The organism is Streptomyces sp. B6B3 (assembly GCF_039871525.1).
Classification (GTDB): domain Bacteria; phylum Actinomycetota; class Actinomycetes; order Streptomycetales; family Streptomycetaceae; genus Streptomyces.
Genome location: NZ_JBDPLU010000002.1, coordinates 518,821 through 575,502, shown reverse-complemented (window position 1 = coordinate 575,502; position 56,682 = coordinate 518,821). Strand labels below are relative to the sequence as shown.

The 56,682-nt window shown below is 73.8% G+C and carries 47 protein-coding genes, 2 tRNA genes and 2 riboswitches (2 of these 51 cut by a window edge); of the genes, 33 read left to right on the top strand and 16 right to left on the bottom strand.

Features of this window, described 5'->3' with window-relative positions:
* Positions 1-3,079, top strand: the 3' portion of a protein-coding gene (gene mfd / locus ABGB06_RS06810) for a transcription-repair coupling factor (protein WP_347586252.1). Its footprint begins 575 nt before the window's first position; only the last 3,079 of its 3,654 coding nucleotides appear in the window; its start codon lies beyond the left edge, outside the window; the stop codon is at positions 3,077-3,079.
* A 24-nt stretch (positions 3,080-3,103) separates the two neighbouring features.
* On the opposite strand, the gene ABGB06_RS06805 is transcribed toward mfd, so the two are convergent.
* The 3 genes from ABGB06_RS06805 to ABGB06_RS06795 all read right to left on the bottom strand — a co-directional run bounded on the left by ABGB06_RS06805 (position 3,104) and on the right by ABGB06_RS06795 (position 6,331).
* Positions 3,104-4,888, bottom strand: coding sequence for a protein kinase (locus ABGB06_RS06805; RefSeq protein ID WP_347586250.1), 1,785 nt, complete (start codon positions 4,886-4,888; stop codon positions 3,104-3,106).
* 131 nt (positions 4,889-5,019) lie between these two features.
* On the bottom strand, positions 5,020-5,607 hold the full coding sequence (locus tag ABGB06_RS06800) for a hypothetical protein (RefSeq protein WP_347586248.1): 588 nt from the start codon (positions 5,605-5,607) through the stop codon (positions 5,020-5,022).
* Between the two features lie 49 nt (positions 5,608-5,656).
* Complete coding sequence (locus ABGB06_RS06795) at positions 5,657-6,331, bottom strand: hypothetical protein (RefSeq protein ID WP_347586246.1); 675 nt, start codon at positions 6,329-6,331, stop codon at positions 5,657-5,659.
* Positions 6,332-6,512: 181 nt separating this feature from the next.
* On the opposite strand from ABGB06_RS06795, the gene ABGB06_RS06790 reads away from it, so the two are divergent.
* The 3 genes from ABGB06_RS06790 to ABGB06_RS06780 all read left to right on the top strand — a co-directional run bounded on the left by ABGB06_RS06790 (position 6,513) and on the right by ABGB06_RS06780 (position 10,378).
* The gene (locus tag ABGB06_RS06790; protein ID WP_347586244.1) at positions 6,513-8,429 is read left to right on the top strand and encodes an N-6 DNA methylase; all 1,917 of its coding nucleotides are present in this window, start codon (positions 6,513-6,515) and stop codon (positions 8,427-8,429) included.
* 72 nt (positions 8,430-8,501) lie between these two features.
* Positions 8,502-9,122, top strand: a complete 621-nt coding sequence (locus ABGB06_RS06785; protein WP_347586242.1) for a hypothetical protein — start codon at positions 8,502-8,504, stop codon at positions 9,120-9,122.
* Complete coding sequence (locus ABGB06_RS06780) at positions 9,119-10,378, top strand: serine/threonine-protein kinase (protein WP_347586240.1); 1,260 nt, start codon at positions 9,119-9,121, stop codon at positions 10,376-10,378. The genes ABGB06_RS06785 and ABGB06_RS06780 overlap by 4 nt, the downstream gene beginning before the upstream one ends.
* A 59-nt stretch (positions 10,379-10,437) precedes the next feature.
* Here the strand turns inward: ABGB06_RS06780 and ABGB06_RS06775 are convergent.
* Positions 10,438-10,509 (bottom strand) — tRNA-Gln (locus tag ABGB06_RS06775).
* Positions 10,510-10,667: 158 nt separating this feature from the next.
* Between ABGB06_RS06775 and ABGB06_RS06770 the strand changes: the two genes are divergently transcribed.
* The 10 genes from ABGB06_RS06770 to ABGB06_RS06725 all read left to right on the top strand — a co-directional run bounded on the left by ABGB06_RS06770 (position 10,668) and on the right by ABGB06_RS06725 (position 22,923).
* The gene (locus ABGB06_RS06770; protein WP_347586238.1) at positions 10,668-12,092 is read left to right on the top strand and encodes a histidine kinase; all 1,425 of its coding nucleotides are present in this window, start codon (positions 10,668-10,670) and stop codon (positions 12,090-12,092) included.
* Positions 12,085-13,329, top strand: coding sequence for a cytochrome P450 (locus tag ABGB06_RS06765; RefSeq protein WP_347586236.1), 1,245 nt, complete (start codon positions 12,085-12,087; stop codon positions 13,327-13,329). The genes ABGB06_RS06770 and ABGB06_RS06765 overlap by 8 nt, the downstream gene beginning before the upstream one ends.
* Before the next feature lie 129 nt (positions 13,330-13,458).
* Positions 13,459-14,697 (top strand): transglycosylase family protein, encoded by a 1,239-nt coding sequence (locus tag ABGB06_RS06760; protein ID WP_347586234.1) that lies wholly within the window; start codon positions 13,459-13,461, stop codon positions 14,695-14,697.
* A 313-nt stretch (positions 14,698-15,010) separates the two neighbouring features.
* Positions 15,011-15,173, top strand: a riboswitch (cyclic di-AMP (ydaO/yuaA leader).
* A gap of 3 nt (positions 15,174-15,176) precedes the next feature.
* Positions 15,177-15,791 (top strand): transglycosylase family protein, encoded by a 615-nt coding sequence (locus tag ABGB06_RS06755; protein ID WP_347586232.1) that lies wholly within the window; start codon positions 15,177-15,179, stop codon positions 15,789-15,791.
* Positions 15,792-16,000: 209 nt separating this feature from the next.
* Positions 16,001-17,281 carry a phosphopyruvate hydratase gene (gene eno / locus ABGB06_RS06750; RefSeq protein WP_347586231.1) on the top strand — a complete coding sequence of 427 codons (1,281 nt, stop codon included), beginning with the start codon at positions 16,001-16,003 and terminating at the stop codon, positions 17,279-17,281.
* A gap of 174 nt (positions 17,282-17,455) precedes the next feature.
* Positions 17,456-18,019, top strand: coding sequence for a septum formation initiator family protein (locus ABGB06_RS06745; RefSeq protein WP_347586229.1), 564 nt, complete (start codon positions 17,456-17,458; stop codon positions 18,017-18,019).
* Positions 18,020-18,086: 67 nt separating this feature from the next.
* Entirely contained in the window at positions 18,087-18,665 is a 579-nt protein-coding gene (locus ABGB06_RS06740) for a DUF501 domain-containing protein (RefSeq protein ID WP_347586227.1), read from the top strand.
* Positions 18,662-19,654 carry a Ppx/GppA phosphatase family protein gene (locus ABGB06_RS06735; RefSeq protein WP_347586225.1) on the top strand — a complete coding sequence of 331 codons (993 nt, stop codon included), beginning with the start codon at positions 18,662-18,664 and terminating at the stop codon, positions 19,652-19,654. Before ABGB06_RS06740 ends, ABGB06_RS06735 begins: the two co-directional genes overlap by 4 nt.
* 242 nt (positions 19,655-19,896) lie before the next feature.
* Complete coding sequence (locus tag ABGB06_RS06730; RefSeq protein WP_347586224.1) at positions 19,897-21,321, top strand: NAD(P)/FAD-dependent oxidoreductase; 1,425 nt, start codon at positions 19,897-19,899, stop codon at positions 21,319-21,321.
* A 189-nt stretch (positions 21,322-21,510) separates the two neighbouring features.
* Positions 21,511-22,923: a class I SAM-dependent methyltransferase gene (locus tag ABGB06_RS06725; protein WP_347586222.1), complete on the top strand. Its 1,413-nt coding sequence runs from the start codon at positions 21,511-21,513 to the stop codon at positions 22,921-22,923.
* A gap of 25 nt (positions 22,924-22,948) precedes the next feature.
* On the opposite strand, the gene ABGB06_RS06720 is transcribed toward ABGB06_RS06725, so the two are convergent.
* Positions 22,949-23,743, bottom strand: a complete 795-nt coding sequence (locus tag ABGB06_RS06720; protein WP_347586220.1) for an ABC transporter ATP-binding protein — start codon at positions 23,741-23,743, stop codon at positions 22,949-22,951.
* Positions 23,744-24,113: 370 nt separating this feature from the next.
* Between ABGB06_RS06720 and ABGB06_RS06715 the strand changes: the two genes are divergently transcribed.
* Together ABGB06_RS06715 and ABGB06_RS06710 are read left to right on the top strand one after the other, a co-directional pair.
* Positions 24,114-24,195 (top strand) — tRNA-Leu (locus tag ABGB06_RS06715).
* A gap of 215 nt (positions 24,196-24,410) precedes the next feature.
* Positions 24,411-25,271, top strand: a complete 861-nt coding sequence (locus tag ABGB06_RS06710) for a Bax inhibitor-1/YccA family protein (protein WP_347586218.1) — start codon at positions 24,411-24,413, stop codon at positions 25,269-25,271.
* Between the two features lie 197 nt (positions 25,272-25,468).
* Here the strand turns inward: ABGB06_RS06710 and ABGB06_RS06705 are convergent, their stop codons facing one another.
* From ABGB06_RS06705 to ABGB06_RS06695, 3 genes are all read right to left on the bottom strand, one after another.
* Positions 25,469-25,804, bottom strand: coding sequence for a hypothetical protein (locus ABGB06_RS06705; RefSeq protein ID WP_347586216.1), 336 nt, complete (start codon positions 25,802-25,804; stop codon positions 25,469-25,471).
* Positions 25,801-26,889 (bottom strand): hypothetical protein, encoded by a 1,089-nt coding sequence (locus ABGB06_RS06700; protein ID WP_347586214.1) that lies wholly within the window; start codon positions 26,887-26,889, stop codon positions 25,801-25,803. The genes ABGB06_RS06705 and ABGB06_RS06700 overlap by 4 nt, the downstream gene beginning before the upstream one ends.
* A 263-nt stretch (positions 26,890-27,152) precedes the next feature.
* On the bottom strand, positions 27,153-28,205 hold the full coding sequence (locus ABGB06_RS06695; protein WP_347586212.1) for an SGNH/GDSL hydrolase family protein: 1,053 nt from the start codon (positions 28,203-28,205) through the stop codon (positions 27,153-27,155).
* Between the two features lie 156 nt (positions 28,206-28,361).
* Between ABGB06_RS06695 and ABGB06_RS06690 the strand changes: the two genes are divergently transcribed.
* Positions 28,362-29,762 carry a cystathionine beta-synthase gene (locus ABGB06_RS06690; RefSeq protein WP_347586210.1) on the top strand — a complete coding sequence of 467 codons (1,401 nt, stop codon included), beginning with the start codon at positions 28,362-28,364 and terminating at the stop codon, positions 29,760-29,762.
* 393 nt (positions 29,763-30,155) lie between these two features.
* Here the strand turns inward: ABGB06_RS06690 and ABGB06_RS06685 are convergent, their stop codons facing one another.
* Together ABGB06_RS06685 and ABGB06_RS06680 are read right to left on the bottom strand one after the other, a co-directional pair.
* The gene (locus tag ABGB06_RS06685) at positions 30,156-30,602 is read right to left on the bottom strand and encodes a hypothetical protein (RefSeq protein WP_347586595.1); all 447 of its coding nucleotides are present in this window, start codon (positions 30,600-30,602) and stop codon (positions 30,156-30,158) included.
* A gap of 96 nt (positions 30,603-30,698) precedes the next feature.
* Positions 30,699-32,030 carry a diaminopimelate decarboxylase gene (locus ABGB06_RS06680; RefSeq protein ID WP_347586208.1) on the bottom strand — a complete coding sequence of 444 codons (1,332 nt, stop codon included), beginning with the start codon at positions 32,028-32,030 and terminating at the stop codon, positions 30,699-30,701.
* A 33-nt stretch (positions 32,031-32,063) separates the two neighbouring features.
* On the opposite strand from ABGB06_RS06680, the gene hutU reads away from it, so the two are divergent.
* The 6 genes from hutU to ABGB06_RS06650 all read left to right on the top strand — a co-directional run bounded on the left by hutU (position 32,064) and on the right by ABGB06_RS06650 (position 40,496).
* The gene (gene hutU, locus ABGB06_RS06675) at positions 32,064-33,737 is read left to right on the top strand and encodes a urocanate hydratase (RefSeq protein WP_347586207.1); all 1,674 of its coding nucleotides are present in this window, start codon (positions 32,064-32,066) and stop codon (positions 33,735-33,737) included.
* An 826-nt stretch (positions 33,738-34,563) separates the two neighbouring features.
* On the top strand, positions 34,564-35,823 hold the full coding sequence (locus tag ABGB06_RS06670) for an allantoate amidohydrolase (protein ID WP_347586593.1): 1,260 nt from the start codon (positions 34,564-34,566) through the stop codon (positions 35,821-35,823).
* Positions 35,814-37,166: a formimidoylglutamate deiminase gene (locus ABGB06_RS06665; protein ID WP_347586205.1), complete on the top strand. Its 1,353-nt coding sequence runs from the start codon at positions 35,814-35,816 to the stop codon at positions 37,164-37,166. The genes ABGB06_RS06670 and ABGB06_RS06665 overlap by 10 nt, the downstream gene beginning before the upstream one ends.
* A gap of 253 nt (positions 37,167-37,419) precedes the next feature.
* Positions 37,420-38,610 carry an imidazolonepropionase gene (gene hutI / locus ABGB06_RS06660; protein ID WP_347586203.1) on the top strand — a complete coding sequence of 397 codons (1,191 nt, stop codon included), beginning with the start codon at positions 37,420-37,422 and terminating at the stop codon, positions 38,608-38,610.
* Between the two features lie 86 nt (positions 38,611-38,696).
* Positions 38,697-40,034, top strand: a complete 1,338-nt coding sequence (locus tag ABGB06_RS06655) for an MFS transporter (protein WP_347586201.1) — start codon at positions 38,697-38,699, stop codon at positions 40,032-40,034.
* A gap of 69 nt (positions 40,035-40,103) precedes the next feature.
* The gene (locus tag ABGB06_RS06650) at positions 40,104-40,496 is read left to right on the top strand and encodes a VOC family protein (protein WP_347586199.1); all 393 of its coding nucleotides are present in this window, start codon (positions 40,104-40,106) and stop codon (positions 40,494-40,496) included.
* On the opposite strand, the gene ABGB06_RS06645 is transcribed toward ABGB06_RS06650, so the two are convergent.
* Entirely contained in the window at positions 40,489-41,211 is a 723-nt protein-coding gene (locus ABGB06_RS06645; protein ID WP_347586198.1) for an MOSC domain-containing protein, read from the bottom strand. The genes ABGB06_RS06650 and ABGB06_RS06645 overlap by 8 nt on opposite strands.
* A gap of 157 nt (positions 41,212-41,368) precedes the next feature.
* Positions 41,369-42,412 (bottom strand): RNA polymerase sigma factor SigF, encoded by a 1,044-nt coding sequence (locus ABGB06_RS06640; RefSeq protein ID WP_347586196.1) that lies wholly within the window; start codon positions 42,410-42,412, stop codon positions 41,369-41,371.
* Between the two features lie 262 nt (positions 42,413-42,674).
* Here ABGB06_RS06640 and ABGB06_RS06635 point away from each other — a divergent pair, with 262 nt between their 5' ends.
* The 4 genes from ABGB06_RS06635 to ABGB06_RS06620 all read left to right on the top strand — a co-directional run bounded on the left by ABGB06_RS06635 (position 42,675) and on the right by ABGB06_RS06620 (position 45,955).
* The gene (locus tag ABGB06_RS06635) at positions 42,675-43,061 is read left to right on the top strand and encodes an STAS domain-containing protein (RefSeq protein ID WP_347586194.1); all 387 of its coding nucleotides are present in this window, start codon (positions 42,675-42,677) and stop codon (positions 43,059-43,061) included.
* Positions 43,062-43,307: 246 nt separating this feature from the next.
* A complete protein-coding gene (locus ABGB06_RS06630; protein WP_347586193.1) occupies positions 43,308-43,784 on the top strand; it encodes an ATP-binding protein in 477 nt (158 codons plus the stop codon).
* Positions 43,785-43,931: 147 nt separating this feature from the next.
* Entirely contained in the window at positions 43,932-44,609 is a 678-nt protein-coding gene (locus ABGB06_RS06625; RefSeq protein WP_347586191.1) for a response regulator transcription factor, read from the top strand.
* A 92-nt stretch (positions 44,610-44,701) separates the two neighbouring features.
* Positions 44,702-45,955, top strand: coding sequence for an ATP-binding protein (locus tag ABGB06_RS06620; protein ID WP_347586190.1), 1,254 nt, complete (start codon positions 44,702-44,704; stop codon positions 45,953-45,955).
* Positions 45,956-46,003: 48 nt separating this feature from the next.
* On the opposite strand, the gene ABGB06_RS06615 is transcribed toward ABGB06_RS06620, so the two are convergent.
* Complete coding sequence (locus tag ABGB06_RS06615) at positions 46,004-46,471, bottom strand: GtrA family protein (RefSeq protein WP_347586188.1); 468 nt, start codon at positions 46,469-46,471, stop codon at positions 46,004-46,006.
* A 125-nt stretch (positions 46,472-46,596) separates the two neighbouring features.
* Between ABGB06_RS06615 and ABGB06_RS06610 the strand changes: the two genes are divergently transcribed.
* The 5 genes from ABGB06_RS06610 (at position 46,597) to ABGB06_RS06590 (ending at position 53,424) form a co-directional block, all read left to right on the top strand.
* Positions 46,597-47,736: a 5-(carboxyamino)imidazole ribonucleotide synthase gene (locus tag ABGB06_RS06610; protein WP_347586591.1), complete on the top strand. Its 1,140-nt coding sequence runs from the start codon at positions 46,597-46,599 to the stop codon at positions 47,734-47,736.
* 52 nt (positions 47,737-47,788) lie between these two features.
* Positions 47,789-48,322: a 5-(carboxyamino)imidazole ribonucleotide mutase gene (gene purE / locus ABGB06_RS06605; protein WP_347586186.1), complete on the top strand. Its 534-nt coding sequence runs from the start codon at positions 47,789-47,791 to the stop codon at positions 48,320-48,322.
* Positions 48,323-48,537: 215 nt separating this feature from the next.
* On the top strand, positions 48,538-49,734 hold the full coding sequence (locus tag ABGB06_RS06600) for a dipeptidase (protein ID WP_347586184.1): 1,197 nt from the start codon (positions 48,538-48,540) through the stop codon (positions 49,732-49,734).
* 110 nt (positions 49,735-49,844) lie between these two features.
* Positions 49,845-52,019: a DUF6351 family protein gene (locus tag ABGB06_RS06595; RefSeq protein ID WP_347586182.1), complete on the top strand. Its 2,175-nt coding sequence runs from the start codon at positions 49,845-49,847 to the stop codon at positions 52,017-52,019.
* A 337-nt stretch (positions 52,020-52,356) separates the two neighbouring features.
* Positions 52,357-52,573: riboswitch (cyclic di-AMP (ydaO/yuaA leader) on the top strand.
* Between the two features lie 5 nt (positions 52,574-52,578).
* Positions 52,579-53,424: a LysM peptidoglycan-binding domain-containing M23 family metallopeptidase gene (locus ABGB06_RS06590; protein WP_347586181.1), complete on the top strand. Its 846-nt coding sequence runs from the start codon at positions 52,579-52,581 to the stop codon at positions 53,422-53,424.
* A gap of 49 nt (positions 53,425-53,473) precedes the next feature.
* Here the strand turns inward: ABGB06_RS06590 and ABGB06_RS06585 are convergent, their stop codons facing one another.
* Together ABGB06_RS06585 and ABGB06_RS06580 are read right to left on the bottom strand one after the other, a co-directional pair.
* Positions 53,474-54,274 carry an ABC transporter permease gene (locus tag ABGB06_RS06585; protein ID WP_347586179.1) on the bottom strand — a complete coding sequence of 267 codons (801 nt, stop codon included), beginning with the start codon at positions 54,272-54,274 and terminating at the stop codon, positions 53,474-53,476.
* The gene (locus ABGB06_RS06580; RefSeq protein ID WP_347586177.1) at positions 54,271-55,281 is read right to left on the bottom strand and encodes an ATP-binding cassette domain-containing protein; all 1,011 of its coding nucleotides are present in this window, start codon (positions 55,279-55,281) and stop codon (positions 54,271-54,273) included. The genes ABGB06_RS06585 and ABGB06_RS06580 overlap by 4 nt, the downstream gene beginning before the upstream one ends.
* 131 nt (positions 55,282-55,412) lie before the next feature.
* Here ABGB06_RS06580 and ABGB06_RS06575 point away from each other — a divergent pair, with 131 nt between their 5' ends.
* Positions 55,413-56,165 (top strand): TetR/AcrR family transcriptional regulator, encoded by a 753-nt coding sequence (locus ABGB06_RS06575; RefSeq protein ID WP_347586175.1) that lies wholly within the window; start codon positions 55,413-55,415, stop codon positions 56,163-56,165.
* Positions 56,166-56,206: 41 nt separating this feature from the next.
* Here ABGB06_RS06575 and ABGB06_RS06570 read toward each other — a convergent pair whose 3' ends face one another.
* Positions 56,207-56,682: the final stretch of an acyl-CoA dehydrogenase family protein gene (locus ABGB06_RS06570; protein ID WP_347586173.1), read on the bottom strand. Its footprint extends 685 nt past the window's final position; 476 of the gene's 1,161 nt are visible here — the last part of the coding sequence; the start codon falls outside the window, past its right edge; it ends in the stop codon at positions 56,207-56,209.

Here is a 56,682-nt window from a genome sequence, read left to right as displayed (position 1 = left end):
CTTCCCGCCGACCGAGGAGCACCCGCTGCGGGTGGAGTTCTGGGGCGACGACGTCGAGGAGATCCGCTACTTCAAGGTGGCCGACCAGCGTTCCCTGGAGGTCGCCGAGCACGGCCTGTGGGCGCCGCCCTGCCGCGAGCTGCTGCTCACGGAGGACGTACGGCGCCGCGCCGCGGAGCTCGCCGAGCACCATCCGGAGCTCGACGAGCTGCTCGGCAAGATCGCCGAGGGCATCGCCGTCGAGGGCATGGAGTCCCTGGCCCCGGCCCTGGTGGACGACATGGAGCTGCTGCTGGACGTACTGCCGGCCCGCAGCATGGCCGTGGTCTGCGATCCGGAGCGGGTGCGCACCCGGGCCGCCGACCTCGTCGCGACGAGCCAGGAGTTCCTCCAGGCGTCCTGGGCGGCGGCCGCCATGGCCGACACCGCCGAGGCGCCCATCGACCTGGGCGCGGCCTCGCTGTGGGGCCTGGCCGACGTCCGCGAGCACGCCCGGGAGCTGGGCGTCCCGTGGTGGTCGGTGTCCCCGTTCGCGACCGCCGACACCGATCCGGACGCCCCCCGCACCGGAGGCATCGCGGCCCCCGACATCTCCGGCGTCTCCGGGGCCACGGGAGCCGCCGGGCCGGCCGGAGCCGCCGAGGAGTTGGAGGCGGACGCGCTGCGGCTGGGCCTGCGCGCGCCCGAGAGCTACCGCGGGGACACCGCGCGGGCGCTCGCGGACACCAAGGGCTGGCTCGCCGAGGGCTGGCGCGTGGTGTTCCTGACCGAGGGCCAGGGCCCGGCCACCCGCACCGTCGAGGTGCTGGGCGGCGAGGGCATCGCGGCCCGGCTCGACGGCACCCTCGCGGTGGGCGACGCGATCTCCCCGGCCCTGGTGCACGTAGCCTGCGGCGCGGTCGAGACCGGCTTCCTCGCCCCCGCGCTGCGGCTGGCGGTGCTGACCGAGACGGACCTGACCGGGCAGAAGGCGTCGGGCCGCGAGGGCGCCCGGATGCCGGCCCGGCGCCGGAAGACCCTGGACCCGCTCACCCTGGTCGCGGGCGACTACATCGTGCACGAGCACCACGGCGTCGGCCGGTACATCGAGATGGTGCAGCGCACCGTGCAGGGCGCCACCCGGGAGTACCTGCTGGTCGAGTACGCGCCGGCGAAGCGCGGCCAGCCGGGCGACCGGCTGTTCGTGCCGACCGACCAGCTCGACCTCGTCACCCGGTACGTGGGCGGGGAGGCGCCCTCGCTGCACCGGCTCGGCGGCGCCGACTGGACCAAGACGAAGGCGCGCGCGAAGAAGGCGGTCAAGGAGATCGCCGCCGACCTGATCAAGCTCTACTCGGCCCGGATGGCCGCCCCGGGGCACTCCTTCGCCACCGACACCCCCTGGCAGCGGGAGCTGGAGGACGCGTTCCCGTACGCCGAGACCCCCGACCAGCTCACCACCATCGGCGAGGTCAAGGAGGACATGGAGAAGTCGGTCCCGATGGACCGGCTGATCTGCGGCGACGTCGGCTACGGCAAGACCGAGATCGCGGTGCGCGCGGCGTTCAAGGCGGTGCAGGACGGCAAGCAGGTGGCCGTGCTGGTGCCCACCACGCTGCTGGTGCAGCAGCACTTCGGCACCTTCTCCGAGCGGTACGCGCAGTTCCCGGTCAACGTCAGGCCGCTGTCGCGGTTCCAGAGCGACGCCGAGGCCAGGGCGGTCACCGAGGGGCTGCGGGACGGCACGGTGGACGTGGTCATCGGCACCCACCGACTGTTCTCCGGCGAGGTGAAGTTCAAGGACCTCGGCCTGGTGATCGTGGACGAGGAACAGCGCTTCGGCGTGGAGCACAAGGAACAGCTGAAGAAGCTCCGCGCCAACGTGGACGTGCTGACGATGTCGGCCACCCCGATCCCGCGCACCCTGGAGATGGCGGTCACCGGCATCCGGGAGATGTCGACGATCACCACGCCCCCGGAGGAGCGGCACCCGGTGCTGACGTTCGTCGGCCCGTACGAGGAGCGGCAGATCGGCGCGGCCATCCGGCGCGAGCTGCTGCGCGAGGGGCAGGTCTTCTTCATCCACAACCGGGTGGAGTCGATCGACCGTGCCGCCGCCCGGCTCCGGCAGATCGTCCCCGAGGCGCGGATCGCGACCGCGCACGGGCAGATGAGCGAGTCGCTGCTGGAGCGGGTGGTGGTCGACTTCTGGGAGAAGCGCTTCGACGTGCTGGTCTCCACGACGATCGTGGAGAACGGCATCGACATCTCCAACGCGAACACGCTGATCGTCGAGCGCGGCGACATGTTCGGCCTGTCGCAGCTGCACCAGCTGCGCGGCCGGGTCGGCCGGGGCAGGGAGCGCGGCTACGCCTACTTCCTGTACCCGCCGGAGCGGCCGCTGACCGAGACGGCGCACGAGCGGCTGGCCACCATCGCGCAGCACACCGAGATGGGCGCGGGCATGTACGTGGCGATGAAGGACCTGGAGATCCGCGGCGCCGGCAACCTGCTGGGCGGCGAGCAGTCGGGCCACATCGCGGGCGTCGGCTTCGACCTGTACGTGCGGATGGTGGGCGAGGCGGTGGCCGACTACCGGACGGCGCTGGCCGCCGGGGAGGGCATCGAACCGGAGGAGGCGCCGCTGGAGGTGAAGATCGAGCTGCCGGTGGACGCGCACGTGCCGCACGACTACGCGCCGGGCGAGCGGCTCCGGCTCCAGGCGTACCGGGCGATCGCGGCGGCCAACTCGGAGGCGGACATCGCCGCGGTGCGCGAGGAGCTGACCGACCGGTACGGCCAGCTGCCGGAGCCGGTGGAGAACCTGCTGCTGGTCGCGGGCCTGCGCATGCTGGCCCGGGCCTGCGGGGTCACGGACATCACGCTGCAGGGCAGCCGGATCCGGTTCACCCCGGTGGAGCTGCGGGAGTCGCAGGAACTGCGGCTGAACCGGGTCTACCCGGGCTCGGTCGTCAAGCGGCAGACCCGGCAGGTGCTGGTGAACCGCCCGACGACGGCCCGGATCGGCGGGAAGCCGCTGACCGGGCGGGAGCTGCTGGCCTGGGTCGGGGAGTTCCTGACGACGATCCCGGGGGCCTGACGGGGCCGGGGGCCGGGCCCCGGGTCAGGGCACCGGCAGCGTCCAGACCGCGGCGTCGTTCCGGCCACCGGCGTGGTACTCGAGGTCGATGGTCTGGGCCTCCGGCGACAGGCTGTAGGCGTGGTTGACGGTGAGGGTGCCGCCGGCCTCGATGGTCTCGATGATGTTGACGGGCAGGTCCATGGTGGTGCTCGTCAGCTGGTGCGCCTCCAGGCCGTTGTCCTCGCGGGCCTCGAAGCCGACGACGACCTCGTGGTCCTGGTTGAGGGTGTCCTCCACGGTGATCGTGGCCACGTAGGTCTCGTAGCCGGATTCGACCTCCGCGGCGAGGGTCTCGTCGGGGGTGAACGGTTCCAGGGCGGAGATCGTCAGCTTCATGCCGCTCTTGAACTCGACCGTGTCACCCTGACTGAAGTAGTAGGCGCTGCCCTCGGGCTCGCCCTCCTCGTAGGCGTCGTTGAGCACCGCGGGGGTCTCGCCGTCGCTCGCCGTGCCACCGCCCTCCTCGCCGCCGCCCGACATGCTGAAGATGACCACGAGCACCAGCACGAGGGCGGCGGCGCCCGCGGCGATGAGCCACGGCTGGTTCGAACGCCGGGCGTTGGCCGGCGGGTAGGGCCCGGTGGGGTTGCCCGTGGTCGGGCCGCTGGCGGGCCCGGGTCCCGGCGGCGCCTGCGGTGGCCCGCCGAACTGGGTCGGGGCGTACGCCGTGCCCTGCGGCGCGGCCACCGACGTCGGCGCGTAACCGGTCGGCGTCGGGGGTGCCACGGAGGTCGGCGCGTAGCCGGTCGGCGTGGGCTGGGCCAGCGAGGTCGGGGTGTACGGCGACGGGGCTCCGAAGCTCCCGCTGGCCGGCGCCGGTCCCGCGTGGGGCGACTCCGAGTCCAGCAGCCCGACGGCCTGCCGGCCGAGGCCGGCGATGAGACCCGCGGGCAGCCACGGGTCGACGCCCTGCTTGCCGAACGGGCTGCCGTCCCGGCCGTACTGCCACAGGTCACCGTCGGAGGTGTGCTTCAGCAGCTCCGCGAGGGCCGGGCGGGCCGCCGGGTCGGGGGCGAGGCAGGCGGAGATCAGGCCGCGCAGCCGGTCGGACAGGCCGCTGAGGTCCTTCTCGTCCTGGATGATCCGCAGCATCAGCACGTGCATCGCGCTGTCCTGGTCGCCGAACGGGGACCGTCCGGTCGCGGCGAACGCCAGCACCGAGCCGAGGCAGAAGACGTCGGAGGCGGGGGTGAGCTGTTCGCCCCGGCACTGCTCGGGGGACATGAACCCGGGCGAGCCCACCACGGATCCGGTGCGGGTGAGGGCGCTGGAGCCGTCTCCCGCCGCGCGGGCGATGCCGAAGTCGATGACCCGCGGCCCGTCGATGGTGACCAGCACGTTCGACGGCTTGAGGTCGCGGTGGATGAGGTGGGCGCCGTGGATGTCGTGCAGGGCGCGGGCCAGGCCGTTGGCGAGGGCGATCACGGACCGCTCGGGCAGCGGGCCGTGGCCGCCCGCCACCACCTCGTGGAGGGACGGGCCCGCGACGTAGCCGGTGGCCACCCAGGGGGTCTCGGCCTCCAGGTCGGCGTCGAGCACCGGGGCGGTCCACTCGCCGCCGATCCGGCGGGCCGCGTCCACCTCGTTGCGGAAGCGCTGCCGGAACTCGGGCTGCCGGGCGAGCTCGGGGAGCACCAGCTTGAGGGCGACGGTGCGGCCCCGGGAGGAACGCGCCACGTACACCTGGCCCATGCCCCCCTCACCGAGCCTGCCCACCAGTCGGTACTCGCCTATCGACTGTGGGTCCTGCGGACCGAGCGCCTTCATCCCCCTGGATCCTTCCCGACTTCCGGTGTGCACCGTGTGGGCTCGACGGGCGCCGCCGTCCGACGCGCCCCGACCTCGTACGAGACGGTATCCGACGATGGCCGGTTCCGAGCCCACACGGTGACCCGGGCTCAGGGGTGGGCGCGACCCGCCAGCTTGGCGGCCTTGCGGGCCCGGGCGTAGGCGTTGGTGGCCGGCAGCCAGCAGCAGACGATGACGGCGACGCAGCCGACGATCGCGACGTAGCTGAAGAGGGTCACGGAGCCGGGGCTGGGCTCGTCGCCGCCGAGGTGCATGAGGTGGGACAGCAGCGCGAACGCGGCGAAGATGGTGGTCAGCACGCGGGCCCAGGTGGCGCCGCGGTGCGCCAGCAGGGTCCACAGGAGCAGCAGCGCGGCGCAGAACAGGACGAGCCCGGCCCGCGCGAGGAGCGTGTCGCGGTGCTCGTCGACGAGGATCTGGGTGAAGGCGTCGACCTCGCCGAGCGTCTCGACGCCGAGTATCTCCTCGAGGTTGCTCTTGGCGAGGTCCTCGCCGCCGGTGAAGACGACGACGGAGCCGATGACGCTGGCCAGCACGGTGAGCAGGCCGGTGGCCAGCAGCGCCAGCAGCGCGCCGGGACGCTTCCGCGGCGGCTCCGGGTGTCCCGAGGGCGCGGGGTGGCCGGCGCGGTGACCGGCGGGCTGCTGGTTCCAGGCGGCCGGAGTTGGGGAGCTCACGAGCGGTTCTCCTTGTCGATGGTGGACGTGGGTGGGTGGGCGTGCGCGGTCAGAGGCCGACGGTCCAGATCGCGGGGTCGGCGAACTCGAGGGTCTGCTCGACATGGATGTCGAGGGTGGCGGTGCCGGGCAGGGCGGAGAACGCGTAGTCGGCGCTCGCGGTCTCGCCCGGGTTCAGGCCGGTCAGGAAGCCCTCGCCGACGGCGTCGTCGAAGATCTGTCCGGCCTCCTGGCCGTCCGGGTGGTAGGCGGTGAGCAGCAGCCAGTCCGCGTCCACCACGGCGTCGCCGCTGTTGGCGACGGTCAGCGTGAACGCGTAGGCGTCGTTGCCCTCGACCGCGCCGACGGCGTAGTCGCTGGGCTGGTAGGGCTCGGCGGCGGAGAGGGTGAGTTCCAGGCCGTTGTCGTAGACGGCGGTCTCGCCCACCGCGAAGTGGCCCTCGGGGATCTCCACGTCGCCCGAGCCCGCGTCGTCGGCCGTGTCCTCACCCGCCTCGCCGCCGGTGCCGTCCTCGCCGGCGTCCCCCGCCGACTCGCCCTGCGACTCTCCCCCGGGCCCTGAGGGCCCGGGAGGCGCCCCCACCGTGGTCGGCTCGTCGTCGGAGCCGCAGCCGGTGAGGCCGCCCAGGGCCAGGGCCGCCGAGGCGATCCCCACCACGGCCAGCATCCGGCCACGGGCTGGTGGCCGCGTCGAGCCGTGGAACTGGAACTCGTCGGTCGTCATGACGGGGTGTCCCCCTCCGGGGTTGTCACGCCGACTCGGTCGAATCGGCACGGTTAATCAGAGCACAGCCTGTGAACTGAGTCAACAAGACTTCTGCTGTCTGTGATTAGGTCGCTGTGTATGGGTAGGAACGAGAAGACCGGTTAGGGTCGGCTACACGTAGATCGAGGGGAGAGCGCCCGTGCCCGGGGAGAACAGCGAGGTGACCGCCGCCGGAATCGCCCGGCTCGCCGGGGTCGGCCGGGCCGCCGTCAGCAACTGGCGCCGCCGGTACGAGCACTTCCCGCGCCCCGTCGGCGGCACCGAGACCAGCCCGACCTTCGCGCTCGCCGAGGTCGAGCGCTGGCTGCGCGAGCAGGGCAAGGTCGCCGAGGTGCCGGCGCGGGAGCGCCTCTGGCAGCTGGTCGAGTCGCACGCCGCCGGGCCCGCCGACGCCCTCGCCCGGGTCGGCGAGCAGCTGCTGGACCGCGGCGACCTGGCGCCCGAAACGGCCGACCCGCTGGACCGCGCCGCGGCCGCGCTCGCCGCCGACATCGGCCCCGCCGCCGCCTTCGACTTCCTGCTCGGCCGCCATCTCGACGCCGCCGGCCGCCAGCTCGCCCTCACGCCGCCCGAGACGGCCGAGCTGATGGCCGCGCTCGCCGGCCCGGGCGACTCCGTGCTCGACCCGGCCTGCGGCCCCGGCACCCTGCTCGCCGCCGCCCGCGGGCCGCAGCCCGAGGGCGCGCCGCCCGCCGAACTGCACGGCCAGGAGTCCGATCCGGCACTGGCCCGCCTCGCCGGCCTGCGGCTGGCGCTGCGCGGCGCCGCGGCCGTCCAGGTCCGGGCCGGCGACACGCTGCTCGCCGACGCCTTCCCCGGCCTCGCCGCCGACGTCGTGCTGTGCCATCCGCCGTTCAACGAACGCCACTGGGGCCACGAGCAGCTCGCCTACGACCCGCGCTGGGAGTACGGCCTGCCGGCCCGCACCGAGTCCGAGCTCGCCTGGGTGCAGCACGCCCTGGCCCGGCTCCGCCCCGGCGGCACCGCCGTGCTGCTGATGCCGCCGGCGGCCGCCTCGCGCCGCACCGGCCGCCGGGTGCGCGCCGCGCTGCTGCGGCGCGGCGCGCTGCGCGCCGTGCTGACCCTGCCCGCCGGCGCCGCCCCGCCGCACAGCCTGCCGCTGCACCTGTGGGTGCTCCGCCGACCCGACGGCACGCCGGCGCCCGACCCGCGGCTGCTGGTGGTCGACACCGCCGCCGCGCACCGGGCCCGGGGGCGGGGTGGTGGGGGGAGGATCGAGTGGCCCGCCCTGCGCCGCACCGTCCTCGATGCCTGGACCGCCTTCCAGCGGGACGGCGACGTGGCCGAACGCCCCGGCGTGCGCCGGGCGCTGGCGGTGATCGACCTGCTCGACGACGAGGTGGACCTGGCGCCGGCCCGCCATCTGCCGCCGCCCGCCGAGGCCACCGGCACCACCGCGCTCGCCGCCGTCCAGGCGGACCTCCGCGACACCCTGCGCCGCACGCACGACCTGGCGCCGGTGGTCGATCCCGCGAGCCCCGGGCCCGGACCCCGCTGGTCCACGGTCACCGTCGCCGAGCTGGCGCGGACCGGAGCGTTGGAGCTCCACCTGACCACGGCGGCCGCCGGCGCCGCCGCGGCCGAGCTCCCCTCCCCCCGCCCCGGCGACGTGCTGGTGCCGTTGCTCGCCGACGACGTTGGGGCGGTCGCCCGCGTGGTGACCGGAGAACCGGAACAGGGACAAGAACAGGAAGGGGAGCGGGCGGACGCCCCGGACGCCGCCGTGCTGGCCCGGCACATCTGCCTATTGCGTCCCGATCCGGAGGCCCTCGACCCGTGGTTCCTCGCCGGCTTCCTGCGCGGCACCGCCAACACCCGGCAGGCCAGCAGCTACGCGTCCAGCGCCACCCGGGTCGACGTGCGTCGCCTCAAGGTGCCCAGGATGCCGTTGGAGACCCAGCGGCGCTACGGCCGCCGGTTCCGTGACCTGGCGGCCTTCGAGGCGTCCCTGCGCGCCGCCGCCGACCTGGGTCGGCAGCTCGTCCAGGGCACCGTGGACAGCCTCACCGAGGGCACGCTCCCCCCCGGCGACTGACGCCCCGAAACCCGGATATCATCCTCACCTCTCGCCACGTATCGAACGGGTTACCGAGGGGGGCACTGACCGATGTACGGTCCGCCGCCACCGGCGGCGCCGCCCGACCGCCCCGGTGCCAAGGCGCTCACGGTGCGGTGGCTCTTCGCCTCCTTTCCCGTCTGGTCGCTCTGCCTGCTCGCCTGGGTGCCGCCGCTGCGCATCGCCCTGATCAGGAAGCGGAACCGGGACTGGGCGTACTTCGGGCTCTACGTGATGCTGACCTTCGGGCTGCTGTTGCTCGTCTGGTACGTCCCCACGGACCCCGGGGGAGGGGAGGGCGCCGAGCAGGGCTCCGACGACGCCGATCCCTACAGCGCCATGGTGGGCTTCCTCTTCCTCTCCTACATGGTGGGCGCCGTCATCCACGCGGTGCGCGCCGACCGCTTCCCCCGCGCGGTCCCGGCCCAGCCGTCCCCGCCCGCCGGCCTGCTCACCGTTCCCCTCACCGTTCCGCCCGCCGCTCCGCCTGTCGTCCCGCCCGCGCCCCCGGCGGGGACCCCGTTCGCCCCGGGCCCGGCCGCCCCCGGCTTCGGTCCCCCCGCGGCCCCCGCGCCCGCCGTCCCGACGGCCCCCGACTACCCCCGGATGCGCCAGGTCGCCTCCGAGCTCGACGAGCTCGGTGAGTACCTGCGTCGCCAGGAGGGTCGATGACCGGCCGCCTGATCGCCGGCCGCTACCAGCTCACCGAACCCCTGGGCAAGGGCGGCATGGGCGAGGTCTGGGCCGGTCAGGACGCCGCGCTCGGCGGCCGGCGGATCGCCGTCAAGCTGCTGCACGCCGACCGGCTCGCGTCGCTCTCCGGCACCGCCGATCCGGAGGACCTGCGCCGCCGCTTCCTGCGCGAATGCCGGATCACCGCCCGCATCGACCACCCGGGCCTGGTCGCCGTGCACGACGCCGGCCGGCAGGGCGAGGAGCTCTACCTCGTCATGCAGCTGGTGGAGGGCAGCGACCTCGGCGACCATCTGGCCGAACAGGAGCCGTACCCCTGGCCGTGGGCGGTCGCCGTGCTGGCCCAGCTGGCCTCCGCGCTGGCCGCGGTGCACGCGGTGGGCGTGGTGCACCGCGACCTCAAGCCCGGCAACATCATGGTCCGCCCCGACGGCCGGGTCACCATCCTCGACCTCGGCATCGCCGCCGTGCGCGGCGACGGCGAGGACACCCGGCTGACCCGCACCGGCACGCTGCTCGGCACCCCCGTGTACATGGCGCCCGAGCAGGCGGTCGGCGGCCCGCCGGTGGGCCCGCCGGCCGATCTGTACGCGCTGGGCGCCATCGGCTACGAGCTGCTCGCCGGCCGGCCGCCGTTCACCGCGCCCAACGCCGCGGGGCTGCTCTACAAGAAGCTGCACGAGACCGCCGAGCCGGTGGACCGGCTCCGCCCGGACGCGCCGCGCGAGCTGGCCGCGCTGATCCACGGGCTGCTCGCCAAGGACCCGGTGGGCCGCCCCGGCGACGCGCACCAGGTCTTCGCCGCCCTCGGCCCGCTGCTGCCGCAGCCCGGCGCGGCGGCGCCGCCCACCCCGCTCGACCCCACCCGCCCGTTCCGCCACCCGTTGGCGCCCTGGCCGCCGGCCCGGTCGCCCGAGCCCGACCTGCCGGGGGTGCTGGAGGAGGTGCGGCGCCTGCTGGCGCTCGGCCAGTACCCTCAGGTCGCCGAGCTGCTCAGCCACACGCTCCCGCTGGCCGCCGCCCGCTACGGCGAGGCGTCACCGATCGTCCGCACGCTGCGCAAGCAGTACGCGGCCACGCTGCTCGACACCCGCCAGTACGCCCGCGCGCTGCCGGAGATCCAGCGGCTGACCCAGGAGTACGCGGCGGAGCGGGGCCCCTACGACCCGCTGGTGGCCCAGCTGCGGGCCGACGAGCAGCTGTGCCTGCGGCAGCTGGGCATGGCGGGCGCCTGATGCGCCCCGGGGCGGCCCGGAGGAGGGCCGGAGAAGAAAGCGGATAAGGAAGAGAGAGGCTCCCCCGCCAGGACTCGAACCTGGACACTAAGGACCAAAACCTCATGTGCTGCCAATTACACCACGGGGGATCGCCGGCCGGTCGAGCCGGTCACCCGTCTGACTCGCCGATACGTTCCCACACTATGCCAGCCCACCAACCGACGGTGCGACGGCATTGGTTCACGGCGGCCACGAGGGTGGTCCACCCCCATGAAAAGGAGTGGACCACGCCCTTAGGCTGGTCGTTATGAGTGCGTCGGGGGCGGCCCTGGAGGGGCGGGGGTACGCGCTGCTGTGGTGGACCCGGCGGCGCGGCGTCGCGCTGGACGCGGTGCTCGCGCTGCTGTCCGCGGCGGAGTGTGGCGCGATGGGCGTGGGGTTCGCGAACCGGGCCGGGCTGCCGGTCGGCCTGGTGGTGCCGCTGGGGGTGCTGGTCGGGCTCACCATGATCGCTCGGCGGCAGTGGCCGCTGGCCGTGGTGATGCTGGCGATCGCGGTGCTGCCCGCGCAGATGGGCGGCCTGCTGGCGCTCGTCGGCCTGTACACGCTGTGCACCACCGACGCGCCGCGGCGGGTGATCGCCGCGCTCGCCGGCATGGAGGGCGTCGGCACCGTCATCGTCACCTACCTGGTGCTGGACTCGGACGCCGGCCTGCGGGAACAGCCGATGCCGGTGTGGTTCACGCCGCTGGTCTCGGTGCTCTTCGGGGTGGCCACCGTGGTGCCCCCGGTGCTGCTCGGCAAGTACGTGCGCGCCCGGCGGCGGCTGGTCGAGTCGCTGCGTGACCGCGCGGACGGCCTGGAGCGGGAGCTCGCGCTGCTGGCCGACCACGCCGAGGAGCGGGCGCACTGGGCGCGCGGCGAGGAGCGCCGGCGCATCGCCAGGGAGATGCACGACGTGGTGGCGCACCGGGTCAGCCTGATGGTGGTGCACGCGGCGGCGCTGCAGGCGGTGGCCAGGAAGGATCCGGAGAAGGCGTCGCGGAACGCCGCGCTGATCGGCGACATGGGTCGGCAGGCGCTGACCGAGCTGCGCACCATGCTGGGCGTGCTGCGGGCCGGCGAGCCGCGCGCCGAGGGACCGGACGGCGCGGGCCCGGCCCGCGTGGAGGCACCCCCCGGGCCCGGGTCCTCGGGGACGGCCGACGCGCCCACCCGGCTGGTGGAGATCGCGGCGACCGCCAGCGCCGGCCGGAGCACGGTGCCGCGCCAGCGGGACGGCCAGCGGGACGGCCGGCGCGACGGCCCCTGCCTGAGCGAGCTCGCCGCGCTCGTCGACCAGTCCCGGGCGGCCGGCATGGCGGTGGAGCTCAGCGTGGAGGGCGAGGTGCGCGACTATCCGGACCAGGTGGAGGCGACGGCCTACCGGGTGGTCCAGGAGGCACTGACGAACGTGCACAAGCACGCGGCGGGCGCCGCGGCCCGGGTGCGGCTGGCGCACCGGGACGGCGAGGTCGCGGTGCTGGTGCAGAACGAGCGCCCGGACGGCGCGCCGGGCGGCGCGACCGGACTGCCCAGCGGGGGGAACGGGCTGGTGGGCATGCGGGAGCGGGTGCTGGCGTTGGGCGGCGGATTCGTCTCGGGCCCGGTGGACGGGGGCGGTTTCCGGGTCTCGGCGGTGATACCCGCCCGGCGACGGAGGGCCACGGGTGGACAGCCCGCCGGTGGATAGCCGCGCGCCCGAGCTGTTCGGGTGGGAGTTCTCGGCGGATCCCTACCCGGCGTACGCCTGGCTCAGGGAACACGCGCCGGTGCACAAGACGCGACTGCCGAGCGGCATGGCGGCGTGGCTCGTCACCCGCTACGACGACGCGCGCCGGGCGCTCGCGGACGCGCGGCTGAGCAAGAACCCGCAGCGACACTCCCCGGCGGCGCACCAGCTGGGACGGGTGGGCATCCCGGGGGAGCGCAGCGCGAACGTGATGACGCACCTGTTGAACATCGACCCGCCGGACCACACCCGGCTGCGCCGGCTCGTGTCGAAGGCGTTCACGCCGCGCCGGGTGGCCGCGTTCGAACCGCGCGTCCGGGAGCTCGCCGGGCGGCTGGCCGACGGCTTCGCGACGCGCGGCTCGGCCGATCTGATCGAGGAGTTCGCCTTCCCGCTGCCGGTGTACGCCATCTGCGACCTGCTGGGGGTGCCGGGCGAGGACCAGGACGACTTCCGGCGCTGGGCCGGGATGATGCTGCACGGCGCGGGCCGGCGTGGCGCGGTGGGCCGTTCGGTGAAGCGGATGCGGGCCTACCTCGGCGACCTGATCCACCGTAAGCGGGTGACCGGAGAGCTGGGCGAGGACCTGATCTCCGGTCTGATCAGGGCCTCCGACCACGGCGAGCAGCTGACCGAGGAGGAGGCCGCCTCGATGGCCTTCATCCTCCTCTTCGCCGGTTTCGAGACCACGGTCAACCTGATCGGCAACGGCATGCTGGCGTTGCTCCGCAACCCGCGAGAACTCGCCAGAATGCGCGAGGCGTTGACGACCGGGGACGAGGCGCTCGTGGCCTCGGGCCTGGAGGAGTTGCTGCGCTACGACGGTCCGGTTGAGGTGGCCACCTGGCGGTTCGCGGTGGAGCCGCTGACCCTCGGCGGGCAGCGCGTCGAACGCGGCGATCCGGTGCTGGTGGTGCTGGCCGCCGCGGATCGGGATCCGGCCAGGTTCGAGGCGCCCGACCTGTTGGACCTCGGCCGGCGGGACAACCCGCATCTGGGGTACGGCCACGGCATCCACTACTGCCTGGGCGCGCCGCTGGCGCGACTGGAGGGCCGGGTTGCGATCGGGACGTTGCTACGCAGGCTGCCAGATGTCCGGCTTGCTGTGGATCCAGACGATCTGCGGTGGCGTGGGGGTCTGATCATGCGTGGACTTCGATCACTGCCCGTGGAATTCGCACCAGCTCGGATGACGTAGCGTCAGTAGTGTGATCCTCATGTGATCTGTGCGGGATCGGCTTGTGATCGTCGATGCGGCGGGTTAGCGTCTGCCCGCAACGCGATGCTTTTCGCATCGGTGTTCGCTGTCGTGATCCATGTTCGTCGCATGAGAGGCCGTCAGATGCTCTCCGGAAATGGTCGTCACCGGCGCCCCAAGCAGGCGCCCGCCCTCCTCGTCGCCTTCGGGGTGACCGGCGCGGGGCTGGCACTGCCGCTGCTCGGGGCCGGCTCGGCCCAGGCGATCAGCGACGGGGCCTGGGATCGCACGGCCGAATGCGAGAGCGGCGGCGTGTGGAGCGCCAACAGCGGCAACGGGTACTACGGCGGGTTCCAGCTCACCCTGGGCATGTGGGAGGACTACGGCGGTCTCGAGTTCGCCGACCGTCCCGACCTGGCCAGCCGGGCCCAGCAGATCACCGTGGCCGAGCGGATACTCGCCGACCAGGGACTGGACGGCTTCCCCGGCTGCGCGCTGCTCTCCGGCCTCTGGGGCGAGTACCGCGACGAGAACCCCGAGCTGGGCGTTCCCCCGACGGACACGGATGCCTCCGGCGGTTCCGAGGACGACGCGGGCGCCTCCGGCGACGGGAACGGCTCGGACGGCTCGGAGAACGGCTCCGAGGCCGACGACGGCGCCTCGGGCTCCGCGGACGGTTCCGACGGCGAGGACGACGGCTCGGACTCCGGGAACGGCTCCTCGGACTCACAGGACGGCTCCGACTCCGGGAGCGACGCCTCCGGCGGATCTGACGCCGCCGAGGACGGCTCCGGCGCCTCGGACGACGGCTCGGCCGCCGACGACGGCGCCTCCGGTGCCGAGAGCGGCGCTGGCGCCGACGACGGCGCCTCCGACGAGTCCGAGGGCGGCTCCGACGCCGACGACGGCGCCTCGGGCGACGGCTCGGCCGCCGAGAACGGCTCCCCGGGCTCGGAGAACGGCTCCGGCGCCTCCGACTCCGGGAGCGACGCCTCCGGCGGCTCCGCCGCCGAGGGAGAGGGCTCCGACTCCTCCGAGGCCGACGCCGACGCGTCGGGCGGCTCCGCCGCCCAGGACGGCACCGCGGAGGACTCCGGAGCCGAAGGCGCCGGGAGCGCCGGGGGCACGGGGCACACCCCGACCGGCCGCCACCGTGGCGACCCGGACCCCGCGGAAAGCGGCTTGCGACCCAACGACGTCGACCGCTACGACGTGCGCAGCGGCGACTCGCTGTGCTCCATAGCCGACGACCTCGGGGTCCCCGGTGGCTGGTCCGCCCTGTACCAGGCGAACAAGTCCCTCATAGGCGACGATCCGGACAGGATATTTCCGGGTCAGGAGCTGGACTTGACCGTTACGGGCAACTAGCTCCCGCCATGACCCGTTTCCTGCCCTGATTTGGTGTGACGATCATCTCTCCCGTTTTGGGAGTGTCCGACTGATCCGCAGTGTCCCGATCGCCGCTCACCTGCGCCGATGCGCCTGCTCTCAGTCAAGTCGCCCCGAATGAGCGATCTTGATCGTTCTTGAATCGTTAGTTGCCCTGTGTTTAGTGTCCCAGCGCTCGGCTTTCGTCGGGTGCCGAGGGCCGCAACGCCGAATCCTGCCGCGGCCCGGGAGCCACCAGTACGCGTCACACCGCAGGCAGGAGCGGGGGACCCGGCCATGAACCGGCGGTCAGCAGCACCGAACGCCGGACCGTGGATGCCGTGTCGGTCGGACCACCGACCGGGCGGCTTGGGGTGAAGCCGGCGGCGGACGGATCAACCGTCCTTCCGTCCCGGCCGGGCCACTCACCGGCCCGAACCCGACAGCTCACCTCGTAGGCGTCGGTGAGAAGGAACGTCATGCTCTTTTCCGGCAAGGGTCGTCATCGTCGTCCGTCCAAGCCGACCCGGATCGCCGCGGCGGCCGGTGTCACCGGCGTAGCCGTCGCCATCCCGCTCCTGGGCGCCACCAGCGCCGAGGCCGCCTCCGTCGACACCTGGGACGCCGTTGCCCAGTGTGAGTCGGGCGGCGACTGGGCCATCAACACCGGCAACGGTTTCTACGGCGGCCTGCAGTTCACCCAGTCCTCCTGGGAGGCGGCCGGCGGCACGCAGTACGCCTCCCGCGCCGACCTGGCCACCAAGGACCAGCAGATCGCCACCGCCGAGGTCCTGCTCGGCATGCAGGGTCCGGGCGCCTGGCCGGTCTGCGGACCGCAGGCGGGCCTCACCGCCGACGGCCCGGCGGCCGAGGTGGACCCGAGCGGCACCGCCACCGAGGAGCCGGCGCCGGCTCCCGAGCCGGAGCAGCGCTCCGCGCAGGGCGGCTCCACCTACACCGTGGTCGAAGGCGACACGCTCTCCGCGATCGCCAACGCGCACGGCGTCAGCTGGGAGGACGTCTACTCGGCCAACGAGTCCGTCATCGGCGGCGACCCCAACCTGATCTACCCCGGTCAGGAGCTGTCCCTGTAATCCTCACCACAGGGCTGGCAGGCCGGCGCGAGCCGGCCGGAGGAACCCGGTGTGGGCGTTCACGCGTCCCGCACCGGGTTTTCTTCCGCTTTTAAACAAAAAGACCGTCCCGCGGCGGACTCGGGGCCGAAGGCGGTTCCGCGGGCGGCTAGGCTCTTCAGGGCTGAAGCCGGCCGTGAGACATCATCTGACACAAAAAGGAGACCCCTGTGTCCTCCATCGACGTCGTCGTAGCCCGGGAGATCCTCGACTCGCGAGGCAATCCGACGGTCGAGGTCGAGGTTCACCTCGACGACCACAGCACCGGTCGCGCGGCGGTGCCCTCGGGCGCCTCCACCGGAGCCTTCGAGGCGCTGGAGCTGCGCGACGGCGATGGCAGCAGGTACCAGGGCAAGGGCGTGGAGAAGGCGGTGCTCGCGGTCAGCGAGCAGATCGGCCCCGAGCTCGTCGGCTACGACGCCACCGAACAGCGGCTGATCGACCAGGCGATGTTCGACCTCGACGCGACCGCCGACAAGTCGGCGCTCGGCGCGAACGCCATCCTGGGCGTCTCCCTCGCCGTCGCGCACGCCGCCGCCGAGTCCCGCGACCTGCCGCTCTTCCGCTACCTCGGCGGCCCGAACGCGCATCTGCTCCCGGTGCCGATGATGAACATCCTGAACGGCGGCGCGCACGCCGACTCCAACGTGGACATCCAGGAGTTCATGATCGCTCCGATCGGCGCCGAGTCGTTCTCCGAGGCGGTGCGTTGGGGCGCGGAGACCTACCACACCCTCAAGTCCGTGCTGAAGAAGCGCGGCCTGGGCACCGGGCTGGGCGACGAGGGCGGCTTCGCGCCGAACCTGGAGTCCAACCGGGACGCGCTCGACCTGATCGTCGAGGCCATCCAGAAGGCCGGCTACACCCCGGGCCAGGACATCGCGCTGGCCCTGGACACCGCGGCCACCGAGTTCTACCAGGACGGCGCCTACTCCTTCGAGGGGAAGTCGCGCACCGCCGAGGAGATGACCGCCTACTACGCGGAGCTGGTCGCGGCGTACCCGCTGGTCTCGATCGAGGACCCGCTGAGCGAGGAGGACTGGGACGGCTGGCAGGCGCTGACCGCGCAGCTCGGCGCGAAGGTGCAGATCGTCGGCGACGACCTCTTCGTGACCAACCCCGAGCGGCTGCAGCGCGGCATCGACTCGGCCGCCGCCAACTCGCTGCTGGTGAAGGTGAACCAGATCGGCTCGCTGACCGAGACCCTGGACGCGGTCGAGCTGGCCCAGCGCAACGGCTTCACCTGCATGATGTCCCACCGCTCCGGCGAGACCGAGGACGTGACGATCGCCGACCTGGCCGTCGCCACCAACTGCGGCCAGATCAAGACCGGCGCGCCGGCCCGTTCCGAGCGGGTCGCCAAGTACAACCAGCTGATGCGCATCGAGGAGATCCTCGACGACGCCGCCGTCTACGCCGGCCGGACCGCCTTCCCGCGGTTCAAGGGCTGACGCGCCGGATCGGCCGTTCGCCGGGTCGCCTCACGCCGTTCCCTGGGCGGATCGGGTGGGCGCGACCCGGCCCGACGCCCCGACCTCGCAATCCGCCCTCGCAACCCGCCCTCGCGAAGACGGGATTCGGCGCCGGCCCCCGGCTAGGCTCGGGCCAAGGCTCAGGGAGGAGACATGGCCGCACAGCGGGAGCGCTTCAGCACCGCCACGCGCCTGCGGGCGCTCGGCGAGCAGGCCGCCGCCCGGGTCTACCGCGCCCAGAACCGCCGGCTGCGCCGCCCGCCGCGCCGCACCCGGCTGACCAGCCGGGCCGCGCTGCTGGCGCTCGTCCTCTGCGCGCTGGTCGTCGCCCTGGCCTATCCGCTGCGCGAGTACATCGCGCAGCGCGCGGACATCGCGGCGCAGCAGCGGGAGGCGGACGAGGCCAGGGAGCGGGTGGCGGAGCTGCGGGACGAGAAGGCCCGCTGGCAGGACCCGGCCCACGTGCGGCGCGAGGCGCGCGAGCATCTGAACTACGTGCTGCCGGGCGAGACCGGCTACCTGCTGCCCGAGGGGGACGGCGGGGAGAACGGGGACCAGAGCGGCGGCGCGGACGACGGTGCCGACTCCGACGACGGTGCGGACGCCGCGGAGGCCGAGGGCCGGGACGCCGAGGATGAGGCGGCCGAGGACGCCACCGAGCGCCCGTGGTACGACAATCTCTGGGACGGCATCGACCGGGCGGACCAGGCGCGCTGACAGCGCGGTCCGGCGCGGAGCCGTCCGCACCGACCCCGACCGAGAACAGGGCGTGAACCACCACCCCATGGAAGCCCCGACCCCCGCCGACCGGGCCGCCGTCGCGGCCCAGCTCGGCCGCCAGCCGCGCGGGATGCGCGCGGTGGCGCACCGCTGCCCCTGCGGCAACCCCGACGTGGTGGAGACGGCGCCGCGGCTGCCCGACGGCACGCCGTTCCCCACGTTCTACTACCTGAGCTGCCCGCGCGCCGCGTCCGCCATCGGCACGCTGGAGTCCAGCGGTCTGATGCGTGAGATGACCGCCCGGCTGGCCGCCGACCCCGAGCTGAGCGCCGAGTACCGCGCCGCCCACGAGGACTACGTGGCGCGCCGCGACGCCGTCGAGGTGCTGCCGGGCTTCCCGAGCGCGGGCGGCATGCCCGAGCGCGTCAAGTGCCTGCACGCGCTGGCGGCGCACTCCCTGGCCGTCGGTCCCGGCGTCAACCCGCTGGGGGACGAGACCGTGTCCCTGCTGCCCGAATGGTGGCGCAAGGGCCCGTGCGTCGCGGCACATCAGGAGGCCGGCGAGGCCCCGGACCCGGACCCGGACCCGGCCACGGCTCCGCCAACCGACCCGGACCTCGGAGAGAACGGAGAGCGCGCGTGACCGACCAGGTGCGGGGCGCCGCCATCGACTGCGGCACCAACTCCATCCGACTGCTGATCGGCGACGTCGACCCGGCCTCGGGGCGGATCACGGACCTGGAGCGCCGGATGGAGATCGTCCGGCTCGGCCAGGGCGTGGACCGCACCGGACGCCTCGCGCCCGAGGCGCTGGAGCGCACCCTCGCCGCGTGCACGGAGTACGCGGCGACCGTCCGGGCGCACGGCGTGCCGACCGATCGGATCCGCTTCGTCGCCACCTCGGCCTCCCGCGACGCGGAGAACCGGGACGTCTTCGTGGACGGCGTCCGGGAGGTGCTCGGCGTGCCGCCCGAGGTGATCACCGGCGAGGAGGAGGCCACGCTGTCCTTCGTCGGCGCCGCCGGCGAGCTGGCGGGGCGGCCCGGTTTCACCCCGCCCTACCTGGTGCTGGACATCGGGGGCGGCTCCACCGAGTTCGTGCTCGGCGACATCGACGTGCCCGCGGCCGGGCTCCGGGCCGACGTCCGCGCCTCGCGCAGCGTGGACATGGGCTGCGTCCGGCTCACCGAGCGGCACCTGCTGCGCGACGGGCAGCTGGCCGACCCGCCGTCGGCCGAGTTGATCGCCGCGATGACGGCGGACATCGACGCCGGGCTCGACCTCGCCGCCGAGCGGGTGCCGTTGACCGAGACGCACACGCTGGTCGGCCTCGCCGGCTCGGTCACCACGGTCGCGGCCATCGCCCTCGACCTGCCCGGCTACGACTCGGACGCCATCCACCACTCCCGGCTCCCGGTCGAGCGGGTCAGGGAGATCACCGAACGGCTGCTGACCGCCACCCACGCCGAGCGGGCGGCGATCCCGGTGATGCATCCGGGTCGGGTGGACGTGATCGGCGCGGGCGCGCTGGTGCTGCTCCGGGCCATGGAGCGGACCGGCGCCGCCGAGGTGGTCGTCAGCGAGCACGACATCCTGGACGGCATCCTGCTCAGCGCGGCGCGCACCTCGTGAAGTTTTTCACATGCTCGGCGGCACTCAGTGCCGCCGAGGCGTCGCGATCGCGACTCTGAGCGGGCGAATCGGGTCGGATTCGGTCCCGGCGGGCCGTTCGTACCGGTGCCGACCTGCGACGTTGTCCCGGCCCTCGCGGGCGGCCGGCGAAGGGCCGGGAGTTTAACACATGTTCGCCGAAGCTTGTGAAGGCGCTCACGAGGTCCTCCGCGGGCGGCCTTCTTCGGGGCGATACTGGACGTATGAGCACCACGGAGCGTCCCCGAATTCTTGTCGTGGGTGGCGGTTACGTCGGTCTGTACGCCGCCCGCCGCATCCTGAAGAAGATGAGGTACGGAGAGGCGACGGTCACCGTCGTTGACCCGCGCTCGTACATGACGTACCAGCCCTTCCTCCCCGAGGCCGCAGCAGGCAGCATCTCCCCCCGGCACGTCGTGGTGCCGCTTCGTCGGGTCCTGCCCAAGGCCGAGGTCCTCACCGGCCGCGTGACCACCATCGACCAGGACCGCAGGGTGGCCACCGTGGCCCCACTGGTCGGCGCGCCCTACGAGGTTCCCTTCGACTACCTGATCGTCGCCCTCGGCGCCGTCTCCCGCACCTTCCCCATCCCCGGCCTCGCCGAGCAGGGCATCGGGATGAAGGGCGTGGAGGAGGCCATCGGCCTCCGCAACCACGTGCTGGAGCAGCTCGACAAGGCCGACTCCACGACGGACGCCGACGTCCGCCGCAAGGCCCTCACCTTCGCCTTCGTCGGCGGCGGCTTCGCCGGCGCCGAGACCATCGGCGAGGTCGAGGACATGGCCCGCGACGCCGCCAGGTACTACCCGAGCCTGAAGCGCGAGGACATGCGCTTCGTGCTCGTCGACCTCGCCGACCGGATCCTTCCCGAGGTGGGCCCGAAGCTCGGCGAGTGGGGCCTGGAACACCTGGAGAAGCGCGGCGTCGAGGTGCACCTGAAGACCTCGCTGAAGTCCTGCGTGGACGGACACGTGGAGCTGAGCAACGGCGTGGAGTTCGACTCCGGCACCATCGTGTGGACCGCGGGCGTCAAGCCCCACCCGGTGCTGGCCCGGTACGGCCTGCCGCTCGGCCCCAGGGGGCACGTGGAGACCGAGCCCACCCTCCAGGTCGCCGGCACGGGGCACATCTGGTCCGCGGGCGACAACGCCCAGATCCCTGACCTGGCCGCCCGCGCGGCCGGCGAGGACGGCGCCTGGTGCCCGCCGAACGCACAGCACGCGCTGCGCCAGGCCAGGCTGCTGGGCGACAACGTGATCGCCCACCTGCGCGGCTTCCCGCAGCACGAGTACCGGCACGCGAGCAAGGGCGCGGTGGCCGGACTCGGCCTGCACAAGGGCGTCGCCATGGTGAAGTTCGGCCGGCTGACACTCCGCTTCCACGGCCGGATCGGCTGGTACCTGCACCGCGGCTACCACGGCATGGCGGTGCCGACCTGGAACCGCAAGATCCGGGTGTTCGCCGACTGGACGCTGGGCCTCTTCCTCAAGCGCGAGGTCGTCTCGCTCGGGGCCATGGAGCGCCCGCGCGAGGAGTTCTCCGCGGCCGCCCGGCCGGGCCCGGCCCCGCTCCCGGCGCCCGAGCCGACGCCGCGGCGGACCGCCGAGGCGGAGCGTTCCGCCGAGCGGGAGCCGGCCAAGGCGGGCTGACCGCCTCGGCCGACGGACGCCGACACGTCCCGTTGGCCCCCTTCGGCGGAATGCGGAGGGCCGGCGGGGCGTTTCGCGGACACGTGGCGTGCCCACGGGGCCCGATGGTGCCAGGGTTGGTTCGACCCCGGCCGCCGCCGGGTCCCGGGCCGTCGCCCAGTCCCGCCTCGTCGCCGGAGGTGTCCTCGCATGCACGCCGTCCCCGTCGCTCCGCGCCTCGCCGCGCTTGCCGAGCAGCTTCTCGGCTCACCCCTCCCCGTTCGCCTGCGGGCCTGGGACGGCAGCGAGTCGGGGCCGCCGGAGGGCCCGGTGATCGCGGTGCGGCACCGACGGGCGTTGCGGCGCATGCTCTTCCGGCCCGGCGAACTCGGCCTCGCGCGCGCCTGGGTGGCCGGCGAACTCGACGTCGAGGGCGACCTCTACGCCGCGCTCGACGGCATCGCCGGGCTGGTCTGGGATCGCGGCCAGCGGCCCGCCACCGCGCCGGACGCCTCCGCGCCGGCCGTCCAGGAGCGGACGGTCGGCTCGGTCGCCCGTGGTCGGCTCGCCGCGTTGCGGGAGCTGGTGCGCCTCGCCGGGCCCGCGGTGGCCGTGCCGCCGCCGCCCCCGCCCGAGGAGGTGCGCCGGCGCGCCGGCGCGGTGCACTCGCCCGGCCGCGACCGGCAGGCGATCAGCCACCACTACGACGTCGGCAACGACTTCTACGCGCTGGTGCTCGGGCCCTCCATGGTCTACTCGTGCGCGGTCTGGGATCCGGACGCCGCGGACGCCTCCCTGGAGGAGGCACAACGTGCCAAGCTCGACCTGATCTGCCGCAAGCTGGCGCTGCGCGAGGGGCAGCGGCTGCTCGACGTCGGCTGCGGCTGGGGCGCCCTGGTGCGGCACGCGGCCCGGCACTACGGCGTCACCGCGGTGGGCATCACGCTCTCCGCCGAGCAGGCCGCCCACGCCCGCCGGCGGCTGGCCGAGGACGGCCTCGCCGACCGGGTGGAGATCCGGGTCCAGGACTACCGCGAGACCGACGACGGGCCGTACGACGCCATCGCCTCCGTCGGCATGGCCGAGCACGTCGGCGCGGCCCGCTACCAGGAGTACGCGGACCGGCTGTTCGGCCTGCTGCGGGAGGGCGGGCGGCTGCTCAACCACCAGATCGCCCGCCGCCCCGAACCCCGCGAGCGCGCCTACCGGATCGACCCGTTCATCGACGCCTACGTCTTCCCCGACGGGGAACTGGCGCCGGTCGGCCGGACCGTGGCGCAGCTGGAACAGGCCGGCTTCGAGGTGCGGGACATGGAGTCGCTGCGCGAGCACTACGCCCTGACGCTCCGGCAGTGGGTGCGGAACCTGGAGGCCGGCTGGCCCGAGGCGGTCAGGATGACCAGCCCGGGTCGGGCCCGGGTCTGGCGGCTGTACATGGCGGCCTCGGCGTTGGCGTTCGAACGTGGCCGGATCGGGGTCAACCAGATCCTGGCGGTCCGCACCCCGACCGTCACCGGCCGCTCCGGGCTGCCACTGCGCCCCCGCGCCTGGACCGAGCCGGTGCCCACGCCGTCCCCGTCCCTGGAGGACCAGGGCCTGGACCAGGCCGGGACCAGGGACTAGACCAGGCCAGGGCTGGGAGCCGGGGCTAGGAGCTGGGCGAAGCCGGGCCCTCCCGGGGTCCGTTGGGCTCCTGGTGGATCTCGTACCTCCTGACATGCTCCAGCACCCGCTCGGCCGTCGGGTTGCGCAGCTCGCCGACCACGCGGCCGTCAGCCAGGAAGACGATCCGGTCGGCGTACGAGGCGGCGACCGGATCGTGGGTGACCATGACCACGGTCTGCCCTAGCTCGCGCACCGAGTTGCGGAGGAAGCCCAGGATCTCCGCGCTGGCCCGGGAGTCGAGGTTCCCGGTGGGCTCGTCGCCGAAGATGATGTCCGGCTTGCCCGCCAACGCGCGGGCCACCGCGACCCGTTGCTGCTGGCCGCCGGAGAGCTGGGTGGGCCGGTGCCGGAGCCGGTCGGAGAGGCCGACGATGTCGATGACGTGGTCGAGCCACGCCGGGTCGGGCCTGCGACCCGCGACGTCCAGCGGAAGCCGGATGTTCTCCAGGGCGTTGAGCATCGGCAGCAGGTTGTAGGACTGGAAGATGAAGCCGACCCGGTCCCGGCGCAGCTGGGTCAGCCGCCGGTCGCTGAGCCCGCCCAGCTCCGTCTCACCGATCCGCGCGGAGCCGGCGGAAATCGTGTCGAGTCCCGCCATGCAGTGCATCAGCGTGGACTTGCCCGAACCCGAGGGACCCATGATCGCGGTGAACTCGCCCTGGCCGAACTCGACCGAGACCTCGTCGACCGCGACGACGCGGGTCTCGCCGGTCCCGTAGACCTTGGTCAGCCCTGTGGCCCGGGCCGCGACGGTCGAGGGTGTTGCGACGGTCGTCACTGTGACCTCCCATCCGGGGCGCTGGCGCGGCGCGTCTCCCGTTCATCCGCCGCCTTCCCATCGTCGTCCCCTCGTACGCCCCCTGGCATCCCTCGTTGTGTTGGTTCGCCCTCCTCCCGGGGAAGGACGAGAGTGCACGTGCATACGCTCAGCGTGCGCACGCGTGCGCGGAGGGTGGATTTGCGTCATTCCTATGTTGGCGCTCGTGGGGGGAGGGGCTCGTGACCGGGAGGGAGGCATCGAGGGCCGAGTTGGAGCTCATAAAATCAGACAACATCGGTCGGAGACACCGGTGTTCACGCGACCGACCCGGATAAGCTCAAGAGGCACCCCTGCGGCGCGCACGCGCTCGGAACGGCCTGGGATCTGTGCCCGGATGGTGGAATGCAGACACGGTGAGCTTAAAACTCGCTGGCCTTCGGGCCGTGCCGGTTCAAGTCCGGCTCCGGGCACCCCACGGTCCAGCCGCTCTGAGCAGGGAAGGCGGTCGCGCCCCGCGCCGTACCGCCGCGGTCACCCGCCGTCACGGGGACGGGCGTCGGGAGCGCCGCCAGGTGGGAACCAACCCGGGCCTTCCGCTCGTTTCTTCCTGTGCACTACCGTGCGGTCTTTGCTAACGCATTACTCTGGTAGTCAAGGTCGTGCCGTGCGGCCATGGAGGAGTGAGATGAGGAGTAGCAACCCGGTCTTCACGCGTCGGGGGTTCAGTCGGGACAGTGGCTACGCCGGCTTCAACGCCGGGCCGCAGCTGCAGACCGGGACTCCGTACGCGGGTAGTCCGACCAACCCCTACGCCCAACCGGGCAACCCGTACGCGCAGCCGCAGGTGGGCCCCGACGGCCGGATGACGCCGCCGGCCGCGCCGACGCGCGCGGGCGTGATGACGATCGACAGCGTCATCTCGCGTACCGCCCTCACCCTGGGAACCGTGGTCGCCGCGGCCGCGGTCGCCTGGATCACCGACATGCCCGTCGGCCTGGGCTTCCTGTTCGCCCTGGTCGCCCTCGGCCTGGGGCTGTGGCAGTCGTTCAAGCGCGAGCCGTCTCCGCCGCTGATCCTCGCCTACGCGGTCGCCGAGGGCCTCTTCCTCGGCGCCATCAGCAACGCGATCAACGCGGTCGCACCGGGCGCGGCCATGCAGGCGGTGATCGGCACCATGGCCGTCTTCGCCGGCGTGCTGTTCATGTACCGGCAGCGCATCATCCGGGTCACCGCCCGGTTCACCAGGTTCGTGATCGCGGCGGCCCTCGGCTTCGTGCTGCTGTCCGCGGTCAACCTGATCGTCGCCGCCATCGGCGGGGGCAACGGTCTGGGCCTGCGTGACGGCGGCCTCGGCATCCTGTTCGGCGTCATCGGTGTGGTGCTCGGCGCCTGCTTCCTGGCCCTCGACTTCAAGATGGTCGAGGACGGCATCGCCTACGGTGCCCCGGAGCGGGAGTCGTGGATGGCCGCGTTCGGCCTGACCCTCACCCTGGTGTGGATCTACCTGGAGTTCCTGAGGCTGATCGCCATCCTGCAAGGTGATTAGCGGGCGGGCGTGCGCGGACGCGCGTGCCCTCCCCTCACGGCGGAGCCCCGCGGGACCTCGGTCTCGCGGGGCCCCGCCGTTTCTCTGCCGTTCCCATGCACCTTTCGTGCCGTCGGGTGCCGTCGCGTGTCGCCTCGGGCCAGCCCCGCGCGGCCCTCGCGCGGTCGGGTGACGCGCGCCATGGCACGCACCGGATGTCAGAAGCGGTTCGTGCGGACCAGGTCGAGCGCCGACGCGAGCTCCGCGCGCCGGTCGTGACCCGCGGGCGCCGCCCTGAGCGCCTCGGCCAGGTCGTGCCCGGCGACGGCCACCTGGTCGCCCACCGCGTAGATCCCGATGTCCGGCAGCTCGGCCGGCGGCCGGCCGGGACGCTCCAGTAGCTGGGCGCGCCGGGACAGCTCGCGCGCCAACGCCAGCCCCGCGGCGGCCGCGTCGCGCCGCAGCCGGCTCTCGGGCAGCACCCGCAGCCGGTCGCTGAGCGCGTCCACCGCGGCGTCGAGGGCGTCGGCCTCGTGCCCGGGGTCGGGGGTCACCGCTGGCGCGAGGTCGCGACGACGCGGTCGGCCAGCAGGAAGACGCTGTCCTGGCCGCAGGAGAAGGTCAGGGCGTAGGCGCCGGAGATGCCGGAGCCGCCCATCAGCACCGGCTCCTCGCCGGCCCTGACGGCCTCGGCGAGCTGCTCGGCGGCCTGCTGGTGGCTGGGGGAGAGGCACAGCGTGGTGCCGTCGGCGAACAGGAAGACGTCCAGCGTGCCGAGCGGTCCGGGGCGCACGTCGGCCAGCGGGGTGCGGGCCTCGGCCAGCTGGGCCAGCCGTGCGGCGGTGCGGTGGTGTTCCTCGATCGGCTCGCCGGTGAGCGTGTAGCCGGGGTGCGAGGGGTGTCGGCGGCGCGCGGCGGCCAGTTCGGCGGCCTCGCCCTCGTCGTCGTCCGCCCCGTCCAGCGCGTCGAGCGCGTCCAGCTCCGGATCGGCACCCGGGTCGGCCGCCTCGTCCGGCTGGTCCTCCGGGCCGATCTCCGGCAGCCGGCCCGCCGCGATCTCCGCGGCGGCCAGCTCGGTCGCCGCCTCCGCGTCGGCGTCCGCGGCGCTCTCGACCGGCCGCGCGCCCCGGGCCCCCGGGCCGCCGTCCCGGCCCTCGGGCAGCGGCTGGCCCTCCTGGGCCTCCGTCTCCAGCGCCTCCGCGCCGTCGGTGCCGGGCTGCCTGGGGACGAACGCCACCCCCTCCCGGGAGCCGGCCGGATAGCCCGAATCGCTCAGCAGATAGCGCTCCAGGAGCGCGTCGAGCAACTCCTCGTCGGCCTCCGCCGCCGCGTCGTGGTCCAGGCCGCCGGCGGCGAGGAGCGGACCCGCGCCCTCCCCGTCCCTGGCGTCCTGCTCGGACCAGTAGGCGCGGGCCTCGGCGAGCTCCCGCTCCCGCTCCTCGGCCAGCGCCTCGGCGACGGCGCTGCGGATCTCCTCGACGGCCGGCACGGGACGGGCCGCCGGAATCGCCCGGCCGAGCAGCTCGGCGCGCAGCGCGGAGACGTCCGCGCGCAGGCCCCGCGCGGTCGACAGCGCCGCGACGCCCAGGCCCACCGCGGTGCCTGCGGTCGCCAGCAGGATGAGGGATATGGCGCTCACGGACTCGCTCCCAGTGCTTCGTGGTCCCTGATTTCTTATCTCAGGTTTCCGCCCCACGGCCACGGTGTGCAGTGCAAAACGTCATGAAACGGATGGGGATTCCGTCCCGTGCGCCCCCTCACCACCTCCCTGAGCTGGGGCATTCCGCCGCGATACGCCGTGCATCACATCCCGGGCCCGCTTCGGTATCGCTGGTATATACGCAGCGGTCTGCGCCTCTTGCAGCACGATTGTCCCGTACTCCGGCCCGATCGTCCTGTTCGTCAGGCCACGGTGGCGCGGTCCGGACCGCCGGGGTGCTCCTCCGGCAGTTCCTCGGCGACGGACTCGGGCAACGGGCCCCGCCGCCGGCGCTTCAGCAGCGCCCAGGGGGCGCGCGGACCCGGGCGGGGCGCCGCCGCCACCTCGGTGCCACTCTCCGCCGCCGCTCGCGCCGCGGCGTGCGCCACGGGCATGAGCCGCTCCCGCGGTGCGACGCCGCCACGCTCCTTCTCGGGCCAGACACCGAGCGCGGCGCACAGCGTGGGGAGGATGGCCATGGTGGCCGTGGCGTACCCCTCGGCCGAGGGGTGGTAGCGGTCGGGGCCGAAGAACCGCCGCGGGTTCGCGGCGAACTCGGGGCCCAGCAGGGTGCCCAGCGACACGGTCCGGCCGCCCAGCTCCACCACCGCGATGGTCTGGGCGGCGGCCAGCTGCCGGCACAGCCGGCGGGCCACCCAGCGCAGCGGCTGTCCGAGCGGCTCCACCGAGCCGAGATCGGGGCAGGTGCCGACGATCACCTGGCAGCCCGCGGTGCGCAGCCGGGTCACCGCCTCGGCCAGGCACTTCACGGAGCGGGCCGGGGACACCCGCCCCGTGATGTCGTTGGCGCCGATCATGATCACGCACACGTCGGGGACCGGCGCCCGCCCCGGCTCGGTGAGCAGCAGCGAGACCTGCCGTTCCAGATCGTCGGACCTGGCCCCGGACAGCGCCACGCTGTGCAGTTCCACGCTGCGTTCGGAGACCGCCGCCAGCCCCTGCGCCAGCAGCGCCCCCGGGGTCTCCCTGGCGCGGTGCACGCCCTGCCCGGCCGCGGTCGAGTCACCCAGCATCGCCAGCCGCCACGGCGGCCCGGGAGAGGCGGCGAACGCGGTCCCGTAGACCCCGTCGGCCACCGGCGGTTCGCCGCCGTCCTGATAGCCGCTCAGCGTCCGCCTGGTGTAGCGGACCTCGGTGAGCAGCAGTCCGGCCGCCGCGCCGCCGAGCAGACTGATGCCCCCGCCACCGTAGGCGGCGGCGGTCGCGATCCTCCGGGCCACCCGCGCCGTCGACATGCCGCAGCTTCGCCTCCTCACGATCCCGATGGGGCCCCTGATGTGGGCCGTCATCAGATGTCGTGCCCAGCGCGAGGTCTCCTGCAACGCAATAAGGTGCTGTCCTGCCGGGCGGACGACCCCGTACCGGAGATGCGCGGACATGCGGAGACCCAGGTGCAGTATTACGAGTCGATGATCTCCCTCGTGGGCAACACCCCCCTGGTGCGGTTCGGCCGGGTGACGGAAGGCATCGAACCAGCCCCCACGGTGCTGGCGAAGGTGGAGTACTTCAATCCCGGCGGATCGGTGAAGGACCGGATCGCCCTGCGGATGATCGAGGCGGCCGAACGCTCGGGGGCGCTGCGACCCGGCGGCGTGATCGTCGAGCCGACCTCGGGGAACACGGGGATAGGGCTGGCCATCGTCGCCCAGCAGAAGGGCTACCGCTGCGTCTTCGTCTGCCCGGACAAGGTCTCCACGGACAAGATCAACGTGCTGCGGGCGTACGGCGCCGACGTCGTCGTCTGCCCCACGGCCGTCGACCCCGAGCACCCCCAGTCGTACTACAACGTGTCCGACCGGCTGGTCAGGGAGACGCCGGACGCCTGGAAGCCCGACCAGTACAGCAACCCGGAGAACCCGCGTTCGCACTACGAGACCACGGGCCCCGAGCTGTGGGAGCAGACGGAGGGACGGATCACCCACTTCGTGGCCGGCATCGGCACCGGCGGCACCATCTCGGGCGCCGGCCGGTACCTGAAGGAGGTCAGCGACGGCCGGGTGCGGGTGATCGGCGCCGATCCCGAGGGCTCGGTCTACTCCGGCGGCACCGGGCGGCCCTATCTGGTGGAGGGGGTCGGCGAGGACTTCTGGCCGTCCGCCTACGACCGGGACATCGCCGACGAGGTGGTGGCCGTCTCCGACAAGGACTCCTTCCAGATGACCCGGCGGCTGGCCCGGGAGGAGGGCATGCTGGTCGGCGGCTCCTGCGGGATGGCGGCGGTCGCCGCGCTGCGCGTCGCCCGCCGGCTGCCGGCCGAGGAGGCGGCGGACGCGGTGATCGTGGTGCTGCTGCCGGACGGCGGGCGCGGTTATCTGAGCAAGATCTTCAACGACGAGTGGATGGCCGACTACGGCTTCCTGGAGGACGGCGCGCCGCAGCCCCGGGTGGCCGACGTGCTGCGGCGCAAGCAGGGGGAGCTGCCCTCGCTGGTGCACATGCACCCGGACGAGACCGTGGGCGACGCGATCGACGTGCTCCGCGAGTACGGCGTCTCCCAGATGCCCGTGGTCAAGCCGGGCGCCGGGCATCCCGACGTGATGGCGGCCGAGGTCGTCGGCTCCGTGGTCGAACGGGAGTTGCTCGATGCCCTGTTCGCCAAGCGCGCGGCGCTGGCCGACCGCCTGGAGGACCATCTGAGCCCGCCGCTGCCCCAGGTCGGCTCGGGCGAGCCGGTCGGCGACCTGATGGCGGTGCTGCGCGGCGCCGACGCGGCGATCGTGCTGGTGGAGGGCAAGCCGGTGGGGGTGGTCAGCCGCCAGGACCTGCTGGCGTTCCTGGCCGAAACGCCGTGATCGCGCGCGTGGCGTGAGGCCTACGCGAGTAAACGATCCCAAAGTGTCACGGACGGGCAACGCGTCGTTAACACCGGTCCTGCACTCTTGGGGATGTCGGCACCAAGGACCTCCGGAGCGGCTCCCGGACCTCCCTGGTCGCCCGGACGCGAGGCCCCGACCCGGCCCGCGTCCCGGCGGGGACCGCCGTCGTCCCGCCCCTGGTGCCTGGCACCGGGGTGCGGCGGTCCCCGTCAGCTCTCTCCTCGCAGGCGGTCTTCTCGCGACCGGCAGGGGGGCCACCGCGGCTGGTGGTCCCGTGGGCCGAGCCCTCACGACCGGTGCTTCCCCGCAGGCGCGGCCGGCAGGTCCGACCCTCCAGGGTCGGGCCTGCCGAACACCGGCTCGGCCGGGTCAGTCCCAGTCGCGGTCCGACTCGGGCGCCGTCCGCCGCAGCGCCCGCCCACCGGCGTAGCACGCGTTGACGCCGACGATGCCGCCCCAGCACACCAGCAGCCCGGCCAGCCCGGTCTGCACCGAGGCGATGGCGGACAACGGGATGGCGAGCACCAGGGACAGCGCGGCGAGGCCGAACGCCTGGCCGGGGCCGCGGGCCTCCCCGCCGCCCGCCGGCCGGCCGCCGCGGGCGATCACCATCTGCTGCTCGGCCAGCTGCCGCCGCAGCCGCTTCTCCACGGTCGCGTCGATGCGCTGTTCGACCTTCTCCAGGAACGACTCGACGAGCTCGGCCTCGTACGCGGAGCCGAGCTCCTTGCGGGTCTGCACGGCGGCGTCGAGATCCCCTTTGAGATCCCCGCTGAGATCGGGGCCACTGTCCAGCTCGGGGTCGCGAGAACTCATCATGGGCTCCACGGTAGCCAGGGGCCCGAGGGCTGACACTAGGGTTAACCCCCATTTCCCGAGCGAGCATGCGCGGACCGTCGCGGAGGCGGTCCGCTACAGCTCCCCACCGGACTCGGCGACCACCTCCGCGACGGTCTGCGGGCGGCGCATGGTGGTGAACGTCGCGGTCTCCCCGCCGGGTCCCTGGCCGGCCGGCCAGTAGCCGTAGACGCCGGGGCGGGGGAGCGAGTTGTAGCCGAAGGGCGTGGAGAAGTAGTAGGCGCCGGTGTCCAGCAGGGCCACGAGGTCGCCGGGCTCCAGCCGGGGCAGCGGCCGGTCGCGGGCCACCAGGTCGCCGGCGAAGCAGCAGGGGCCCGCCACGTCCTGGCGCGTCCGCGGCCCGGACTTCGGCCGCCCCTCCGCGTCGTAGGCGGCCACCCGGATCGGCCAGGACGCCGGGGCGAAGACGGTGCGGGTGGCGACCTGGGCGCCGGCGTGGGTGATCGCGATCGGGTGCCCGCCGGCCGACTTCGTGTACTCCACGCGCGCCAGGACCAGGCCCGACTTGGCCAGCAGCGACCGCCCGAACTCGGTGACCAGCCGGTAGCCGCCGTCGAACAGCGCGGGCACCTCGCGGCGCAGCAGCGCGGCGTAGTCGGCGAAGGTGGGCGTGGTCTGGTCGGAGTCGAAGTTCACCGGCAGGCCGCCGCCGATGTCGAGGGTGTCGATCTGCCGGCGGCCGGCCGCCGCGTTGATCTCCTCGGCCAGCTCGTGCGTGGCGCGCACGCCCGCGGCCATCAGGTCCAGCGGGATCCCCTGGGAGCCGACGTGGCAGTGCAGCCGGGACAGCCACGGCCGCTCCCGGCAGGCGCGCAGCACCCAGTCCCTGACCCCGGGGTCGGCCAGGGCGATGCCGAACTTCGAGGTGGCCGTGGCGGTGCTCATCGCGTCGATGCTGCCGCCGCCCAGCTGCGGGTTGAGGCGCAGGCCGATCGGCGGCGGTCCCTCGCCGGCCGCGTCGCGGCCCTTGACCAGCGCGTCCAGCCGGGCCAGCTCCTGCGGGTTGTCGACGTTGAGCGCGACGCCGAGCGCGAGGGCCTCGCGCAGCTCCGCCCGGGTCTTGGCGGGGGAGTCGAGCACGATCCGGTCGGGCGTCAGCCCGGCCGCCCTGGCCAGGGCCAGCTCGCCGGGGCTGGCCACCTCGCAGCCGATGTCCAGGCCGTCGAGCAGCCGCAGCACGGGCACCAGCGAGCCCGCCTTGACCGCGAACGTGTGCAGCACCTCCTGGCCGGGCGCCGTCACCTCGTCGAAGGCGGCGTGCAGCGCCGCGGCCGCGTCGCGTACGCCCTGGATGTCGAGCAGGGCCGCCACGGGCCGGTCGTCGTCGAGCAGCTGCTGTGCGACCGCCGCCCGTACGGCCTGGTCGCGTCGGGAATGATCCACCATGGAAGTACCCAAGCACGGACCCCAGGAGGCGCGATGTCAGGACCCCGACTCGTGCGTGCCCCGCGTGGAGCCACCCGCTCCGCCCAGGGATGGCCCCAGGAGGCCGCCCTGCGGATGCTGCAGAACAACCTCGACCCCGAGGTGGCCGAGCATCCGGACCAGCTCGTCGTCTACGGCGGCACCGGGAAGGCGGCGCGCGACTGGCGCTCCTTCGACGCCATGACGCGCACGCTGCGCACGCTCAGGGACGACGAGACGATGCTGGTGCAGTCGGGCCGCCCGGTGGGCGTGATGACGACCCACGAATGGGCCCCCCGGGTGCTCATCGCCAACTCCAACCTGGTGGGCGACTGGGCCAACTGGGAGGAGTTCCGGCGCCTGGAGCGGCTGGGCCTGACGATGTACGGGCAGATGACCGCGGGCTCCTGGATCTACATCGGCACCCAGGGCATCCTCCAGGGCACCTACGAGACGTTCGCCGCGGTGGCCGCCAAGCGGTTCGGCGGCTCGCTCGCCGGCACCATCACCCTGACCGCCGGGCTCGGCGGCATGGGCGGCGCGCAGCCGCTGGCGGTCACGATGAACGACGGCGTCGCCGTCTGCGTCGACTGCGACCCGCGGGCCATCGAGCGGCGCATCCAGCACGGCTACCTGGACCGCCGCGCCGAGTCACCGGAGGAGGCGCTGCGGCTGGCCACCGCCGCCCGCGACGCCCGGCGCCCGCTGTCCGTCGGCGTGCTGGGCAACGCCGCCGAACTGCTGCCGCGGCTGCTCGCCGAGGGCGCGCCGATCGATGTCGTCACCGACCAGACCAGCGCCCACGACCCGCTCAGCTACCTGCCGCTCGGCGTCGAGCTGGCCGACATGGCCGACTACGCCGCCGCGAAACCGGGCGAGTTCACCCAGCGGGCGCGGGAGTCGATGGCCCGGCACGTCGAGGCCATGGTGGGCTTCCAGGACGCGGGCGCCGAGGTCTTCGACTACGGCAACTCGCTGCGCGGCGAGGCGAAGCTGGCCGGCTACGAGCGGGCGTTCGCGTATCCCGGTTTCGTGCCCGCCTACATCAGGCCGCTGTTCTGCGCCGGCAGGGGACCGTTCCGCTGGGCCGCGCTCAGCGGCGAGCCGGGCGACATCGCCGCCACCGACCGCGCGCTGCTCGACCTCTTCCCGGCGGGCGACTCACCGGAGAACGAGTCGCTGGCCCGGTGGCTCAGGCTGGCCGGGGAGCGGGTGCGGTACCAGGGCCTGCCGGCCCGGATCTGCTGGCTCGGCTACGGGGAGCGGGACCGCGCGGGGGAGCGCTTCAACGACATGGTGGCGCGCGGCGAGCTCGCCGCGCCGGTGGTGATCGGCCGCGACCATCTGGACTGCGGCTCGGTCGCCTCGCCGTACCGGGAGACCGAGGGCATGCGCGACGGGTCCGACGCGATCGCGGACTGGCCGCTGCTGAACGCCATGGTCAACGTGGCGTCCGGCGCCTCCTGGGTGTCCGTCCACCACGGCGGCGGCGTCGGCATGGGCCGCTCGCTGCACGCCGGGCAGGTCACCGTCGCGGACGGCACGCCGCTGGCCGGCGAGAAGATCCGCCGGGTGCTCACCAACGACCCGGGCATGGGGGTCATCCGCCACGTGGACGCCGGCTACGAGGAGGCCGAGTCGGTGGCCGAGGAGCACGCGGTCCGCGTGCCCATGCGGGAGGAGCGATGAGCGGCCCGTGCCGGGCGGCGACCGTGCGCGACCCCGCCCGGAGGACCGACCGCCGGGGAACGGCCGGTCGCCCGCCGCACGGGAGCACGGCGGGGCCGGCCGCGCTCGGGGCGGCCCTGGCCGCCCCGAGTGAGCGGCGTCCAGGACCGGCCTGTCCCCGCTCGCGGCGTCCAGGACCGGCCTGTCCCCGCTCGCGGCGTCCAGGACCGGCCGCTCCGCGCGACTGGCCTCCGGGGCTCGGGGCGGTGGCGCCCCGCCCCGGTGCGGGGCCCTTGCCGGGCGGCGACTCGTCCCGGACCGGTCGGGGTGGTGACCGCGCGCGGAGCGGTCCGGGCCGCCGGGCGGTCTCGACTCCCTGCCCCGGTGGCCCCGCCGCGAGCACCCCGGGCGGTGCTCGTTCGCGGGGCGGTTGCGATCGCGGAGCGGCCTCGAATCCGGCGTCGGGGGCCAGGCCGTGACCGCCCATGGGGCTGGGGACGGCCTCCCGCCGGTCCCCCAGGGCCCCGACCCGGGGGGACCGGCGGGTCCCGGCGGCGCGTGTGGCGGGCGCCCTGCGTCCGACGGCGGCGCGGCGCCGGACCCCGCCGGCGACCCGGCGGGATCCGGCCGGGGGCGGGTCGAGCGCCACCCGCCCGAGGGCGAAGAGTCCGGCGACGAGCGCTCCCGCGGCGGAGCGCGCCGGGCATCCGGATCCGCCGGGCGGGCGGCCCGCGACGCCCCGCTCGGTCCGGCCGACCGGCCGGATCGGGACGTGACGGGTCGCTGGACGGGGGACCAGGGCGGCAAGCCCAGCGTGCGGCCCGAGGTCGCGGACGGCTTCCGCTCGATGTGGCGGGAGCTTGAGCCGATCGGGCGGCAGGCCGGCGGTGGCTACCGGCGGTTCGCGTGGACCGCCGCCGACGCGGCCTGCCGGGCGTGGTTCCGCGCGGCGGCCGAGCGGCGCGGGCTGCGGTACGAGGTGGACCGCAACGGGAACCAGTGGGCCTGGGCCGGCGACCCGACGCGTGCCGTCGGTGTCGGCGCGGCCGTGGTGACGGGGTCGCATCTGGACTCGGTGCCGGACGGCGGCGGCTACGACGGGCCGCTGGGCGTGGTCTCCGGCTTCGCGGCCCTCGACGAGCTGCGGGCCCGCGGACGCGCCGGCGGCCGGCCGCTGGCCGTGGTCAACTTCGCCGACGAGGAGGGCGCCCGCTTCGGCGTGTCCTGCGTCGGCTCCCGGCTCGCCAGCGGCCTGCTCGACCCCGACCGGGCCCGCGCGCTGCGGGACGCCGACGGCGTCACGCTGGCCGAGGCGCTGGCCGACGCCGGGCACGACCCGCGGGAGCTGGGGCCCGACCCCGGGCGGCTGGCCGGGATCCACGCCTTCGTCGAGCTGCACGTGGAGCAGGGCCTGGCGCTGGCCAGGACCGGCCACCCGGTCGGCGTCGGCTCCGCGATCTGGCCGCACGGCCGGTGGCGCTTCGACTTCCGCGGCGAGGCCAACCACGCCGGCACCACCCGGCTCGCGGACCGCAGGGACCCGATGCTCAGCTACGCCACGACCGTGCTCACCGCCCGGAAGAGGGCCAGGCTCGCCGAGGCGCTGGCCACCTTCGGCCGGGTCGAGGTCGAGCCGGGCGGCGTCAACGCCGTCCCGTCCCTGGTCCGCGCCTGGCTCGACGCCCGGGCGCCGGATCCGGACACCCTGGCCACGCTCGTCGCCGACATCGAGCGCGCCGCGGCCGAGCGGGGCGCCCGCGACGGCGTGGCGGTGCGGGTGACCCGCGAGTCCCACACCGGGCCCGTCGCCTTCGATCAGGGGCTGCGCGTCCGGCTCTCCGCCCGGCTCGGCGGTGCCCCGGTGCTGCCCACCGGGGCCGGGCACGACGCGGGCATCCTCGCCAGCGCCCGGCCGGCGCCGGTGCCCACGGCCATGCTCTTCGTGCGCAATCCCACGGGCGTCTCGCACGCGCCCGCCGAGCGCGCCGAGGAGGCCGACTGTCTGGCCGGAGTGGCCGCGCTGGCCGAGGTGCTGGAGGATCTCCTGTGGGAGCACCCACAGGGCCGGCACAACCCCGAGGAGCGGGAGGACCCGGTGTGTCGCTGAGCGCGCAGACCTACTGGGCGGAACACGCCTGGCTGAACGGCACCGTCGAGTCCGGGGTGCTCGTCGGCACCGCGACGAGCGGTCACATCACCTCGGTGCGACCCGGCGAGCCCGCACCACCGGCCGGGGCCGTCACGCTGCGCGGCCTGACGGTGCCGGGGCTGGCCAACGCCCACAGCCACTTCTTCCACCGGGCCCTCCGCGCCACCACCCAGATCGGCGGCGGCACCTTCTGGACCTGGCGCGAGGCGATGTACCACATCGCCGACCGGCTGACCCCCGACTACTGCTTCGAGCTGGCCCGCGCCGTCTACGCCGAGATGGTGCTGGCCGGCATCACCTGCGTCGGCGAGTTCCACTATGTGCACCACGCGCCCGGCGGCCATCCGTATCCGAACCCGAACGCCGTCGGCGAGGCGCTGATCGCGGCGGCGGCCGAGGCCGGCCTGCGCATCACCCTGCTGGACACCTGCTACCTCTCCTCGGGCTTCGGCGAGCCGCCGACCCGGCAGCAGCTCCGCTTCAGCGACGGCGACGTCGACGCCTGGGCCGAGCGGGCCGCCGGGCTGCGCCCCGACGCCACCACCCGGATCGGGGCCGCCATCCACTCGGTGCGCGCGGTGCCGGCCGAGGCGCTCGGCGTCGTCGCCCGGTGGGCGAGGGACCGGCGCGCCCCGCTGCACCTGCACCTCTCCGAGCAGCCCGCGGAGAACGACGGCTGCCGCCGGGCGCACGGCCGCACCCCCACCCGGCTGCTGGCCGACCACGACGTGCTCGGGCCGCAGACCACCGCCGTGCACGCCACGCACCTCACCGAGGAGGACATCGACCTGCTCGGCGGCTCCGCCACCCGGGTCTGCCTGTGTCCCACCACCGAGCGGGACCTGGCGGACGGCATCGGTCCCGCCAGCCGGCTGCGGCGGGCCGGCAGCCCGCTCTGCCTGGGCAGCGACAGCCACGCGATGATCGACCTCTTCGCCGAGGCCCGGGGCATCGAGCTGCACGAGCGGCTGCGCACCCGCACCCGGGGCCACTTCACCGCCGCCCAGCTGCTGCGCACGGCCACGGAGCAGGGCCACGCCGCCCTCGGCTGGCCGGAGGGCGGCCGGCTGGAGTCCGGGGCACTCGCCGACTTCACCACGATCGCGCTCGACTCCCCGCGCACCGCCGGGCCGCCGGCCCGGTTCGGCGCCGAGACCGCGGTCTACGCGGCGACCAGCGCCGACGTCCGGCACACCGTGGTCGCCGGCCGGCACGTGGTGCGCGACGGCGCCCACCAGCTGGTGCACGACCTCGCGGGCTCCCTCGGCCGCACGGTCGCCGACCTGCGCCACAGCCCGTGAGCCGCGCCGGCCCGTGCGGCGCGCCCGCTCCCCACCCCGGCTCCCATCCGGCCCGGGTCCGTCAGGGTCGCGGAGCCCGCCTCCCGTCGGCGGGCAGCGGTGGCGGGGCCGGTGGAGCCGGCGGGCCGGCCGGTCCCGTACCGTCCTCTCGTCTCGTCCCCCAGCTCCGTCCCGCCCGCCCGCTCCGTCTCGTTCGTCCCTGGTCGTGCCGGGCCGGCCGGGTCGGCACGACAACGCACCGGGAGCGCCCCCGATGCCCAGCATCGCCCTCACCCGCATCGGCACCCTCGTCACCAACGACCCCTCCCTCGGCTCCTCCGACAGCGGACCACTCGGCCGGATCCAGGACGCCGCCCTCGTCATCGAGGACGACCGGATCGCCTGGGTCGGCCCGACCAGTAGAGCACCCGCTACTGACAGTCACCATGACGCGGCCGGGCGGGCGGTGATCCCCGGCTTCGTCGACTCCCACTCGCACCTGCTCTTCGCCGGCGACCGCGCCGCGGAGTTCGCCGCCCGGATGGCCGGCACCGCCTACACCGCGGGGGGCATCGCCACCACGGTGGCCGCCACCCGGAGCGCCACCGACGACGAGCTCGCCGCCCGGCTCGGCGCGCTGCTGCGCGAGATGCTGCGCCAGGGCACCACCACCGTGGAGACCAAGTCCGGCTACGGGCTCACGGTGGCCGACGAGGCCCGCGCGCTGCGGGTGGCCCGGCGGCAGACCGACGAGGTCACCTACCTCGGCGCGCATGTGGTGGCCCCCGGCATGACCCCGGAGGCCTACCTGGCGCTGGTCACCGGGCCGATGCTGGACGCCTGCGCGCCGCACGCCCGCTGGATCGACGTCTTCTGCGAACGCGGCGCCTTCGACGCCGACCAGGCCCGCGCGGTCCTGGCCGCCGGCCGGGCCCGCGGCCTGCTGCCCCGGCTGCACGCCAACCAGCTGACCGCGGGCCCCGGCGTGCGGCTGGCCGTCGAGGTCGGCGCCGCCTCCGCCGACCACTGCACCCACCTGTCCGACGCGGACGTGGACGCCCTCGCCCAGGCCGGCCGGCGGCCCGACGAGCCCACGGTCGCCACGCTGCTGCCGGGCTGCGAGTTCTCCACCCGCTCGCCCTATCCCGACGCCCGCCGGCTGCTCGACGCCGGCGCCGTGGTGGCGCTGGCCACCGACTGCAATCCCGGCTCCTCGTTCACCAGCTCCATGCCGTTCTGCATCGCCGTCGCGGTCCGGGAGATGGGCATGACGCCGGACGAGGCGCTGTGGTCGGCCACCGCCGGCGGCGCCGCCGCCCTGCGCCGCACCGACGTCGGGCGGCTGGCGCCCGGGGCCCGGGCCGACGTGGTGCTGCTGGACGCCCCCTCGCCGGTCCATCTCGCCTACCGGCCCGGCGTCCCCCTGGTCGCCGCCGTCTGGCGGGGCGGGGCGCGAGCGGTCTGACCGCACCCCGCCGAACACTTCCCAACGCTCTCTGGCACCTCGCGATACATCGCGTTAGTGTGCGGCGACGACCAGGGGGAGGCCCGATGACGAACGACGAGCTCACGCGTGCGACTTCGGAGGAACGTGACCGGACGCCGCCCGCGCCGGTCGCTCGCCGCGGTCTCGGCGGGAACTTCTGGAAGCTGTTCGTCGCCAGCACCCTCGGCAACCTGGGGCAGGGCGTCACCGCCGTCGCCCTGCCGTGGCTGGCGACCACCCTCACCACCAACGCCTTCCTCATCGCCCTGGTCGGCGTCGCGCAGCGGCTCCCGTGGCTGGTGTTCAGCCTGCACGCCGGGGCGCTCGCCGACCGCCTCGACCGGCGCCGGCTGATGGTCGCCATGAGCCTGCTGCGGGCGCTGGTGCTGGGCGGGACGGCGGTGCTGATCGCGGCGGACGCCATGACGCTGCCCGTCCTCCTGGTCTGCGCCCTGGTCCTGGGCTTCGTCGAGGTGCTCTTCGACAACACGGCCCAGGTGATCCTGCCCGCCGTCGTCGACCGGGCGCAGCTGCCCACGGCGAACGGTCGGGTGATGAGCGCGCAGATCGTCACCGACGACTTCTTCGGCCGTCCGCTGGGCGGACTGCTGCTGGGCGTGGCGCTCGCCGTGCCGTTCGCCTTCGACGCGGGCATGGCCCTGGTGGCGGCGCTTGCGCTGTTCACCCTGCGCGGCGCGTTCCGGGCCAGCGGCGCCTCGGCCGACGGCGACCCCGCCGACAAGCCGCCCCGGCGCTCGATGCGTGCCGAAATAGCCGAGGGCGTGCGCTGGTTGTGGGGCCACTCGCTGCTGCGCCCGATGGCGATCGCCCTGGCCGTGACCAACGCCGCGGGCCAGGGCGCACTGGCGATCTACGTGCTCTACGCCCAGGAGATCCTGCACCTCGGCCCGGGCGGCTTCGCGGTGCTGATCTCGGTGGGGGGCGTCGGCGGGCTGCTCGGCGGGCTGCTCGCCGGTCGCGCGAGCCGCCGGCTGGGGCCCGGCCGCTCGCTCGTCGTCACGCTGCTCCTCGAGCTCGCGGCGTTCGCCACGGCCGCGTTCACCTCGAACGCCTACCTGGTGGGCGCGGTGATGGGGACGCTCGGCTTCGGCGTCGTGCTGTGGAACGTGGTCACGGTCTCGCTCCGGCAGACCATCATCCCGGACCGGCTGCTGGGCCGGGTCAACAGCGTCTACCGGCTGCTGGGCTGGGGGTGCATGCCGCTGGGCATGGCGCTGGGCGGCGGTCTGGTGGCCCTCGTGGAGGAGCTCGCGGGGCGTGAGGCGGGGCTGCGCGCGCCGTTCCTGGCCGTCGTGCTCGTGCTCGGCTGCCTGCTGCTGTACGTGCGGCGGCATCTCAACGGCCGGGCCATCGAGGCGGCGCTGGCGGCGGCCGAGCGATGAGTTCCGGTGCTCGCCCGGGTCTCTACCTGGACACGCACGCGTGACCACGAACGAGCACGAGGAGAGACCATGACGGCATCGGCGACGCCCACCAACCCCCGCCTGGGTGGGCTGGTTCTGGGCAGCACGAATCCGCAGCGGCTCCACGACTGGTACAAGGCGGCCTTCGCGCCCGAGGCCGAGCCCGTCCAGGAGGAGATGCCGGTGCTGGCCCTGGAGTTGGGCGGCACCTGGCTGATCTTCGAGCGACGGGACGACGTCGCCGAGCGGGCCACCGAGCCGGGGAGGGTGTTGTTCAACATCGAGGTGGACGACATCCGGGCCGCCGAGGAGCGGCTCAACGGGCTCGGCGTGACCTGGATCAGGCCGGTGTCCGAGCCGGCGCCCGGCGAGCCGGTGCGGCTGGCCACGGTCGAGGATCCGGACGGGAACTACCCGCAGATCATCGAGGACCTCAGCTAGCCGCCTCCGGCGTCGGCGCCCCGGGCCCTTCCGCCGTGCCGGCCTGCGCGGCCCACAGCCGGGCCCTGCGCAGCTCCCTGGCGGGCAGCGCCTCGCCCGCGGCCAGGATCCGCGGCCGCAGCGCGGGCTCGGTGGTCAGCGCCCGGAAGAGGAACGCGACGGACACCTCGTGGTCCGGGCGGTGCGCGATCTCGACGGGGTCACCCGCCCGGACCTCGCCCGGCGTGACGACCCGGAAGTAGCTGCCCGGCAGGGCGGCCTGCGTGAAGCGGCGCACCCAGCCGCGCTGGCCCAGCCAGTTGGCGAAGGTGGCGCAGGGGATGCGCGGCAGGCTGGCCTCCAGCACCAGGTCGGGGCCGACCCGCCAGCGCTCGCCGATCCGGACCTCGCCGAGGTCGACGCCGGCGGTGGTGAGGTTCTCGCCGAACGAGCCGTTGGACAGCTCCACGCCCAGCTCCCGCTGCCAGCGGTCCAGGTCCTCGCGGGCGTAGGCGTAGACGGCCTGGTCGTTCCCGCCGTGGTGGCGCAGGTCACAGACGGCGTCCCCGGTCAGCCCGCTGCCCCCGACGCCCCTGGGACCAGGGGCGGCCACCGGCACCGGGCCGGTGACGGGGCGCTTGTCGATGCCGGTCAGGCCGCTCGGCGTGTCCGTCCTGGCGGACGCGGCGGCCGTGCCGAGGTTCACGGACAGGATGCTGGGGACCTCGAGACGCATTCCCGCACCCTAACTGGAGCGCACTGGAGTGAGGAGCGGCGGGCGCGCGCGTCGCGCGCCGCCGCACCGCTCCTTCCCACCCTGACGCACCCCTGCGCCAACCCTCGGTGGGCCCTGCTCCTCGACTGCTCCTCGACCGCTTCTCGGCCGCTCCTGGCTACTCCTCGACCATGAGGCCGCGGCGCAGCCGGCTCAGCGTGCGGGCCAGCAGCCGGGACACGTGCATCTGCGAGATGCCCAGCTCGTCGCCGATCTCCGACTGCGTCATGTTGGCCACGAAGCGCAGCGACAGGATCCGCCGGTCGCGCGGCGACAGTTCGGCGATGAGCGGCTTCAGGGACTCGATGTACTCGATGCCCTCCAGACCGTGGTCCTCGTAGCCGATGCGGTCGGCCAGCGCGCCCTCCGCCTCGTCCTCCTCCGGCTGCGCGTCCAGCGAGCTGGCGGTGTACGCGTTGGACGCGGCCATGCCCTCGACGATCTCGTCGTGGGAGAGGTTCAGCCGCTCCGCGAGCTCCGCGACGGTGGGTGCCCGGTCCAGCTTCTGGGCGAGCTCGTCCCCGGCCTTCGCCAGGTCCAGGCGCAGCTCCTGGAGCCGCCGCGGCACCCGCACCGACCAGGAGGTGTCACGGAAGAAACGCTTGATCTCGCCGACGATGGTGGGCATCGCGAAGGTCGGGAACTCCACCCCGCGGTCGGCCTCGAACCGGTCGATCGCCTTGATCAGCCCTATCGTGCCGACCTGGATGATGTCCTCCATGGGCTCGCTGCGCGAGCGGAACCGCGCCGCGGCGAACTTCACCAGGGCGAGGTTGAGCTCGACCAGCGTGTTGCGCACGTAGGCGTACTCGTGGGTGCCCTCCTCCAGGATCCGCAGGCGTTGGAAGAGGCTCTTGGAAAGCGCCCGCGCGTCGAGCGGCCCCACCTCGTCGAACGGCGGGATCTCCGGCAACGGAGGCAGCGCCACGGTCGCGTCGGGCTCGACCCGCGGCTCCTCGGCAGTCGTGGCAGCCGCGGCACGAGGGCCGGTCGCGGCTGTCGCGGCCGGCGGAGGAGGCGCGGCGGGCTCGGCGTCGGTCTGCCGTGGCACCGCGAGCCGCGGTGGCTCGACGGGTGCACGGGTCGCCTCGGCGGGGGCGACGGGGTCCAGCTCGGTGATCTCGACGGTCCCGGGGTCGTCGGTTCGGGGGGCCGGTGACATGTGGTGTGTCCTCCGTGGGTCTCGCGGCATATGGCTGCCAAAGCCGTCGCTGGCACTGATGAGTGCGGCGCCTCCAAAGCCGGCATGGGGAGAGCCTCTCCCCTGTTCGTCTCTCTACGCCTACCGGTCCATAGCCGGGTATGGCAAGTCTGCTACGCCCGAATTGCGAGTAATGTCGGACCTGTTAGGGTGCCCAGCGGACCTCCTAGGGGCTAGGGTTTCGAACCTAGCCAGGAAAGCGCTCCAATTTGAAGGGGGCTGCATGGACCGAGGGATGCCGGAAGAGACCAGCCGGCGCCAGCTGTCGGTTTCCGTGCGGCGCGTGGGCGGGGGCGCGAGCGCCGTGGTGCGACCGGTCGGTGAGCTCGATCACCATTCGGCGGCCACGTTGCGCGAGTCCCTGGAGGCCTGCGTGGCCGACGGGGTCGCCCGGATCGTGATCGATCTCTCGGATCTGGAGTTCTGCGACTCCACCGGGCTGAACGTGCTGCTCACCACGCGGATCGCCGCCCAGGCGGCGGGCGGCGAGGTGCACCTCGCGGGCATGCGCCCGATCGTCGCCCGGGTCCTGGAGATCACCGGCGCCGGCGCCGTGTTCACCGTGCACGGCACCCTCGGCGACGCGCTCGCCGCGCTGCCCGCGGAATGAACAGGGCGTCCCCGAGGTGGCGACGCCCGGCCTCCTGCTGTACGTGATGCCGTCGCACGAGTCACACTATTCCCGGGCTCGGGAGGGTGTGCTCGTCGACGGCGAGGGCAGGAGTCACATCACGTCCGGACATCGGGACGAGGGCCGGCCTCGGCCGGCGCCCGCCCCGGCCGTCAGCTACGTCAGTTGAAACGGTCATTTCATGACAGGCCACCGGTGCGACGATGCGGTGAGGGGAGGCGTGCGTTGAGTACCACCCGTCCGTATGCCACGGGCGACAACGGCCCGGAGCCTGCCTCCCAATCGGTCCGCCAGGTGCGCCGACTCCGCCTGGTCGGCATCCAGGGAGCGGTGTCCCGGGCCCGGGAGTTCACCCGCCAGGCCCTGTACGACTGGGGATGGTTGCCCGCCTCCACCGCCGAGCAGCGGGCCGCGGCCGAGGACGTGCTGCTGGTCGTCTCCGAACTCGTCACCAACGCCTGCCTGCACGCCGAGGGCCCCGAGGAACTCCGCGTCGCGCTGGCCCCCAAGCACCTCCGCGTCGAGGTCAGCGATCGTGGCACGGGTGCGCCCATGCTGCGCGCCAGTCGCAGCGCCGGGCGACCGGGCGGGCACGGCATGTACATAGTGCAGCGGCTGTGCCTGGACTGGGGTGTGCTCCACGAGTCCGACGCGGGGGGCAAGTCGGTCTGGGCCGAACTGGCCGCGCCCGGCGTCGACTGACCGTCGACCCACCGGCGCCGACCGGCACCGACCGGTGTACCCGTGGCTCCGTTCCGGCGCCTTTCCGCGACCGGTCCGCCGCGTCGGGCACGTGCCATTCCGGTCATTGTCCCCGGCAGCGCATTCCGCTGCGTCTACCATCGGCCCATGACCCGAGTACTGCTCGCCGAGGACGACGCGTCCATCTCGGAACCCCTGACCCGGGCGCTGCGCCGCGAGGGTTACGAGGTGGACGTGCGGGAGGACGGCCCCGCGGCGCTGCGGGCCGGACTGCGCGGGGACATCGACCTGGTCGTGCTCGACCTGGGTCTGCCCGGCATGGACGGACTCGAGGTCTGTCGTCGACTCCGCACCGAGGGGCTCGGGCTGCCGGTCCTCATCCTGACCGCCCGGGCCGACGAGGTGGACACCGTCGTGGGCCTGGACGCGGGCGCCGACGACTACGTCACCAAGCCGTTCCGGCTGGCCGAGCTGCTGGCCCGGGTCCGGGCGTTGCTCCGCCGCGGCACCGCGGAGACGGCCCCGGCGCCGACGGTGCACGGCATCCGGATCGACGTGGAGTCGCACCGGGCCTGGATGGGCGAGGACGAGCTGCACCTGACCGCCAAGGAGTTCGACCTGCTGCGGGTGCTGGTGCGGGACGCCGGCCGGGTGGTCACCCGCGAGCAGCTGATGCGCGAGGTGTGGGACACCACCTGGTGGTCCTCGACCAAGACGCTGGACATGCACATCTCCTGGCTGCGGAAGAAGCTCGGCGACGACGCGGCCAATCCGCGCTACATCGCCACCGTCCGCGGGGTGGGCTTCCGCTTCGAGAAGAGCTGACCGCCCCGACCCCGCGCCCCGACCCCGACTCCACCACCGACGCCACCCCGGACCCGACCCGCCCCAGCCCGACCGGAAGCCAGGAAACCCGCGTGCGCCGCCGACTGATCAACTCCACGCTCGCCGTGGTGCTCGTCGTCGTGGCCGTCTTCGGCGTCTCCCTGTTCCTCGTCGAGGCCAGCCTCATCGAGGCCAGCGCCCGCGACAAGCTCCAGTCCGAGGCGGCCCGTCTGGTGGCGGACGTCGAGAGCCGCATCGCCGCCGGCGAGCCGGTGACCGAGGAGGAGATGGTCTCCTCCGTCCCGGCCGAACGCTACGTCGTGATCGACCTGGCCGACGGGCGGACGCTGACCCTGGGCGAGAAGCCCGAGGGCGGGGTGACCGAGGCGTCCGAGAGCGGCGTGCACGGCGAGTTCGTCACCGTGCAACAGCCGGGCAGCGTGGTCACCAACGAGCTCGGCCGGATGCTGGTGGTCATCCTGGTGGTCTCGGTGCTCGCGGTGGTGGCGGCGGCGCTGCTCGCGGTGCGCCAGGCGCGCCGGGTGGCCGCCCCGCTGACCGACCTGGCCGAGACCGCGGAACGGCTCGGCTCCGGCGATCCGCGCCCGCGCCACCGGCGGTACGGCGTGGCCGAGTTGGATCGGGTGGCGGACGTCCTGGACGCGAGCGCGGAACGGATCGCGCGGATGCTCACCGCGGAACGGCGCCTGGCCACCGACGCCTCGCACCAGCTCCGCACGCCGCTGACCGCGCTGTCCATGCGCCTTGAGGAGATCATGGGCACCGAGGACCGGGACACCGTCCACGAGGAGGCGGCCATCGCGCTGGCCCAGGTGGAGCGGCTCACCGAGGTGGTGCAGCGGCTGCTGACCAACTCGCGCGACCCGCGCTCCGCCTCGGCGGTCAGTTTCGACCTGGACGAGGTGGTGCGCCAGCAGATCGAGGAGTGGAAGCCGGCCTACCGCGGCGCCGGCCGGGCCATCGTGCACTCCGGACGCGAGGGGCTGCGGGCGGTGGGCACGCCCGGCGCGGTGGCCACGGTGCTGGCCACGCTGGTGGAGAACTCGCTGATGCACGGCGCGGGCACGGTGGCGCTGCGCACCCGGACCACGGGGAACCAGGCGGTGGTCGAGGTCACCGACGAGGGCCCCGGTGTGCCGACGGACCTGGGCGCCCGGGTCTTCGAACGCACGGTGAGCGGGCGCAACTCCACCGGCCTCGGCCTCGCCGTGGCCCGCGACCTCGCCGAGGCGGACGGCGGCCGCCTGGAACTCCTGAACCAGCGCCCGCCCGTGTTCGCGCTGTTCCTGAGCCGCGAAGCGGATCAGACATCGGGTGGGGCCTGAGCCGCGAAGCGGATCAGGCGTCGGGTGGGGCCTGAGCCGCGAGGCGGATCAGGCCGCCGGGGCCGGTTCGGGGTCCCGTTCGACGTCGCGGAAGACCCAGGTGCGGTAGGACCAGAACCGGAAGAGCGACGCGATGCCGAGCCCGACCACGTTCTTCGCGAGGTTGTCGGCCAGCGGCGAGGTGAACCCCAGGCCGTAGTGGGAGATGGCCAGCATGCCGTTCTCGATCACCATGCCGACGCCGGAGAACAGCAGGAAGAGGCTGGCCTCCCGCCGCCTGCGGCGCTTGTCGCGGTGCCGGTAGGTCCAGTAGCGGTTCCCGAGGTAGTTCGTGAAGATCGCGGCGGAGGTGGCGATCACCCCCGAGCGCACCGGGGCCAGCCCCGCCGCCTGGCTGCAGAGGTTGAAGACCAGCACGTTCACCAGGAAGCCGAAGGCCCCCACGGTGCCGAACTTCGCCACCTCGCGGGCGATGCCGCGCAGCCGGTCGGGCAGCGGTGGGGAAGGGCCGGTCATGACCGCCATGCTAGGACCCCGTCGGCCGGGCCCACGACGGGGTGGCCGGTGCCGGGGTCGCCGCCGGGCGTCGGCCTGTCCGACCCGCCAGCTACGCTGGGTGCGTGACGTTCCCGGTAGTCGGCATGATCGGCGGTGGCCAGCTGGCCCGCATGACCCACGAGGCCAGCATCCCGCTGGGGATCGGGTTTCGGGTCCTCAGCGAGCGACCGCAGGACTCGGCGGCGCGGGTGGCGGCCGACGTCGTCGTGGGCGACCACCGCGATCTCGCCACGCTGCGTGACTTCGCCCGCGGCTGCGACGTGATCACCTTCGACCACGAGCACGTGCCCACCGAGCACCTGCGGGCGTTGCAGGCGGACGGCGTCGCCGTGCGTCCTGGGCCGGACGCGCTGGTGCACGCCCAGGACAAGGGCGTGATGCGGGCCCGGCTCAGCGAGCTGGGCGTTCCCTGCCCGGTGCACCGGATCGTCGCGGATCCGGCCGACGTCCGGCGCTTCGCCGAGCGGGAGGCCGGCGGCTATCCGGTGGTGCTGAAGACCGTCAGGGGCGGGTACGACGGCAAGGGCGTGTGGCTGCTGCGGTCGGCCGCCGAGGCCGCGGACGCCGGGCCGGCCGCGGAGCCGTTCCTGGCCGGCGTCCCGGTGCTGGCCGAGGAGGCGGTGGACTTCACCCGTGAGCTGGCGGCCAACGTGGTGCGCTCGCCGCACGGCCAGGCCGTCGCGTACCCCGTGGTGGAGTCCGTGCAGGTGGCCGGCGTGTGCGACACCGTGATCGCGCCCGCCCCCGGCCTGTCCGCCGAGCTCGCGCTGCGGGCCCAGCGGCTGGCGCTGCGCATCGCCCAGGAGCTGGACCTGGTCGGGCATCTGGCGGTCGAGCTCTTCCAGACCGGGGACGACCGGATCCTGGTCAACGAGCTGGCCATGCGCCCGCACAACTCGGGGCACTGGACCCAGGACGGCGCGGTCACCTCGCAGTTCGCCAACCACCTGCGGGCCGTGCTCGACCTGCCGCTGGGCGACCCGCGCCCGCGCGCCCCCTGGACCGTGATGACGAACGTGCTCGGCGGCGACTACCCCGACCTGTACCCGGCGTTCCTGCACTGCATGGCGCGCGACCCGGGGCTGAAGATCCACGTGTACGGGAAGGACGTGAAGCCGGGCCGCAAGGTCGGGCACGTCACCGCCTTCGGCGAGGAGCTGGGCGAGGTGCGGGAGCGCGCCCGGCACGCCGCCGACTATCTGCGAGGGGTCATCGACGAGTGAGCATCGACGGATTCCGGCGCGTCCGGCAGCCGCGGACCCGCGGGAGGCGCGGATGACCGGGGCGGGCGCGCCGCTGGTCGGCGTCGTGATGGGCTCGGACTCCGACTGGCCGGTGATGCGCGGCGCGGCCGACGCGCTGGCCGAGTTCGGGGTGGCGCACGAGGTGGACGTCGTCTCGGCGCACCGCATGCCGCAGGAGATGATCGCGTACGGCGAGGGCGCCGCCGGGCGCGGGCTGCGGGTGATCATCGCCGGTGCGGGCGGCGCCGCCCATCTGCCGGGGATGCTGGCGGCGGTGACCCCGCTGCCGGTCGTCGGGGTGCCGGTGCCGCTGGCCCATCTGGACGGCATGGACTCGCTGCTGTCCATCGTGCAGATGCCCGCCGGGGTGCCGGTGGCCACGGTCTCCGTCGGTGGCGCGCGGAACGCGGGGCTGCTCGCGGTGCGGATGCTGGCGGCGCACGATCCGGCGCTGCGGGAGCGGATGACCGCCTTCCAGGACGCGTTGCGGGAGCAGGCCACCGAGAAGGGCCGGCGCCTGCGCAGGACGCTTGCCGCTGAGGAATCGCCGGGCGCCCTGCCCTGACCTTCCCGGACCGGCCCGTGGCCGGCACCGCCTCGGCTCCGGCCGGTCGGCTCCGCACCGCCACGCCCGCCGGCGGTCGCCGCCGACCCGACCGGGCTGATCCCGGCCGGCCCGGGCCCGACGACGTACCACTCGACCCTCAACCGACCGACCCACCCCCGGCCGCGCGACCCGGGCCCGGGGCGCCGACCGTCATCGCCGTTCGAGGAGGCGCCGTGAGCAGGCTGGACAAGGCACGGGAGCTGCTGGCCGAGCACCCCGTCGTGGACGGGCACAACGACCTGCCGTGGCATCTGCGGGTGCAGGTCGGGTACGACCTGGACCGCCGCGACATCGCCGTGGACCAGAGCGCGCACCTGCACACCGACCTTCCGCGGCTGCGTGCCGGCGGGGTGGGCGCCCAGTTCTGGTCGGTCTACGTCAGCGTCGCGCTGACCGGGGACGCCGCCGTCAGCGCCTGTCTGGAGCAGATCGACGCGGTGCGGCTGCTGCTCGCCCGCTATCCGGACGCGCTGCGCGAGGCGTTGACCGCCGACGACATGGAGGCGGCGCGGTCCGAGGGCCGGGTGGCCTCGCTCATGGGCGCCGAGGGTGGGCACGCGATCAACAACTCGCTGGGCACGCTGCGCGGCCTGTACCGGCTCGGCGTCCGGTACCTGACGCTGACCCACAACGCCACCCTGGACTGGGCCGACGCGGCCACCGACGCGCCGCGGCACGACGGCCTCACCGCGTTCGGCGAGGAGGTGGTGCGCGAGATGAACCGGCTGGGCATGCTCGTCGACCTCTCCCATGTGGCCCCGGCCACCATGCGCGACGCGCTGCGGGTGACCGAGGCGCCGGTGATCTTCTCGCACTCCTCGGCGCGCGCCGTCTGCGACCATCCGCGCAACGTGCCCGACGACGTGTTGGCGGCGCTGCCGGCCAACGGCGGGGTGGCGATGGCGACGTTCGTGCCGCAGTTCGTGCTGCCGGAGGCCATGGAGTGGGACCGGCTGGCGGACGAGTACACGTCCGCCCAGGGCCTGGACCCGATGGCCACGGGGGAGGACGCGCGGCGGCTGCTGCGCGCGTTCGAGGAGAGCCACCCGCGCCCGCGCGCCACCCTGGCCGCGGTCGCCGACCATCTCGACCACATGCGCGAGGTGGCCGGCGTGGACCACCTCGGCATCGGCGGTGACTTCGACGGGGTGACCTACCTGCCGGACGGCCTGCAGAGCGTCGCGGACTACCCGAACCTGCTCGCCGAGCTGCTCGGCCGCGGCTGGTCGGACGCCGACCTGGCGAAGCTCACCTGGCGGAACGCGGTGCGGGTGCTGCGCGACGCGGAGGCCGCCGCCCGGGACATCGCGGCCCGCCGCGGACCCTCCCTCGCGACGATCGAGGAGCTCGACGGCCCCGGCGGCGGCTGAACGACACACCGGAAAGGGCCCGTTCGCGCCGGGTCAACGTCGGTTCCGCTCCCGTACATTGCCTACCGAACGGTCGGTAGGGGGGAGCTGTACCGAGGAGGTCCTCGCGGATGCAAAGACGGAGAGCCGTACACGGAGCGCTGCTGACGCTGGCGGTCACCGCCGGCCTGATCGCCACGGGACCGCCGGCCGCGTCCCAGAGCGGCGGCGGGGAGTTGACCGCCACGGTCGTCTCCTCCCGACCCGACACCGTCTCGGGCGGTGACGCGCTGGTCGAGATCGAGGCTCGCGGCCGGGTCGACCTGGACCGGGTGACGATCGAGATCGACGGCCGGGACGTGACCGGCGCGTTCCACGAGGACCCGCACGCGGGCCGGCACCGGGACACGCTGCTGGGGCTGGTCACCGGCCTCGCCGAGGGCCCGAACGAGCTCACCGCCGAGGTGCCGGGCGACCACCGGGTCAGGCCCGCGGACCTGGTCCTGGAGAACCACCCGCGCACCGGGCCGGTGTTCTCGGGGCCGCAGGAGACGCCGTTCGTCTGCGACACCGAGCGGTTCACGATGGTCACCGGCGAACGTCTGGGCCCGCCGCTGGACGAGGACTGCTCGGTGGAGACCCGGGTCGACCACGTCTACCGCACCACGACGGGCGAGCTGCGCCCGCTGCCCGCCGACACCACCCGGCCCGCCGACCTGGCCTGGACCACCACCAACGAGGGCGAGCGCGTGCCGTACATCGTCCGGGTGGAGACCGGGACCATCAACCGGGCCATCTATGAGATCGCGATGCTCGCCGACCCGGCGGAGGAGCGCGCGCCCGACGTGCTGCACCGCTCGCCGGGCTGGAACGGGCGGCTCGTCTACACCTTCGGCGGCGGCTGCACGGACGGCTGGTACGTCCAGGGGCGGCGGACCGGCGGCGTGACCGAGGACGGCATGCTCGCCAAGGGCTACGCGGTGGCCTCCTCCACCCTCAACGTTTTCGGTAACAACTGCAACGACCTGCTGGCCGCCGAGTCGATGGCGATGGTCAAGGAGCGGTTCGTCGAGGCGTACGGCAACCCGCGGTTCACCATCGGCTGGGGCTGCTCCGGCGGCTCTTACCAGGCGCAGCAGATCGGCGACAACTACCCGGGCCTGCTGGACGGCATCATCGTCGGCTGCAGCTTCCCCGACGTCGGCTTCGGCACCGTCCACACGGTCTCCGACGCCCGGCTGCTGGACCACTACTTCGAGGAGACGGCGCCCGGCGCGTTCACCCAGGAACAGCAGCGCGCGGTGTCCGGCTTCGGGGTCTGGGAGAGCATCGGCAACCTCGCCGTCGCCGGGGGCCGCATCGACCCGCGGATCTTCTGCCCCGACCAGTTGCCGGTGGAGCTGCGCTACGACCCGGTGACCAATCCGACCGGCGCGCGCTGCGACGTCTACGACCACACCGTCAACGTCTACGGCACCGATCCGGCCACCGGCTTCGCGCGGCGGCCGCTGGACAACGTCGGCATCGAGTACGGCCGTGGCGCGCTCGGCGACGGCGGGATCACCGTCGACCAGTTCCTCGACCTGAACGAGGGCATCGGCGGGTTCGACGCCGACGCCAACCATGTGCCCGAGCGGACCGTGGCCGATCCGCGGGCCACCGAGGCGGCGTACGCGACGGGCCGGCTGCTCAACGGCGGCGGCGGGCTGGCCGGGATGCCGATCATCGACCACCGCGAGTACACGGACCTGAACGAGAACGGCGACATCCACATGAGCTTCCAGGGCTTCGCCACCCGGGAGCGGCTGGAGCAGGCCAACGGGACCTCGGCGAACCAGGTCATGCTCGTCCAGGAGGACGAGGCCTACGGCGGCTTCACCTCGAACAATCCGGTCCTCGCCGAGGCGCTGGACCAGATGGACGCCTGGGTGACCGGCATCCAGGCCGACCACCGGCACGGCTCACCGCTGGACCGGGTGATCCGCAACCGGCCGGCCGACCTCCAGGAGGCGTGCTGGACCCGGGACGACGTGAAGATCGTGGAGCGTCAGGAGCCGGGCAACGGCACCACCCGCTGCAACACCGAGTACCCGGTGTGGGAGTCGCCCCGGATGGTGGCCGGCGCGGGGATCGAGAACGACGTGGTCGCCTGCCAGCTCCGGCCGGTCGACCCCGACTCGTACGGCGTGCCGCTCACCGCGGCCCAGGAGGAGCGGCTGCGGTCGGTCTTCCCCGACGGGGTCTGCGACTGGTCCAGGGACGGCGTCGGCCAGCGGGGCCTGAACGGCACCTGGCAGGTCTTCTGATCGGGGCCTGATCCGGCGTGGATCCGTCCGGAAGGGTCACCGTGCGATTCCGACATTCTGTGCCATAGAACGAAATGGCATCCGATGGGCGTCCGGCCGTGACCGAACTCACTTTCGTCCGGCCGGACGCCGCCCGGCCCTCTTCGTCGGAATTCCCCGCCCCGGCAAGTCGTGTCCGCTGGGTGCGAGTTGGTGGCTTGGGCGGAGCTCGGAGGGCGTCGTCGGGGGCGGGTGGGTATTTCCGATCTTGGGGCGGGATGGGCCTGAGTGCTCCCCGTTTCTTGTCTCGCCCGAATTCCTCGGATTACGGTGCATCCGCGCCGCACCCGCGGCGAGCCGCTACCGGACGCCGAATCCTGTCACCGGGTGCGGGACAGCAGCAATTCCGCGTGACAGGAGCGGGGGACCCAATTTCCGCCTGGTCTGCCACGGCAGATCACGGCTAGGGGTGAAGCCACCTCGCGAATTCGGCGCGACAGCGCCCGAATCGGCGGTGGCCGGGCGACTCCGGCCCGAACCCGACAGCTCACCTCGCAGGCGTAGGAGGAGGAGCTCACCTATGTCCGCACGCGGACGACACCGCCGTCAGCGCGTCCGTCGCGTCTCCCGGCTTTCCCTGATGCTCACCGCCGGCGGCGCCGGCGTGGCCCTTCCGCTGATCGCCGCGGGTGGCGCGAGCGCCACCGCCCAACCGGCCGCCGTCAGCGACGCCAACGCGTCCACCGTCCACCAGGCCGCCCAGGTCTCCGCCCCCGCCGCCCAGCAGGGCAACGCCGGGACCTACACCGTGCTCAGCGGCGACACCCTGTCCAAGATCGCCGACGCCCAGGGCGTCGACGGCGGCTGGCGTCAGCTGTTCGACGCGAACCGTTCCGTCATAGGCGGCGACCCCGACCTGATCTACCCGGGCCAGGAGCTCGCCCTCGCCGGTGGCTCCGCGGCCGCCGCCGAGGAGCCTGCCCCGGCCGAGGAGCCGGCCGAGGAGCCGGCCGAGTCCTCCTCCGGCTACACCGCCCCGGTCGCCGGCCCTGTCGGCACCGCCTACGGCACGGCGGGCTCCCTGTGGTCCTCCGGCTACCACACCGGCGTCGACTTCTCCGTCGGCGAGGGCACCTCCGTGGTCTCCGTCACCTCCGGCGAGGTCGTCTCGGCCGGCGACGGCGGCGCCTACGGCAACGAGGTCGTCATCCTGCACCCCGACGGCTTCTACACGGAGTACGCCCACCTCTCCTCGATCTCCGTCAGCGTCGGCCAGCAGGTCGGCTCGGGAGAGCAGATCGGCCTGTCCGGCTCCACCGGCAACGTGACCGGCCCGCACCTGCACTTCGAGGTGCGGACCGGCCCCGAGTACGGCTCGGACGTGGACCCGCTGGCCTACCTGCGGGACAACGGCGTCACCATCTGAGCGACGCGCCACCCGGCGCCGATCCCGGCGCCACCCCGGTGCGCCGGTGTCAGCGGCTCAGCCGCTGGTACCGGCGCACCGCCATGGGGGCGAAGACCGCCGTCAGCAGCACCGGCCAGGCCACCGCGAGCAGCAGCGCGTGCTCCGTCGCCCAGCCGCCGCCGGCCAGGCCCGGATTGCCGAACAGCTCCCGGATCGCCGCGACCGTCGAGGACAGCGGGTTCCATTCGGAGACCGTGCCGAGCCAGCCCGGCATCAGCTCCGGCGCCACGAAGACGTTGGACAGCGCGGTCAGCGGGAACGCCAGCGGGAAGACGATGGTGCCGACCATGTCGGGGTTCCGCACCAGGAGCCCCAGGTAGATGCCGATCCAGGTGACCGCCACCCGCAGCGCCAGCACCAGCGCCACCGCGAGCAGCGCCCGCCCCAGGCCCCGGTGCCACTCCCAGCCCACCAGCAGGCCGCACACCACCAGCACGGTCATCTCCAGCAGCGCCCGCAGCAGGTCCGCGACGCTGCGCCCGGTCAGCAGCGCCGACCTCGCCACCGGCATGGCGCGGAACCGGTCGACCACGCCCCGCCCGACGTCCAGGGCCACGGCCGTGCCGGTGGCGCCCATCCCGTAGAGCATGGTCATCGCGAAGACGCCGGGCAGCAGGAACTCCCGGTACTCGCCGCCGTCCGGCACGTTCATGCCGCTGCCGAAGACGTAGCCGAAGACCAGCACGAACATGATCGGCAGCGAGAAGTAGATGCCGACCTCCTCCGGGGTGCGGATCACGTGCGTCATGTTGCGCCGCGTCATCACCCGGGCGTCCGCCAACGCCCAGCGCAGTCTGGTGAGTGTCATGCCGGGATCCCCTCTCGTGTGCCGCCCCTGGCGTTCCGGTCCGCGCCGTGCCCGGTCAGGTGCAGGAACGCCTCGTCCAGCGTCGGCCGCCTGGTGCCGATGTCCGCCACCGAGATGCCCGCGTCGTCCAGCGCCCTGACCAGCTCGGTCAGCGCGGTCACCCGGTCGGCGACCGGCGCGCTGACCCGCCGGGTGTCCGGGTCGGTCTCGGTCTCGCCCGGCGCCCCGCCGAGCCGGGACGCGAGGCCGGTGACGAGCGCGGCCACCCGGGGCAGCTCGGCGGCGTGCCTGACCTCGACCTCGACCCGGTCCCCGCCGAGCCGTCCCTTGAGCTCGTCCGCGGTGCCCTCGGCCACCACCCGGCCGGCGTCCAGCACCGCGATGCGGTCGGCCAGCTCGTCGGCCTCCTGGAGGTACTGCGTCGTCAGCAGCACGGTGGTGCCCTCCGCGACCAGGGAGCGCACCGCGTCCCAGACCTGGTTCCGGGACCGGGGGTCGAGCCCGGTGGTCGGCTCGTCCAGGAAAAGCACTCGCGGTACGACGATCATGCTGGCGGCCAGGTCCAGCCGGCGGCGCATGCCGCCCGAGTACTGTCCGGCCGACCTGCCCGCCGCCTCCGTCAGGCCGAAGCGGTCCAACAACTCGTCGGCCCGGCGGCGCGCGGCGCGCGGCGCGAGCCGGTACAGCCGCCCGAACATCACCAGGTTCTGCCGCCCGCTCAGCTGCTCGTCGACCGCCGCGTACTGGCCGGTCAGTCCGATGCGCGCGCGCACCTCGGCCGGCTGCCGTGCCACGTCGAACCCGCAGATCTCGGCGCGGCCCGCGTCGTAGCGCAGCAGCGTGCTCAGCGCGCGGACGGCCGTGGTCTTGCCCGCCCCGTTGGGGCCGAGCAGGCCGTGCACCGTGCCCTCCGGCACCGTCAGGCCGAAGCCGTCGAGCGCCCACCGGTCTCCGTAGCGCTTGCGCAGCCCCTCGGCCGCGATCGCGATCGCCCCGTCGTCCTTCATCCCCCGCCACCTCTCTCTCACGCAGAACCGTGTACGGCAGAAACTGTTTATGCCGTAGACTTACGTGTACACCATACACAGTTCTAGGATGACGTCAACGAACGGACGTCCCGCACGTGGAGAGGGATCGAATGGCCGCCCGGCGCGACCCGGAGCAGACGTTGGCCCTGCTGTGGCGCACCAAGCAGCCCGGCAGCAGAGGGCCGCGCGGCAGCCTGAACCTGGACCTGATCGTCGGCACCGCCGTCGGGATCGCGGACGCCGAGGGTCTCGGCGGGGTGTCCATGCGGAAGGTCGCCGAATCGCTCGGCGTCACGACGATGTCGCTCTACCGCTATGTCCCGGGCAAGGACGATCTGCTCGACCTCATGTTCGACATGGCCTCGGGGCGGCCCGAGGCCGACGACTGGCCGAGCGACTGGCGCGGCGGCCTCCGGGCGTACGCCTGGGGCATGTGGCACACGCTGCGCGCCAGCCCGTGGATGCTCGACGTCCCGCTCAACGGTCCGCCCATGGGACCCAACAACCTGGCCTGGATGGAGGCGGCGCTCTCGGCCATGGACGGGTCGGGGCTGCGGCCCGACGAGATGCTGGGCGTGCTGATCATCGTCAGCGGCTACGTGATGAACGAGGTCCGCCAGGAGCTCTCGATGACCCGCGCCGCCCCCGAGACCGGCGTCACGTACGAGGAGTGGGGCCGGGTCTACGCCCAGATGCTCGCCAAGGTGGTCACCGACGGCCGCTATCCCACCCTGGCCTCGGTCGTCGCCGCCGGCGTCTTCGACGACGACCGCACCGGCCCCGAGGAGGACTTCGAGTACGGGCTCGGCTTCCTGCTCGACGGGGTCGCGGCGATGCTCCGCGGCCGGACGCCGGACGGCTGACCCCGCCCGCCGCCCGCCGCCCGACCGCGGCGGCCCGCGCCCTACGGCAGGTTCCGCGCCATCACGATGCGCTGGACCTGGTTCGTGCCCTCGTAGATCTGGGTGATCTTCGCGTCCCGCATCATCCGCTCCACCGGATAGTCGCGGGTGTAGCCGTAGCCGCCGAGCAGTTGCACCGCGTCGGTGGTGATCTCCATCGCCGCGTCCGAGGCGTAGCACTTCGCGGCCGCGCCGAAGAACGTCAGGTCGCCGTCGTTCCGCTGCGACCGCGCCGCCGCCGCGTAGGTCAGCTCGCGAGCCGCCGCCAGCTTCATCGCCATGTCCGCGAGCATGAACTGCACGCCCTGGAAGTCCCCGACCGGCTTGCCGAACTGCTTGCGCTCCCGCACGTACCCCTTGGCGTAGTCGAGCGCGCCCTGCGCGATGCCCAGCGCCTGCGCGGCGATGGTGATCCGGGTGTGGTCCAGGGTGCGCATCGCGGTGGCGAAGCCGGTGCCCTCCTCGCCGATCATCCGGT

Excerpts from the sequence above, each read along its gene's own strand:
- ABGB06_RS06710 (WP_347586218.1), top strand. The coding sequence starts at position 24,411 with ATGAGGAGTAGCAACCCGGTCTTCACGCGTCGGGGGTTCAGTCGGGAC.
- ABGB06_RS06770 (WP_347586238.1), top strand. The coding sequence starts at position 10,668 with ATGAGTGCGTCGGGGGCGGCCCTGGAGGGGCGGGGGTACGCGCTGCTG.
- hutI (WP_347586203.1), top strand. The coding sequence starts at position 37,420 with ATGCCCAGCATCGCCCTCACCCGCATCGGCACCCTCGTCACCAACGAC.
- ABGB06_RS06695 (WP_347586212.1), bottom strand. The coding sequence starts at position 28,205 with ATGTCGACGGCGCGGGTGGCCCGGAGGATCGCGACCGCCGCCGCCTAC.
- ABGB06_RS06795 (WP_347586246.1), bottom strand. The coding sequence starts at position 6,331 with ATGACGACCGACGAGTTCCAGTTCCACGGCTCGACGCGGCCACCAGCC.
- purE (WP_347586186.1), top strand. The coding sequence starts at position 47,789 with ATGACCGGGGCGGGCGCGCCGCTGGTCGGCGTCGTGATGGGCTCGGAC.
- ABGB06_RS06635 (WP_347586194.1), top strand. The coding sequence starts at position 42,675 with ATGGACCGAGGGATGCCGGAAGAGACCAGCCGGCGCCAGCTGTCGGTT.
- ABGB06_RS06780 (WP_347586240.1), top strand. The coding sequence starts at position 9,119 with ATGACCGGCCGCCTGATCGCCGGCCGCTACCAGCTCACCGAACCCCTG.
- ABGB06_RS06625 (WP_347586191.1), top strand. The coding sequence starts at position 43,932 with ATGACCCGAGTACTGCTCGCCGAGGACGACGCGTCCATCTCGGAACCC.
- ABGB06_RS06725 (WP_347586222.1), top strand. The coding sequence starts at position 21,511 with ATGCACGCCGTCCCCGTCGCTCCGCGCCTCGCCGCGCTTGCCGAGCAG.
- ABGB06_RS06650 (WP_347586199.1), top strand. The coding sequence starts at position 40,104 with ATGACGGCATCGGCGACGCCCACCAACCCCCGCCTGGGTGGGCTGGTT.
- hutU (WP_347586207.1), top strand. The coding sequence starts at position 32,064 with ATGTCAGGACCCCGACTCGTGCGTGCCCCGCGTGGAGCCACCCGCTCC.
- ABGB06_RS06670 (WP_347586593.1), top strand. The coding sequence starts at position 34,564 with ATGTGGCGGGAGCTTGAGCCGATCGGGCGGCAGGCCGGCGGTGGCTAC.
- ABGB06_RS06755 (WP_347586232.1), top strand. The coding sequence starts at position 15,177 with ATGCTCTTTTCCGGCAAGGGTCGTCATCGTCGTCCGTCCAAGCCGACC.
- ABGB06_RS06640 (WP_347586196.1), bottom strand. The coding sequence starts at position 42,412 with ATGTCACCGGCCCCCCGAACCGACGACCCCGGGACCGTCGAGATCACC.
- ABGB06_RS06685 (WP_347586595.1), bottom strand. The coding sequence starts at position 30,602 with ATGAGTTCTCGCGACCCCGAGCTGGACAGTGGCCCCGATCTCAGCGGG.
- ABGB06_RS06785 (WP_347586242.1), top strand. The coding sequence starts at position 8,502 with ATGTACGGTCCGCCGCCACCGGCGGCGCCGCCCGACCGCCCCGGTGCC.
- ABGB06_RS06745 (WP_347586229.1), top strand. The coding sequence starts at position 17,456 with ATGGCCGCACAGCGGGAGCGCTTCAGCACCGCCACGCGCCTGCGGGCG.
- ABGB06_RS06590 (WP_347586181.1), top strand. The coding sequence starts at position 52,579 with ATGTCCGCACGCGGACGACACCGCCGTCAGCGCGTCCGTCGCGTCTCC.
- ABGB06_RS06645 (WP_347586198.1), bottom strand. The coding sequence starts at position 41,211 with ATGCGTCTCGAGGTCCCCAGCATCCTGTCCGTGAACCTCGGCACGGCC.
- ABGB06_RS06575 (WP_347586175.1), top strand. The coding sequence starts at position 55,413 with ATGGCCGCCCGGCGCGACCCGGAGCAGACGTTGGCCCTGCTGTGGCGC.
- ABGB06_RS06595 (WP_347586182.1), top strand. The coding sequence starts at position 49,845 with ATGCAAAGACGGAGAGCCGTACACGGAGCGCTGCTGACGCTGGCGGTC.
- ABGB06_RS06805 (WP_347586250.1), bottom strand. The coding sequence starts at position 4,888 with ATGAAGGCGCTCGGTCCGCAGGACCCACAGTCGATAGGCGAGTACCGA.
- ABGB06_RS06585 (WP_347586179.1), bottom strand. The coding sequence starts at position 54,274 with ATGACACTCACCAGACTGCGCTGGGCGTTGGCGGACGCCCGGGTGATG.
- ABGB06_RS06680 (WP_347586208.1), bottom strand. The coding sequence starts at position 32,030 with ATGGTGGATCATTCCCGACGCGACCAGGCCGTACGGGCGGCGGTCGCA.
- ABGB06_RS06730 (WP_347586224.1), top strand. The coding sequence starts at position 19,897 with ATGAGCACCACGGAGCGTCCCCGAATTCTTGTCGTGGGTGGCGGTTAC.
- ABGB06_RS06740 (WP_347586227.1), top strand. The coding sequence starts at position 18,087 with ATGGAAGCCCCGACCCCCGCCGACCGGGCCGCCGTCGCGGCCCAGCTC.
- ABGB06_RS06655 (WP_347586201.1), top strand. The coding sequence starts at position 38,697 with ATGACGAACGACGAGCTCACGCGTGCGACTTCGGAGGAACGTGACCGG.
- ABGB06_RS06615 (WP_347586188.1), bottom strand. The coding sequence starts at position 46,471 with ATGACCGGCCCTTCCCCACCGCTGCCCGACCGGCTGCGCGGCATCGCC.
- ABGB06_RS06580 (WP_347586177.1), bottom strand. The coding sequence starts at position 55,281 with ATGAAGGACGACGGGGCGATCGCGATCGCGGCCGAGGGGCTGCGCAAG.
- ABGB06_RS06760 (WP_347586234.1), top strand. The coding sequence starts at position 13,459 with ATGAGAGGCCGTCAGATGCTCTCCGGAAATGGTCGTCACCGGCGCCCC.
- ABGB06_RS06610 (WP_347586591.1), top strand. The coding sequence starts at position 46,597 with ATGATCGGCGGTGGCCAGCTGGCCCGCATGACCCACGAGGCCAGCATC.